Annotated in this window: 52 protein-coding genes and 2 tRNA genes (1 of these 54 only partly in view); 39 read left to right on the top strand and 15 right to left on the bottom strand. The window is 69.6% G+C overall.

Annotated elements, in window-relative coordinates; genetic code table 11:
- Positions 1–1,430, bottom strand: partial view of a type 2 periplasmic-binding domain-containing protein gene (locus tag INT49_RS12940; protein WP_193118160.1) — the 5' portion only. It extends 397 nt beyond the left edge of the window; the window shows 1,430 of its 1,827 coding nt (coding positions 1–1,430); it begins with the start codon at positions 1,428–1,430; its stop codon lies off the left edge, out of view.
- A 283-nt stretch (positions 1,431–1,713) separates the two neighbouring features.
- Between INT49_RS12940 and INT49_RS12935 the strand changes: the two genes are divergently transcribed.
- From INT49_RS12935 to INT49_RS12920, 4 genes are read left to right on the top strand one after another with little or no spacing between them, the layout of a single operon-like run.
- Positions 1,714–3,015, top strand: coding sequence for an enolase C-terminal domain-like protein (locus INT49_RS12935; protein ID WP_193118159.1), 1,302 nt, complete (start codon positions 1,714–1,716; stop codon positions 3,013–3,015).
- Positions 3,016–3,020: 5 nt separating this feature from the next.
- Positions 3,021–4,367, top strand: a complete 1,347-nt coding sequence (locus INT49_RS12930) for an alpha-L-fucosidase (protein WP_193118212.1) — start codon at positions 3,021–3,023, stop codon at positions 4,365–4,367.
- A gap of 5 nt (positions 4,368–4,372) precedes the next feature.
- Positions 4,373–5,353, top strand: a complete 981-nt coding sequence (locus INT49_RS12925) for an aldo/keto reductase (RefSeq protein ID WP_193118158.1) — start codon at positions 4,373–4,375, stop codon at positions 5,351–5,353.
- Positions 5,346–6,293, top strand: a complete 948-nt coding sequence (locus INT49_RS12920) for an amidohydrolase family protein (protein WP_319021615.1) — start codon at positions 5,346–5,348, stop codon at positions 6,291–6,293. Before INT49_RS12925 ends, INT49_RS12920 begins: the two co-directional genes overlap by 8 nt.
- Before the next feature lie 28 nt (positions 6,294–6,321).
- On the opposite strand, the gene INT49_RS12915 is transcribed toward INT49_RS12920, so the two are convergent.
- Positions 6,322–7,014, bottom strand: coding sequence for a FadR/GntR family transcriptional regulator (locus tag INT49_RS12915; RefSeq protein ID WP_193118157.1), 693 nt, complete (start codon positions 7,012–7,014; stop codon positions 6,322–6,324).
- 305 nt (positions 7,015–7,319) lie between these two features.
- Between INT49_RS12915 and INT49_RS12910 the strand changes: the two genes are divergently transcribed.
- The 3 genes from INT49_RS12910 (at position 7,320) to INT49_RS12900 (ending at position 11,555) form a co-directional block, all read left to right on the top strand.
- Positions 7,320–9,902 carry an ATP-dependent Clp protease ATP-binding subunit gene (locus INT49_RS12910; RefSeq protein WP_193118156.1) on the top strand — a complete coding sequence of 861 codons (2,583 nt, stop codon included), beginning with the start codon at positions 7,320–7,322 and terminating at the stop codon, positions 9,900–9,902.
- A 187-nt stretch (positions 9,903–10,089) separates the two neighbouring features.
- Positions 10,090–11,049: a DedA family protein gene (locus INT49_RS12905; protein ID WP_226850467.1), complete on the top strand. Its 960-nt coding sequence runs from the start codon at positions 10,090–10,092 to the stop codon at positions 11,047–11,049.
- Complete coding sequence (locus INT49_RS12900) at positions 11,046–11,555, top strand: amino-acid N-acetyltransferase (RefSeq protein WP_193118155.1); 510 nt, start codon at positions 11,046–11,048, stop codon at positions 11,553–11,555. The genes INT49_RS12905 and INT49_RS12900 overlap by 4 nt, the downstream gene beginning before the upstream one ends.
- A gap of 126 nt (positions 11,556–11,681) precedes the next feature.
- Here INT49_RS12900 and INT49_RS12895 read toward each other — a convergent pair whose 3' ends face one another.
- The 5 genes from INT49_RS12895 to INT49_RS12875 all read right to left on the bottom strand — a co-directional run bounded on the left by INT49_RS12895 (position 11,682) and on the right by INT49_RS12875 (position 15,006).
- Positions 11,682–12,563: an HhH-GPD family protein gene (locus INT49_RS12895; protein ID WP_193118210.1), complete on the bottom strand. Its 882-nt coding sequence runs from the start codon at positions 12,561–12,563 to the stop codon at positions 11,682–11,684.
- A 113-nt stretch (positions 12,564–12,676) separates the two neighbouring features.
- Positions 12,677–13,093, bottom strand: coding sequence for a large conductance mechanosensitive channel protein MscL (gene mscL, locus INT49_RS12890; RefSeq protein ID WP_193118154.1), 417 nt, complete (start codon positions 13,091–13,093; stop codon positions 12,677–12,679).
- Positions 13,094–13,151: 58 nt separating this feature from the next.
- Positions 13,152–13,787, bottom strand: coding sequence for an SAF domain-containing protein (locus INT49_RS12885; RefSeq protein WP_193118153.1), 636 nt, complete (start codon positions 13,785–13,787; stop codon positions 13,152–13,154).
- A 90-nt stretch (positions 13,788–13,877) separates the two neighbouring features.
- Positions 13,878–14,243: an FmdB family zinc ribbon protein gene (locus tag INT49_RS12880; RefSeq protein WP_193118152.1), complete on the bottom strand. Its 366-nt coding sequence runs from the start codon at positions 14,241–14,243 to the stop codon at positions 13,878–13,880.
- Between the two features lie 58 nt (positions 14,244–14,301).
- The gene (locus INT49_RS12875; protein ID WP_193118151.1) at positions 14,302–15,006 is read right to left on the bottom strand and encodes a 5-formyltetrahydrofolate cyclo-ligase; all 705 of its coding nucleotides are present in this window, start codon (positions 15,004–15,006) and stop codon (positions 14,302–14,304) included.
- 304 nt (positions 15,007–15,310) lie between these two features.
- On the opposite strand from INT49_RS12875, the gene INT49_RS12870 reads away from it, so the two are divergent.
- The 7 genes from INT49_RS12870 to INT49_RS12845 all read left to right on the top strand — a co-directional run bounded on the left by INT49_RS12870 (position 15,311) and on the right by INT49_RS12845 (position 19,353).
- A complete protein-coding gene (locus tag INT49_RS12870; protein ID WP_193118150.1) occupies positions 15,311–15,937 on the top strand; it encodes a GNAT family N-acetyltransferase in 627 nt (208 codons plus the stop codon).
- 36 nt (positions 15,938–15,973) lie between these two features.
- Entirely contained in the window at positions 15,974–16,855 is an 882-nt protein-coding gene (locus INT49_RS12865; RefSeq protein WP_193118149.1) for a hypothetical protein, read from the top strand.
- Positions 16,856–16,880: 25 nt separating this feature from the next.
- Positions 16,881–17,051 carry a hypothetical protein gene (locus tag INT49_RS21170; RefSeq protein WP_226850515.1) on the top strand — a complete coding sequence of 57 codons (171 nt, stop codon included), beginning with the start codon at positions 16,881–16,883 and terminating at the stop codon, positions 17,049–17,051.
- On the top strand, positions 17,041–17,487 hold the full coding sequence (locus INT49_RS12860; RefSeq protein ID WP_319021614.1) for a D-arabinono-1,4-lactone oxidase: 447 nt from the start codon (positions 17,041–17,043) through the stop codon (positions 17,485–17,487). The genes INT49_RS21170 and INT49_RS12860 overlap by 11 nt, the downstream gene beginning before the upstream one ends.
- Before the next feature lie 80 nt (positions 17,488–17,567).
- The gene (locus INT49_RS12855) at positions 17,568–18,461 is read left to right on the top strand and encodes an inositol monophosphatase family protein (RefSeq protein ID WP_193118148.1); all 894 of its coding nucleotides are present in this window, start codon (positions 17,568–17,570) and stop codon (positions 18,459–18,461) included.
- Positions 18,462–18,537: 76 nt separating this feature from the next.
- Positions 18,538–18,610 (top strand) — tRNA-Ala (locus INT49_RS12850).
- Positions 18,611–18,816: 206 nt separating this feature from the next.
- Positions 18,817–19,353: a GNAT family N-acetyltransferase gene (locus tag INT49_RS12845; RefSeq protein WP_193118147.1), complete on the top strand. Its 537-nt coding sequence runs from the start codon at positions 18,817–18,819 to the stop codon at positions 19,351–19,353.
- Positions 19,354–19,403: 50 nt separating this feature from the next.
- On the opposite strand, the gene INT49_RS12840 is transcribed toward INT49_RS12845, so the two are convergent.
- Complete coding sequence (locus INT49_RS12840; protein WP_193118146.1) at positions 19,404–19,742, bottom strand: hypothetical protein; 339 nt, start codon at positions 19,740–19,742, stop codon at positions 19,404–19,406.
- A 187-nt stretch (positions 19,743–19,929) separates the two neighbouring features.
- Between INT49_RS12840 and INT49_RS12835 the strand changes: the two genes are divergently transcribed.
- The 4 genes from INT49_RS12835 (at position 19,930) to INT49_RS12820 (ending at position 22,815) form a co-directional block, all read left to right on the top strand.
- On the top strand, positions 19,930–20,667 hold the full coding sequence (locus INT49_RS12835) for an alpha/beta fold hydrolase (RefSeq protein WP_193118145.1): 738 nt from the start codon (positions 19,930–19,932) through the stop codon (positions 20,665–20,667).
- Entirely contained in the window at positions 20,660–21,556 is an 897-nt protein-coding gene (locus INT49_RS12830) for an alpha/beta fold hydrolase (protein WP_319021613.1), read from the top strand. The genes INT49_RS12835 and INT49_RS12830 overlap by 8 nt, the downstream gene beginning before the upstream one ends.
- A gap of 122 nt (positions 21,557–21,678) precedes the next feature.
- The gene (locus INT49_RS12825; protein WP_193118143.1) at positions 21,679–22,224 is read left to right on the top strand and encodes a LysR substrate-binding domain-containing protein; all 546 of its coding nucleotides are present in this window, start codon (positions 21,679–21,681) and stop codon (positions 22,222–22,224) included.
- Positions 22,225–22,332: 108 nt separating this feature from the next.
- Positions 22,333–22,815 carry an S-ribosylhomocysteine lyase gene (locus INT49_RS12820; RefSeq protein ID WP_193118142.1) on the top strand — a complete coding sequence of 161 codons (483 nt, stop codon included), beginning with the start codon at positions 22,333–22,335 and terminating at the stop codon, positions 22,813–22,815.
- Here INT49_RS12820 and malQ read toward each other — a convergent pair.
- Complete coding sequence (gene malQ / locus INT49_RS12815) at positions 22,802–24,925, bottom strand: 4-alpha-glucanotransferase (RefSeq protein WP_193118141.1); 2,124 nt, start codon at positions 24,923–24,925, stop codon at positions 22,802–22,804. The two genes, INT49_RS12820 and malQ, sit on opposite strands and share 14 nt — an antisense overlap.
- A gap of 81 nt (positions 24,926–25,006) precedes the next feature.
- A complete protein-coding gene (locus tag INT49_RS12810) occupies positions 25,007–26,608 on the bottom strand; it encodes a dolichyl-phosphate-mannose--protein mannosyltransferase (protein ID WP_319021612.1) in 1,602 nt (533 codons plus the stop codon).
- A gap of 78 nt (positions 26,609–26,686) precedes the next feature.
- On the opposite strand from INT49_RS12810, the gene rsmI reads away from it, so the two are divergent.
- Positions 26,687–27,529: a 16S rRNA (cytidine(1402)-2'-O)-methyltransferase gene (rsmI, locus tag INT49_RS12805; RefSeq protein ID WP_193118139.1), complete on the top strand. Its 843-nt coding sequence runs from the start codon at positions 26,687–26,689 to the stop codon at positions 27,527–27,529.
- A 205-nt stretch (positions 27,530–27,734) separates the two neighbouring features.
- Here rsmI and rpmF read toward each other — a convergent pair whose 3' ends face one another.
- Positions 27,735–27,905, bottom strand: coding sequence for a 50S ribosomal protein L32 (rpmF, locus tag INT49_RS12800; protein WP_193118138.1), 171 nt, complete (start codon positions 27,903–27,905; stop codon positions 27,735–27,737).
- A gap of 305 nt (positions 27,906–28,210) precedes the next feature.
- On the opposite strand from rpmF, the gene INT49_RS12795 reads away from it, so the two are divergent.
- From INT49_RS12795 to INT49_RS12780, 4 genes are all read left to right on the top strand, one after another.
- Positions 28,211–29,269: a TatD family hydrolase gene (locus tag INT49_RS12795; RefSeq protein ID WP_193118137.1), complete on the top strand. Its 1,059-nt coding sequence runs from the start codon at positions 28,211–28,213 to the stop codon at positions 29,267–29,269.
- A complete protein-coding gene (rsmA, locus tag INT49_RS12790; protein WP_193118136.1) occupies positions 29,266–30,288 on the top strand; it encodes a 16S rRNA (adenine(1518)-N(6)/adenine(1519)-N(6))-dimethyltransferase RsmA in 1,023 nt (340 codons plus the stop codon). The genes INT49_RS12795 and rsmA overlap by 4 nt, the downstream gene beginning before the upstream one ends.
- Positions 30,288–31,214 carry a 4-(cytidine 5'-diphospho)-2-C-methyl-D-erythritol kinase gene (locus tag INT49_RS12785; protein WP_193118135.1) on the top strand — a complete coding sequence of 309 codons (927 nt, stop codon included), beginning with the start codon at positions 30,288–30,290 and terminating at the stop codon, positions 31,212–31,214. Before rsmA ends, INT49_RS12785 begins: the two co-directional genes overlap by 1 nt.
- Before the next feature lie 804 nt (positions 31,215–32,018).
- A complete protein-coding gene (locus INT49_RS12780; RefSeq protein WP_193118134.1) occupies positions 32,019–33,707 on the top strand; it encodes a DUF222 domain-containing protein in 1,689 nt (562 codons plus the stop codon).
- A gap of 25 nt (positions 33,708–33,732) precedes the next feature.
- Here the strand turns inward: INT49_RS12780 and INT49_RS12775 are convergent, their stop codons facing one another.
- The 3 genes from INT49_RS12775 to INT49_RS12765 all read right to left on the bottom strand — a co-directional run bounded on the left by INT49_RS12775 (position 33,733) and on the right by INT49_RS12765 (position 37,003).
- Positions 33,733–35,634 carry an ABC-F family ATP-binding cassette domain-containing protein gene (locus tag INT49_RS12775; RefSeq protein WP_193118133.1) on the bottom strand — a complete coding sequence of 634 codons (1,902 nt, stop codon included), beginning with the start codon at positions 35,632–35,634 and terminating at the stop codon, positions 33,733–33,735.
- 97 nt (positions 35,635–35,731) lie between these two features.
- Positions 35,732–36,268, bottom strand: coding sequence for a MarR family winged helix-turn-helix transcriptional regulator (locus INT49_RS12770; protein ID WP_193118132.1), 537 nt, complete (start codon positions 36,266–36,268; stop codon positions 35,732–35,734).
- A gap of 87 nt (positions 36,269–36,355) precedes the next feature.
- A complete protein-coding gene (locus INT49_RS12765; RefSeq protein ID WP_193118131.1) occupies positions 36,356–37,003 on the bottom strand; it encodes a TetR/AcrR family transcriptional regulator in 648 nt (215 codons plus the stop codon).
- Positions 37,004–37,249: 246 nt separating this feature from the next.
- Between INT49_RS12765 and INT49_RS12760 the strand changes: the two genes are divergently transcribed.
- From INT49_RS12760 to INT49_RS21570, 15 genes are all read left to right on the top strand, one after another.
- A tRNA-Gln gene (locus INT49_RS12760) sits at positions 37,250–37,321 on the top strand.
- A gap of 62 nt (positions 37,322–37,383) precedes the next feature.
- A complete protein-coding gene (gene glmU / locus INT49_RS12755; protein ID WP_193118130.1) occupies positions 37,384–38,883 on the top strand; it encodes a bifunctional UDP-N-acetylglucosamine diphosphorylase/glucosamine-1-phosphate N-acetyltransferase GlmU in 1,500 nt (499 codons plus the stop codon).
- Entirely contained in the window at positions 38,880–39,860 is a 981-nt protein-coding gene (locus tag INT49_RS12750) for a ribose-phosphate diphosphokinase (protein ID WP_193118129.1), read from the top strand. Before glmU ends, INT49_RS12750 begins: the two co-directional genes overlap by 4 nt.
- A 260-nt stretch (positions 39,861–40,120) precedes the next feature.
- Positions 40,121–40,729 (top strand): 50S ribosomal protein L25/general stress protein Ctc, encoded by a 609-nt coding sequence (locus INT49_RS12745; RefSeq protein ID WP_193118128.1) that lies wholly within the window; start codon positions 40,121–40,123, stop codon positions 40,727–40,729.
- Positions 40,730–40,947: 218 nt separating this feature from the next.
- On the top strand, positions 40,948–41,562 hold the full coding sequence (gene pth, locus INT49_RS12740; protein WP_193118127.1) for an aminoacyl-tRNA hydrolase: 615 nt from the start codon (positions 40,948–40,950) through the stop codon (positions 41,560–41,562).
- Entirely contained in the window at positions 41,559–45,164 is a 3,606-nt protein-coding gene (mfd, locus tag INT49_RS12735) for a transcription-repair coupling factor (RefSeq protein WP_193118126.1), read from the top strand. Before pth ends, mfd begins: the two co-directional genes overlap by 4 nt.
- Before the next feature lie 10 nt (positions 45,165–45,174).
- Entirely contained in the window at positions 45,175–46,107 is a 933-nt protein-coding gene (locus INT49_RS12730; RefSeq protein ID WP_319021611.1) for a MazG nucleotide pyrophosphohydrolase domain-containing protein, read from the top strand.
- A gap of 66 nt (positions 46,108–46,173) precedes the next feature.
- The gene (gene eno, locus INT49_RS12725; protein WP_193118125.1) at positions 46,174–47,466 is read left to right on the top strand and encodes a phosphopyruvate hydratase; all 1,293 of its coding nucleotides are present in this window, start codon (positions 46,174–46,176) and stop codon (positions 47,464–47,466) included.
- Positions 47,467–47,710: 244 nt separating this feature from the next.
- Positions 47,711–48,181, top strand: a complete 471-nt coding sequence (locus INT49_RS12720) for an FtsB family cell division protein (protein WP_319021610.1) — start codon at positions 47,711–47,713, stop codon at positions 48,179–48,181.
- Positions 48,178–48,747 carry a DUF501 domain-containing protein gene (locus INT49_RS12715; RefSeq protein ID WP_193118123.1) on the top strand — a complete coding sequence of 190 codons (570 nt, stop codon included), beginning with the start codon at positions 48,178–48,180 and terminating at the stop codon, positions 48,745–48,747. The genes INT49_RS12720 and INT49_RS12715 overlap by 4 nt, the downstream gene beginning before the upstream one ends.
- A complete protein-coding gene (locus INT49_RS12710) occupies positions 48,744–49,697 on the top strand; it encodes a Ppx/GppA phosphatase family protein (RefSeq protein ID WP_193118122.1) in 954 nt (317 codons plus the stop codon). Before INT49_RS12715 ends, INT49_RS12710 begins: the two co-directional genes overlap by 4 nt.
- Positions 49,698–49,805: 108 nt before the next feature.
- Positions 49,806–51,179: an NAD(P)/FAD-dependent oxidoreductase gene (locus INT49_RS12705; RefSeq protein WP_193118121.1), complete on the top strand. Its 1,374-nt coding sequence runs from the start codon at positions 49,806–49,808 to the stop codon at positions 51,177–51,179.
- Positions 51,180–51,410: 231 nt separating this feature from the next.
- Entirely contained in the window at positions 51,411–52,208 is a 798-nt protein-coding gene (nagB, locus tag INT49_RS12700) for a glucosamine-6-phosphate deaminase (RefSeq protein ID WP_193118120.1), read from the top strand.
- Between the two features lie 52 nt (positions 52,209–52,260).
- A complete protein-coding gene (locus tag INT49_RS12695; protein WP_193118119.1) occupies positions 52,261–53,772 on the top strand; it encodes an NCS2 family permease in 1,512 nt (503 codons plus the stop codon).
- On the top strand, positions 53,769–54,338 hold the full coding sequence (locus INT49_RS21570; protein WP_319021609.1) for a MarR family winged helix-turn-helix transcriptional regulator: 570 nt from the start codon (positions 53,769–53,771) through the stop codon (positions 54,336–54,338). The genes INT49_RS12695 and INT49_RS21570 overlap by 4 nt, the downstream gene beginning before the upstream one ends.
- 228 nt (positions 54,339–54,566) lie before the next feature.
- Here the strand turns inward: INT49_RS21570 and serC are convergent, their stop codons facing one another.
- Positions 54,567–55,724, bottom strand: a complete 1,158-nt coding sequence (serC, locus tag INT49_RS12685) for a phosphoserine transaminase (RefSeq protein WP_193118118.1) — start codon at positions 55,722–55,724, stop codon at positions 54,567–54,569.
- Between the two features lie 130 nt (positions 55,725–55,854).
- Here serC and INT49_RS12680 point away from each other — a divergent pair, with 130 nt between their 5' ends.
- A complete protein-coding gene (locus tag INT49_RS12680; protein WP_193118117.1) occupies positions 55,855–56,553 on the top strand; it encodes a demethylmenaquinone methyltransferase in 699 nt (232 codons plus the stop codon).
- The last annotated feature ends 435 nt before the right edge of the window (positions 56,554–56,988 follow it).

The raw sequence follows: 56,988 nt of genomic DNA, 5'->3' as shown, positions 1-56,988 counted from the left end.
ACCTCGTACACGGCCTGCTGGCTGTCGATCCCCTTCTGGCCTTCGGAGGCATACTCCCAGCCGGTTCCCTGTTCGCCGCGACCGACGGAGATGGTCAGACCCAGCTCGAACTGGTAGTCGGCCCATCGGATCAGCTGCACAGGGTCGGGGCACTCCGGGGTGATGACGTAGTTGAGGTAGCCGTAGGAGAAGTGATCCCACTGCGCGGTGCGGACTCCGCCCGGGCCGGCCATCGGGGCGAGCGGCGTCATGATCAGGGCGGCGCTGTCGGGGTCCGTGTAGTCGGCGATGCTGCTGAACTGGTAGGTGGAGTATCCGTACCCGACCCCGAAGCGGGGCCCGTCGACGCCGTCGCCGAGCTTCTGGTACTGCTCAGCCGTGTTCGAGAAGATCCCGGGATCGAAGTTCCCGGCGGCGAACTGCTCCTGGATCCAGATGATGCCTTCTCGGAAGGCCGGATCCTGGTGGTGCCATTCGAGCGTCGACCCGGCGCGACGCATCCAGAGGTCGGGGACCTCGAGGAACGACCCCAGGAAGAATTGGAAGAGCTGGAGCATGGTGTCGGCATCGGTCGTGGTCATCACCGACCCGTCGGGTTTGCCCGTGTAGGCACGGAACTCGTCCATCACGGCGGCGTAGTCCTCGAGCGACTCAGGGGCGCTCGCCCCGATGCCCTTCAGCAAGTCCTGGTTGATCCAGGTGCGGACGTTGGCGCTCTTGCAGTGGTAGCAGTCGTTCATGGACGGCACGGCGTAGAGCTTCCCGTCGGGAGCCGTGTACTGCTGGCGCATATCGGGGAATGAGTCGAACATGTCCAGGATGTGCGGCGCGTTCTCGTCGATGAGCTTGTCCAGCGGGATGAACAGTCCCTGCTGCCCGTAGATGCTGATCTCCGACGGGTTGAAGATGTCCTGACCCACCATCAGGGCGTGGGGGAGCTCGCCGCTGGCCACGATCGCGTTGACCTTCGTCTTGCCATCTTCACCGGCAGGCACGGTCACGTACGTCGCCTTCACCCCGGTCTTCTCCTCGACCAGCGTCGAATAGTAGTTCGTCTCGAGGTCGAGCTCAGGATCGGTCTGGCTGAGGATGGTGAAGTCGGTCGTGCCGTCGCCGAACGGTTCGAGTTCGCGGGCACGCGGGCCGACGTACTCCTCGGGATACAGGATGCCGTCGATCTCGGGTGCGATCTCCACCTGGAGGTCGGCGCTGCCGGGGGCGTAGTCGTCGCCCCCCGTGATCTCCTCCGTGCCGTCCTCGCCGCTGCAAACGGCCAGCACCGCGGGTGTGATCACCACGGCACCGCCCGAGGACGCGGAGCGCTCCAGGAAGGCGCGTCGGGACACCTTGCCGGTGCGGCGCTGGGGTCCTCCGTCGGCCGCGGGGGCCGACGGGTGCGAGGAGCAGGTGGGTCGGTCGGGATCGTTCACGAAGACTCCTCAGCCAGTACGCCGGATGTGTGTGGTGGAACATACGGACTAATACATAGGCCCGATGGGTGCGGCAAGACTTTCAGTGATGTTGGACCATTTCTGTCATCTAGCATTACGGCTCATCGACGGAGTGTCTCTGACCTGGGGCTTTGCGGGCGGCGAATCGGGGGTGCAGGTCTTGGGTCTGGACTGGGAGTGCGGTAGTCTCGTCAGACATCCGAGGTCTTGTTGGTGTCCGTGCCGCGGGCGCAACGACCCACGTCTTGCAAGGAAGTACTCGATGCCCACGTTCACGACCCTCGACGTCACCGACGTCCGGTTCCCGACGTCGACTTCGCTCGACGGCTCCGATGCGATGAACAAGGACCCTGACTATTCGGCCGCCTATCTCGAGATCGGGACCTCCGACGGCGACAGCGGCGTGAGTCTGGTCTTCACGATCGGTCGCGGGAACGACGTGCAGGGCGCGGCCATCCGTGCGTTATCGCATCATCTGCTCAACCGGGACGTCGACGAGGTCCTGAGTGACGTCGGAGCGGCGGGTGCGGCGATGACGGCCGACTCCCAGCTGCGCTGGCTGGGTCCGGAGAAGGGCGTCATGCAGATGGCGATCGGTGCGGTCATCAACGCGCTCTGGGATCTGCGCTGCGTCCGCGAGGACAAGCCGCTGTGGAGAGTGCTCTCGGATCTCTCCCCCCGTGAGCTCGTCGATCTTGTCGACTTCCGGTACCTCGAGGACGCCCTCACGCGCGAGGAGGCGCTGGGGATCCTCGAACGTGCAGCCCCTGGTCGCACGGAGCGGATCGAGGAGCTCGAAGCGAAGGGGTTCCCGGCGTACACGACGACGCCCGGATGGTTGGGCTACGACGACCAGAAGCTCGAGCGACTTCTCTGCGAAGCAGCGGACGACGGCTTCGAGATGGTCAAGCTGAAAGTCGGTGCGGATCTCGACGACGATATCCGGCGCTTCTCGATCGCCCGAAAGGTGCTGGGGGAGGGTTTCCCCATCGCGGCGGATGCCAACCAGCGCTGGGGGGTCCAGGAAGCCGAGAACTGGATGAATGCCCTCCGTCCCCAGGATCCGTACTGGATCGAGGAGCCGACCAGTCCTGATGACATCCTCGCGCACGCCGAGATCCGCCGGCGCATCGCGCCGATCCGTGTCGCTACCGGCGAGCACGTGCACAATCGCGTCATGTTCAAGCAGCTGCTCCAGGCGAGGGCGGTGGATATCGTGCAGATCGACGCCACGCGGGTCGGGGGAGTTCACGAGAACATTGCGATCCTGCTGCTGGCCGCCAAGTTCGGGATCCCTGTCTGCCCGCATGCAGGAGGAGTGGGATTGTGCGAGATGGTCCAGCACCTGTCGATGCTCGACTTCGTGGCCATCAGCGGCTCCTTCGAGGATCGCCGAATCGAGCATGTCGACCATCTCCACGAGCACTTCGTCGAACCCGTGAGGCTTGAGCACGGGCGCTATCTCCCGCCGGAGAAGCCCGGCATCGGTGCCCGGATGCACGCCGGGTCGATCGCAGACCACCGTTTCCCGGACGGCCCGGTCTGGAAGGAGCTCCTCCCGTGAGCCGCATCGATGCACCCTCGCCGGCGTCGCGCCTCGAAGGCGTCGACGCCGACCCTCACGCCTGGTTCGACGACGCCCGGTTCGGGCTCTTCGTGCACTTCGGCCTCTACGCGATCCCGGCGCGGCACGAATGGTCGATGACGCGTGAGCACCGCACCCTCGAGGACTACAGCAGCTATACGGAGTTCTTCGATCCCGATCGGTTCGACGCCCCGGATATCGCCCGCCGGGCCCGCGAGGCCGGCATGCGCTACGCCGTGCTCACCACCAAGCACCACGAGGGATTCTGCCTGTTCGAGACGGAGCACACGGACTACTCGGCGCCGGACGTCTGCGGCCGCGATCTGGTGCGCGAGTTCGTCGACGCGCTGCGCGCCGAGGGCCTCCACGTCGGCTTCTACCACTCGCTGCTCGACTGGGCGCATCCGGATTTCACGATCGATGTCAGCCATCCGCTGCGCGACCGGGAGGACGCCGCGGAGCTGAATTCCCACCGCGACATGGGCCGCTATCGGAAGTACCTCCATGCCCAGGTGCGGGAGCTGCTCACGAACTACGGGAGGATCGACTACCTCTTCTTCGACTTCACCAACCCTGACCGGGACGGCAAGGGCCCCGAGGACTGGGATGCGGAGACACTGCTGGCGATGGTGCGCGAGCTGCAGCCCACCTGCGTGGTCAACGACCGGCTCGGCATCCCCGGCGACCTCGTCACCCCCGAGCAGTACCAGCCGGCCGCCCCGATTGCCACCTCAGGCGGCGATCCCCTGCGCTGGGAGGTCTGCCAGACCACCAACGGATCCTGGGGGTATGACCGCGACAACCACGACCACAAGAGTCCCGACCTGCTGGTGCGGATGCTTGTGGACTCCGTGGCCAAGGGCGGCAACCTCCTGCTGAACGTCGGGCCCGACGGCCGCGGAGCCGTCTCGTCGCCCGACCGGGAGATCCTGCGCCGGATCGGGGAGTGGATGGACCTGCACTCCGCCTCGGTCCATGGAGCGGGCCCGGCCGATGGCCTGGTTGCGCCGCAGGGGACCGTGCTCACCCAGCGCGGGGACCGGCTGTACGTGCACCTGACGACCTGGCCGATGCAGCACCTCCACCTGCCCGGCCTGTCGGGAGCGGTGCGCTTCGCTCGGTTCCTGCATGATGGGTCCGAGGTCGCCCTGAGCACGATCGATCCCGACCAGCAGGCCATGAACATGACCCCGGCAGGTCTCGGCTCCGACGTGCTGACGATGACCCTGCCCATCCGTCGGCCGGACGTCCTGCTGCCGGTGATCGAACTGTGGTTCGATCAGGCCCCCGGCGCGCAGAGCAGCCCGCCGATCCCCACCTTCGAGGAGTGAAGCCCATGGAGTCCGCAACTCCCGGTCCCGTCGAGTCCGCCCGCCACCGCCGTCCCGGACCGGCCCGCCTGCCGGAGCTCGGCTATGGCGCCGCCCAGCTCGGGAACATCTTCCGCGTCACCACCGAGGAGGAGGCCCGCGGCGCCGTCGAGGCCGCCTGGGAGGGCGGCATCCGCATGTACGACACGGCGCCCCATTACGGGGTCGGCACCAGCGAACGGCGCCTCGGCGCGCTGCTGGCGCCGTATCCCCGCGAGGAGTACCTGATCTCGACGAAGGTGGGCCGCCTGCTGGTCCCCGGACCCGGCGACGGTGACGACATGGACAACGAGTTCGCCGTGCCGAACGACTTCGTGCGCCGCTGGGACATGACCGAGGAGGGCATCCGTCGCAGCCACGCCGATTCGCTCGAACGCCTGGGCCTGGACAGCGTGGACATCCTCTACCTCCACGACCCCGAGGAGGCGCCCGAGGAGCACTCGATGGACGAGGCGCTCGCCGCGCTCGTCGCGATGCGCGACGAAGGGCTCATCAGCCGCATCGGCGTGGGCTCCAAGGACGCCGGCGTGCTCACGCGCGCGGCACGCACCGGCCTGATCGACGTGGTCATGATGTCCGGGCGCTACACCCTGCTCGAGCAGCCGGCCGCGGCGGAGCTGCTGCCCGCATGCCTCGAGCACGGTGTCGAGGTCGTGGCGGTCTCGGTGTTCAACTCCGGGATCCTCTCGCGACCTGTGGTGCCCGATACGGCGAAGTACGAGTACGGCGACGCCCCCGAGGACCTCCTGCAGCGAGCACGTGAGCTGGCCGCGCTCGCCGAGGAGCATGGGGTCGAGCTGCCGGACCTGGCGATCCGCTACCCGCTGCGGCACCCGGCGATCTCCTCGGTCGTGCTGGGCATGCGCACGGCGGACCAGGTGCGCCAGAACATCGAGCGCATCGACCAGGTCATCCTCGAGGAGCTGTGGGAGCAGATCGGTGCGTGAGGCGGCGCAGGCCCGTCGCACGGGGGCCCACCTCTCGGACACCGTTCCCACCGACATCCGCCTCACGGACACCCATCTGCACCTGTGGGACCGCTCCGGCGGCGGGTACGGCTGGCTCGAGGGAGCGCCGGAGGCGCTGCGGCGCGACGCCCGTTGGGAGGAGGTCGCCCCGCAGCACGGCGCGCTCGGCACCACTCGCGTCGTCCTGGTGCAGGCCGATGACACGCTCGAGGACACCCGCGCGATGCTGGACGCCGCAGAGCTCGTCGAGGCGCACGCCGAGGCAGGCCAGGGGAGCGTGGACCGGGTCGACGTCGTCGCCTGGCTGCCGCTCGCCGATCCCGTGGACACCGCGACGATGCTGGACGACGCCGCGATGATGCGCCGGGTCGTGGGCGTGCGCCATCTCGTCCACGATGATCCGGATCCGGGCTTCCTGGACCGGCCTGCGGTCCGGGGGAGTCTGGCGCTGCTCGCCGGCCGCGGGCTGCCGCTGGATGTCCCAGATGCCTACCCTCGGCATCTCGACCAGGCGACCCGCCTCGCCGGCGAGGTCGACGACCTGGTCGTGGTGCTCGATCATCTCGGCAAGCCGCCGCTGGGGGACGCACGGGAGATGGCCCGCTGGGAGCAGGCCCTGCGGGGCTTCGCCGGGTGCGGGACGACGGTCGCGAAGCTCTCGGGCCTGTCCACGAGCGGTCAGGGGTACGCCGCTGTCGAGGATCTCCGCGCCGCTGTCGACCTGGCCCTGGACCTCTTCGGGCCGGAGCGGCTGATGTTCGGCAGCGACTGGCCGATCGCCCCCGTGCCCTTCGATCTCCGATCCGGGACGGGCGACCTGCTGGCGCTGCTGACGGAGCTGCCGGTCGAGGACCGCGAGCTGGTCCTGCACGGCACAGCGGAGCGCGTGTACCGGCGGGCGGCCGACGACAGGCCCTGACTCCGGGTGGTGGCGGGCGCGACGTCGGTCAGACGACCGTGGTCCCCTTCTGGATCCAGCTCTCGACGCCACCGATGTGGGCGGCGGCATGCACCCGCGCGAGATCTCCGCGACCGGCCTTCAGCGCGTCGAGGATGCGGCGGTGCTCGGCGAGCGTGGACTCCACGGCGGCATCCTCCGTGAGTCCTCTCCAGACCCGGGCCCGGGCGGTCGCGCTCGCGAGGCCCTCGAGCATCGAGGTGAGATAGGCGTTGGGGCAGCGACTCGTGATGAGCTGATGGAAGTCGATGTCCGCCTGCACCAGCTCCTCGACCGAGGAGTGGTCGGAGAGGTCGACCATGAGCTGCTCGAGGCGCTCGAAGTCATGCTCGCTCAGATGCGAGCAGGCCTGCTCGACAGCTGTCGGCTCGAGCAGCCGCCGCACCTCGAGGATCTGTCCCTCGCCGGACCCCTGGTGCAGGTCGAGGATGAACCCCAGGGATTCCACGAGCACGCTCGGCGCGAGCGAGGTGACGTAGGTGCCATCCCCCTGGCGCACGTCGAGCACGCGGATCACCGAGAGCGCCTTGACGGCCTCGCGCAGGGAGTTGCGGCTCACGCCGATGCGTTCGGCGAGCTCCTTCTCCGGGGGCAGACGGTCCGCGGGACCGAGTTCGCCGTCGATGATCATCTGCTTGATCGCATCGATGGCCCGGTCGGTCACGGCATGCGGTGCTGGCATCGCGTCCTACTCCTCGCTGGACCGGCGTACGTGCCGGTCACGACGTGATCGATGCTAGTCGACCGCTGCGCCGTGCGGGGCAGGTACGACGCAGTCACCCAGACCCCGGCCCAGACCCGGGCCCGTGTTCGGGGCTGGGCGCGGGAGGCCGGGAGGAGGGAGCCGGAAGAGCCTGATCGCAGGAGCGGGGACGGGCCGTGTCGGCACCGGGCCGGCTGCGCATCACGCCAGCGGCGAACAGGCGCGGCTTCCGGGCCGAACCCGCGTAGTCTCGATCCATCACCACCACCGGACGGGGGAGGACCATGTTCGAACGCTTCACCGATCGCGCCCGCCGCGTCGTCGTCCTGGCGCAGGACGAGGCTCGGCTGCTCAATCACAACTACATCGGTACCGAGCACATCCTGCTCGGGCTGATCCATGAGGCTGAAGGCGTGGGCGCCAAGGCGCTCGAAGCCCTCGGCGTCACCCTCGATGCAGTGCGCGAGCAGGTTCGCGACATCATCGGCGAGGGCAACCAGACCCCGAGCGGCCACATCCCCTTCACTCCTCGCGCGAAGAAGGTGCTCGAGCTGAGCCTGCGCGAGGCGCTGCAGCTGGGACACAACTACATCGGCACCGAGCACATCCTGCTGGGCCTGCTGCGCGAGGGCGAGGGCACGGCCGTCAAGGTCCTCTCCCGCCTCAAGGCCGAGCCGTCGGCTGTGCGCCAGGAGGTCATCGAGCGTCTCTCGGGCTACCAGGGCAAGGAGCCGGCCACGGCCGGCGGCCCGTCCGAGGGCCAGCCCGCCGGGTCGCTCGTGCTGGACCAGTTCGGCCGCAACCTCACCCAGGCTGCCCGCGAGGGCAAGCTCGACCCTGTCATCGGGCGGGACAAGGAAGCCGAGCGGGTGATGCAGGTGCTCTCGCGCCGCACCAAGAACAACCCCGTGCTGATCGGCGAGCCCGGCGTCGGCAAGACCGCGGTCGTCGAGGGCCTGGCCCAGGCGATCACCGCCGGGGACGTCCCCGAGACGCTCAAGGACAAGCAGCTCTACACGCTCGACCTCGGGTCGCTGGTCGCCGGCTCCCGCTACCGCGGTGATTTCGAGGAGCGCCTGAAGAAGGTGCTCAAGGAGATCCGCACCCGCGGCGACATCATCCTGTTCATCGACGAGATCCACACCCTCGTGGGTGCCGGTGCCGCCGAGGGCGCGATCGATGCCGCCAGCATCCTCAAGCCGATGCTGGCCCGCGGCGAGCTGCAGACCATCGGGGCGACCACCCTCGAGGAGTACCGCAAGCACATCGAGAAGGATGCGGCCCTCGAGCGCCGCTTCCAGCCGATCCAGGTGGATCAGCCCTCGGTGGCGCTGACGGTCGAGATCCTCAAGGGGCTGCGCGACAAGTACGAGGCGCATCACCGCGTGACCATCACCGATGCCGCGCTGGTGGCTGCCGCGAACCTCGCCGACCGCTACGTCAACGACCGCTTCCTGCCGGACAAGGCGATCGATCTGATCGACGAGGCCGGTGCACGTCTGCGCATCCGTCGTCTCACCGCGCCGCCCGAGCTCAAGGAGTTCGACGCCCAGATCGAGACCGCGCGCACGAAGAAGGAGGAGGCGATCGACGGGCAGGACTTCGAGCTCGCCGCCTCCCTGCGTGACGAGGAGCAGCAGCTCAAGACGCAGCGCGAGGAGAAGGAGAAGGCCTGGCGCCACGGGGAGACCGATGCGGTGACCACGGTCTCCGAGGAGGTCATCGCCGAGGTGCTCGCCGCCTCGACCGGCATCCCGATCGTGAAGCTCACCGAGGAGGAGTCCTCGCGTCTGCTCAACATGGAGGACGAGCTGCACAAGCGCGTCATCGGTCAGCACGAGGCGATCCGGGCGCTGTCCCAGGCGATCCGCCGCACCCGTGCCGGGCTCAAGGACCCCAAGCGTCCCGGTGGCTCGTTCATCTTCGCCGGCTCCACCGGCGTCGGGAAGACCGAGCTCGCGAAGGCGCTCGCGGAGTTCCTGTTCGGGGACGACGAGTCGCTCATCCAGCTCGACATGTCCGAGTTCGGCGAGAAGCACACGGCCTCGCGCCTGTTCGGCTCGCCTCCCGGCTACGTCGGCTACGACGAGGGCGGCCAGCTCACCGAGAAGGTGCGGCGCAAGCCCTTCTCCGTGGTGCTGTTCGACGAGGTGGAGAAGGCCCATGTGGACATCTTCAACTCGCTGCTGCAGATCCTCGAGGACGGCCGGCTCACGGACTCCCAGGGTCGCGTGGTCGACTTCAAGAACACCGTGATCATCATGACCACCAACCTCGGTACCCGGGACATCGCCAAGGGCGTCTCCATGGGCTTCACCGCGGGCGGCGATCTGAACACCGATTACGAGCGTATGAAGTCCAAGGTCCACGAGGAGCTCAAGCAGCACTTCAAGCCCGAGTTCCTCAACCGCGTCGATGACGTGGTCGTGTTCCCGCAGCTGTCGCAGGACGAGATCGTGCAGATCGTCGACCTGATGGTCGCGAAGCTCGCCGTGCGACTGGCGGAGAAGGACATGACCATCGAGCTCACCGACGGGGCCAAGAAGCTGCTCGCCGAGAAGGGCTACGATCCGGTCCTCGGAGCGCGGCCCCTGCGCCGCACGATCCAGCGCGACATCGAGGACGTCCTCTCGGAGAAGATCCTCTTCGGCCAGGTCCACGTGGGCGACACGATCGTCGTCGACGCGGAGGGCGAGGGTCTCCTCGGCGAGCTGACCTTCAACCGTCGTGACGAGAACGGTGTTCTCGAGTCGATCACCGAGCTGGTCGACGTGGCGTCGGTGACCAAGGCCCGTGCCGAGGAGGTGTCCCGTCCTGACGGGACGGCGAACTCGGACACGGACAACGCGGAGGCCAGCGCCTCCTGACCGGTGTGAGGCCGGCCCTGTCCGCGAGGACCGGGCCGGCCTCTCCGGATCGCGACGGTGCGCGAGCGCCCGCCGCAGCATGCACCGCTCGAGGGGCTCCACCCACGGCGGAGCCTCTCGCAGGGCAGTGCTACCGAGGCGGCGCTGAGGCCGTCGCCAGAACCGAGGAACCGGAGGGACAGATCGCATGGGCGGATTCGTCGACTGGATGCTGTCCCTGACCGGCCAGGTCGAGGACTGGATCATGGTCGTCGCCGACGCCTGGTGGATCTACCTCCTCGTCTACGGCTTCGCGGCGTTCGACGGCTTCTTCCCGACGATCCCCAGCGAGTCGACGATCGTCTCGCTCTCCTCGCTCTGGTCGTCCTCCGGCCGCCCCTACATCATCCTGATCGGCCTCGCGGCCTGGATGGGGGCCTGGACGGGGGACAACCTCGGCTACTTCCTGGGTCGGAAGATCGGGTGGCAGCGGTTCAAATTCCTGCGGGAGGGCAAGGGACGACGGGCCGTCGTCGCCGCCGAGACGGGCCTGGAACGACGAGCTCTCGTCTTCCTCATGACCGCTCGCTACATCCCCTTCGGCCGCACCGCGGTGAACCTGGTCGCCGGAGCGGTCCGCTACCCGCACAAGGAGTTCTGGCCCCGGTCGTTGCTGTCCACCTTCGTGTGGGCGGTCTACTCCTGCGCCATCGGTGCGGTGGCGGGCGCCTGGTTCGGTGAGCACCATCTGCTGGCGATCACCGCAGCGCTGGTGGCAGCCGTGGTGCTCGCCCTCGTCGTGGAGCGCGTGATCAACGCCGTGCACAAGGCGCTGGACCGGCGGGCGGACAGGAACGCCGGTGACGCGGCAGGGGCCGGCGACGCCGCTGCATCCGACCACATTGCTGGCGCCGACCACGCTGCTGGCACGGATGGCACTGCTGACGCCGACCACACTGCCGACACGGACGGCACTGCTGGCGCCGAGGAAGCGGCTGGTAGCGCGCACACGGCTGATGCTGACCGTGCGGCGTCTCCTGGCCACCCCGCGGATCCTGGCCACTCCGAGCAGGCAGGCGCAGCTGAGGAGCCGAGCTCCACCGCGGAGGACCTGCTCCTCACCGAGTCCGAAAGCATTCCCGCACAGAGTCAGGACAGTCCCGCATGACCCTCACCATCCGCCCGGCGCTGCCTGCTGACGTCCGCGGGATCAATCGGCTGGTCGAGCCGATGACCCACACGGGGATCCTGCTCGGGAAGGACCTGGTCTCCTACTACGAGGCCGTCCAGGAGTTCCTGGTCGCCGTCGATGACGAGGACATGGTCGTGGGCTGCGGAGCCCTCCACGTGATGTGGGAGGACCTCGCCGAGGTCCGAACGCTCGCGGTGAGCGACGCCCAACGGGGCACGGGGCTGGGCCACCGCCTGCTGGATGCGCTGCTCGACCGCGCTCTGCAGCTGGGCCTGAGCCGCGTCTTCTGCCTCACCTTCGAGGTCGAGTTCTTCACGCGGCACGGGTTCGAGGTCATGGCCGACGTCGTGGACCCGGAGATCTACAACCAGCTTCTGCGATCGCCCGACGAGGGCATCGCGGAGTTCCTCGACCTGGCACGGGTCAAGCCCAACACCCTCGGCAACACCCGCATGATCAAGGCCCTGGTCGCGGGCGACTGACCGCCGAGCACCTGCCGTCCTCGCCGGACGTCGCTGCGGGCCAGGGCCCATTCCGTGCCCGACGCCGTTCTCGGAGCGACCCACCGACGCCCGTGGGTTCCTCAGCCACCGACGCCCCAGGGCACCTCAAGGCAGCCTGAGCCGTCCTGCCGAGCGCACCGCCAGCCCGTCTGTCACGAGCGAGGCCTCGCATCGGACGACCCGCTCAGGATCTGCGGCGTCCAGCGCGAGCAGCGCCGCGTGCGTCGCCTCCCCGTCACGTCGCAGCACAGCCATGATCTGTCCCCGCAGCTGTCGATCGGTGCCCTCGAAGGCCTGGCGACGCCGGGACCCCTCGGGCGCCGCCGGGCTGCCCGCGGCCACCCACGCGCACCCGGCCTCGGCCAGCGGGCACTGCCCGCATCGTGGCGACCTGGCCGTGCACACGAGCGCCCCGAGCTCCATCACAGCCTGGTTCCAGGCGACGGATCGATGACGCTGCGGGGGAAGGGTCCTGGTGGCCAGGGCGCGTTCGGCGGCGGAGTACGACGGGGCGGGAAGGGCGAGCCCCTGCACGCTGCGAGCGAGCACCCGACGGATGTTGGTGTCCACCACGACTGCTCGCTCATGGTGGGCGAAGGCGGTCACCGCCGCCGCAGTGTATTCGCCGATCCCGGGCAGCGCCCGCAGCGCCTCGATCCCGCGGGGCACCACGCCGCCGTGCTCACGGACGATCGTCTGCGCGCAGTCCTGCAGCCGCAGCGCCCGGCGCGGGTACCCGAGGCGGTCCCATGCCCGCAGGACCTCTGCTGTCGGCGCGTCCGCGAGATCGGCAGGCGTCGGCCACCGCTGCATCCAGTCGGTCCAGCGCGGCAGGACGCGGACCACCGGGGTCTGCTGCAGCATCACCTCGGAGACGAGCACGGCCCAGGGGTTGGTGTCCTCGTGGCGCCAGGGGAGATCGCGGCCGTGGTGCCGGAACCAGTCGATCACGGTGTCGATGATCGTCCCGAGCTCCGGGTCGACCATCGTGCTCTCGGCGCTGAGAGGTGGATCGGGGTCGACACGACCGACGCGGGGCGGGACCGAGAGGTCCCGCCCCGCGTCGAGGTGGTGCGGTGCGTGAGCACCGGTCATATCGTTCAGGCCTGGGGCGGGGTGGTGCCGCCGCGCTGCACGACCAGGGCGTCGCGGATCTCGGTGAGGAGCGCGATGTCCTCGGAGATAGCGGTCTCCTCCTCCTCGGGGAGCCCACGACGACGGCGGTCGATCTTGCGGGCGTGCGAGATCGGCAGCACGAAGACGAAGTAGACGACGGCCGCGGTGATCAGGAAGGCGATGATCGCGGAGAGGATCGCGCCGATGTCGACCAGGGTCGAGTCGTTGGTGATCTTGAAGGCGAGGCCGTTGACGTTGCCGCCGCCGAAGACGTTGATGATCGGCTGGATCAGGTTGTCCACGAACGCACCGATGAGCGCGGTGAACGCGGAGCCGATCACGACACCGACCGCGAGGTCGATGACGTTGCCCTGCATGACGAAGTCCTTGAAGCCCTTCATGGGACATCCTTACTGAGGAGGGGAGGGAGACGGACCGTCGACATGGTCCATCGGGACTCTAACCGATCAGGGAGATGCTCATCCAACCTTCGTGGAGGGAGTGGGCGAGGTCTCCTGACCGTGTTCGCTCCACCGCGACCACCATCTCCGTCGAGGCCCCTGCCCCCGGCGCCACGAGCGAGGACCCGGTGGGCTGCGCTGCGGGGAGCTCGACAACCCGTGCGGTGATGCGTTCGGGGGACGAGAGGTCCGGACCCGTGCTGAGGATCTCGATCTCGACCCCCGGTGTCAGCCGGGGGACGAGGGCCGACGGGACCGGGACGGCCATCAGGACGAACCCCTCGGGCAGCTCCGTCGGGCCCCCGCCCGTGAGCACCCCGGGAAGCACGGGAGCACCGGCCGGCAGGGGCAGCGCGGTCTCCCGGCCCACCACGTCCTCCTGCGAGGTCGGCGCCCCGGTCGGGACCAGCTCCGCCGCGATCCGCACCTCGCGCAGCTGGTGCTCGGACAGCTCCGTGCCGGCCGGGAGGTCGACAGCGGTCACCACGACGGAGGTCCCACGGACCGTCGGGGGGAGCAGGGCAGGGGCGAGGGCAGCTACCAGGAGCGCGGCGACGAGCACGGCAAGAGTGCGGCGTCGGCGACGCACCGAGCGACGCAGGAGAGGAAGCTGAGCACGGATCCAGGTGAGCATGCGGAGGACGCTAGGTCGGCGCGCAGGCACCGATCTCGTCGACCCCGCTCGCGGTGGATGAACCGCCCCTGGGGAGGAGAGGTCCCGGTGTCAGGAGGCGGGGGCCGCCGCAGCCGCCGGTGCGGAGGTCGAGGAGCCGCTGCTGGAGGTGCTGCCCGAGGTGGAGGTCGCAGCGGGCGTCGAGGAGCTCGACTCGCTGGAGGAGCTCGACTCGCTGGAGGAGCTCGACTCGCTCGAGGAGCTGCTCGAACCCGAGGCCACGGAGGCGGCGGAGGACGATGCGGAGTCCGTGGAGTAGAAGCCAGGGCCCTTGAAGACGATGCCGACCGAGTCGAAGACCTTGCGCAGGGCGTCCTGCGTGCACTCGGGGCAGGTCACCAGCGAATCCTCGCTGAAGCTCTGGTACTGCTCGAACCGATGACCGCAGCTCTTGCAGGCGTAGACATAGGTGGGCACGCGGAGTCCTCCGGAATGTTCTCTCAACAGGGCCGCGGACGACGCGACCGTGAGGAGTCTACGACCCCTGGATCGATCCCGGGGCTCCGGGACCATCGATCGTGACCAGGCAGACGAGGCCTGCGGCGGTGAGCGCGGCCGGGATCGGGACGTCGTGCTCGCCCCGGGGGAGCGTGCCGGCGTCGAGCACCTCGTCGGGATGCACGACCGCGACGACCTCGGTCCGGGAGGAGATCCTGGACAGAGCGCGATCGTAGTAGCCGGCGCCGTGGCCGATCCGGGTCCCCGCACGATCCACCGCTACCGCCGGTGCGAGCACCAGATGCGCGTGCGCGAGAGCATCGGGTCCATGGTGCTGGCCGGTGGGCTCCTTGCCGAAGCCGCGGCCGGGGGAGTCGACGAAAGGGGACGTCCCATCCCAAGACACCCAGTCGAGCTCGTGGCCCGCGGCGACGGGGAAGATCAGCTGGGCGCCGAGATCGGCGAGCCGTCGGGCCAGGGGCATCACATCGGCCTCGGTGGGCGTGGGGTGATAGGCGGCCACGAGCAGAGTGCTGGAAGGGTCACCGGACCGGTCCGCCCCGGCGCCGCTCTCCAGCGCGGCGCGCACCCGCTCGATCAGGGGCGCCGCGTGGGCGAGGAGCTGGTGCGACTCCTGCGCGCGCCGCTGAGCGCCCTCGGAGCCGCCGTAGATTCGTGTGCGCCGTGCCCGCACTGTGGTGCGGAGCACTTTCTTGCGAGCCGCCATCGCCTCGGTATCCATGAGCCAAGACTCCCATATCCCCTCGAGCACTACGCGGCCGCCGGACCTCGCACGGGTGTCATTCCCGCACCGAGTTCTTGCACACACCGGTCTCATTCCTTCTGAAGGCCGTCCCGGCATCTGTGAATGGCTTTATGTGGCCCTCAGCGAGCTGATTCCAGCAGCTTCGGAGTTCCGGCCGAGGCCATGGTGCCCGAGGTGCACGGCGATTCCTCCGAGGGGTGGACCCGCCTGCCCCGCCCGCGCCGGATCGGTCGCCTGGACCGTGCACGGGGAGGGGGCCGCTTCCGTCTACGATGACGCGATGGTTCACGTGTGGCCGCTGACACTGCGCGACGGGGAGCTCGCTCTGCGGCCCCTGCGACGCCGTGACCGCGCAGACTTCGAGCGGTTGCGTGAGCGAAACCGTGACTGGCTGCGCCCATGGGATGCCACAGACCCTGATCGCCCAGCCCGGCAGATACCCTTCGCCACGCTGCGACGTTGGAACGAGCAGCAGGCGCGCCTCGGGCTCTACCTTCCGCTGATGATCACCGTGCGGGGCCGGGTCGTCGGCCAGATCACGGCAGGACCCATCCAGTACGGAGCGCTGCGCAGCGCGGTGCTGGGCTACTGGATCGACCGGGATCAGGCGGGAGCGGGCCTCGTCCCGCGGTCGGTGGCCCTGGTGATCGATCATCTCTTCGCCGAGCTCGGCATCCACCGCATCGAGGTGACGGTGCGCCCGGAGAATGCCTCGAGCCTGCGGGTGGTCCAGAAGCTGCATCTGCGTCCCGAGGGGCTGAGACGTTCGGCGATCCATGTCGACGGAACGTGGAGAGATCATCTCGTGTTCGCGCTCACCGCCGAGGAGATCGCCACCGGACATGACGGGCGCGGAGTTCTCGCCAGACTTCATCGGGAGTTCCCTCCCGACACGCCCGCGGGGTGACCAGGGAAATCACATCGGTGTCATTACTGTAGAGATGTGGAGTCAATCAATCTCGGTGCCGTCCTGTTCGGCCTTCTGCTGCTGCTCTGGGTGGCGTATGCCCTGCCGCGCACTGCCAGTCGCCGCGAGGTGATGGGGCGCGCACGCGCCTCGGAGCTCTCCGAGATGAGCTCGGAGGCCCGGGACCTGTCCGCGGCCGTCCACTCCCGTCGCTCTTCCCACGAGGTGAATGCCGCCATGTCCCAGGACCGTCTCCTTCTGCGTCCCGCTGACCCCACCAGCCGACCACGCTTCGACGCGGTGCCCGGGGCCCGCATCGACCTCCTCGAGGAGCGGACCCGGTCGCGCCGACTGATGAAGGTACTCCTCGCCGGGATGAGCGCGCTCACCCTCGCGCTGATCGCCCTGGCCGTCGCCGGGATCGTCGCGTGGTGGGTGCCGGCGATCGCTGCGGTCGCCGTGATGACCTATCTCGTGGGCCTGCGTCGGGCCGAGCTGGATCGTCGGGCCCGTCTGACCCGGGCGGCGACCCTGAACCGTCAGGAGCGCGCCCAGCAGGAGACCGCTCGTCGCGCCGCGGCCGCCCCTGCGGTCGAGCCCGCGATCGCCCGCTCCACCCCCGAGAAGCGCGAGAAGCCTGTGCAGCGCGCACCGCTCGAGGCGACGGCCGAGCGCGCCGCCCATCAGGTCACGGCCGCCGGCGAGTGGACCCCGCGTCCGGTCCCGCGCCCCACCTACGCGCTGCGCGGCGAGGTCGATGACCTCGCCACCCGCCACGCCGCACATCGTCAGAGCATGCAGCCCGCTTCGGTGCCGCTCGAGAGCGGTTCCGTCGAGGAGCTCGAAGCGGTCGACGAGGCCTACGCCCCCGCCCAGAACCTGCACCTCGACGAGATCCTCGCCCGCCGTCGGGCCTGAGACTCCCGGACCCGAGGTCTGAGGCATGCCGATGGAGGCGAACCGGCCGACGCGGAGCACCCGCATCGCCCGGATCGACCGGGCGCTCACCCGTGAGGGCCGGTCAGAGCGGCCCGTCGCCGTCCTGGACCTCGACGCCTTCGACGCCAATCTCGAGGACCTCGCGCCTGTTCGCCGGCCCGCGCGTGGTGGATGATTCCGCCTCGGTGTTCACCGCGCCGCGCCGGGTGCGCTTCCAGGAGTCGGAATGGGCGATCCCCGCGCACCGCTTCGAAGAGGCCTTCGACGCGCTGAGCACCCGCTTCGAGGACGAACGCGTGCACGTCACCTTCCCGCTCGAGGTACGGCGGGCCGCGGCCGACGACGTCTGGCTCTCGACCGCGTACGGACGCGACACCGTCTACCTCGCCGCGCACCGCCATCACCGCGAGGAGGCCGGGCCCTATCTGCTCATGGTCCAGCGCATCCTCGCCCCGTTCGCCGCCCGCCCCCACTGGGGCAAGCAGCATTGGCTGGGCCGTCGCGAGCTGGCCGCTCTGCATCCCCGCTTCGAGGACTTCCGTGCAGCACGGGCGACTGCGGATCCCGACGGGGTGCTGCTGACGGGATATCTGCGCCACCTCCTGGGCTGATAGCCGGCGCATCCGCGCCGGGTCGTCCGCACGCTGTCGTGGCCCACGGACACAGCGTGGTTCGGACTAGGCTCGAGGTGATGAACACCTCGACTGCGCAGACGGCGCCCTCCTCCGTCCCGAGCCCCGACCATCTGCTGGACATCGCGACCACCGCGGCACGGGCAGCGGCCGACTGCATCCGCTCCCTGGACCGCGAGCACCTGGCCCGCGAGTACAAGACCTCCAGTCATGACATCGTCACCGAGCACGACAGGGCCAGCGAGGACATCATCGTCGCCGAGCTGCGCCGGCTGCTCCCCACCTGCCGCATCGTCGGCGAGGAGGGCGGGGAGCGACCCGCCGAGGAGGGCGCGCTGAGCGCTGATCCCGCGGAGCCCGTCGTGACCTTCTACGTCGACCCCATCGACGGGACCAGCAACTTCGCTGCCGGTCTTCCCCTGTTCTGCGTCTCCATCGGGGTGGCGGTGGGCGACGAACTGGTGGCCGGCGTCATCGATGTTCCGGTTCTCGGCCAGGTGTTCACCGCAGCGGACGGGCCGGCGACGCTCAACGGCCGCGAGATCACGCCGCGCTCGACGAACAAGCCCGCCGACGCCCTGGTGCTGTCCGGCTTCCCGGGCCAGCGTGGCTGGGCCGAGTTCCCTGAGCTCGCGGCGAGGGCGCAGCCCGAGCTGGAGAACGGCCTCTCGGCGATCCGGCACCTCGGCTCCGCCGCCATCGAGCTCGCCTATGTCTCCGCCGGGTGGGCCGATGCGACATTCCTGGCCTCCATCAACGCCTGGGACATCGCCGCCGGCTTCCACATCCTGCGCCGCGCCGGAGGCTCGGTGCGCACCTGGCCCGGCCACGGGGAGACGGGGCAGCCCGACTTCCTGAACCCTGCGTACGTGGCGTGCACCGGGCCTGAGCGCCTGGACCTGGTGGATCGCGTGTTCGAGGAGGTTCAGGCCCTGCGCGACGCGGATCTGTGATCCTCGTCAAGGCGATTCCGACGAGTTCTCCTCCGGGGCTTCCCGGTGGTAATCTGGCCGGGTCGCCGCGCGACATGGGGCTATGGCGCAGTTGGTAGCGCGTCTCGTTCGCAATGAGAAGGTCGGGGGTTCGAATCCCCCTAGCTCCACCGAAGAACCCCCTGGTCACGCAACTGACCAGGGGGTTCTCCTGTTCCACGGTGCTGACCACGCACTCAGCCCGGGGCCGTGGCCGCTCGTCCGTTCACCCCGTCGCCGGTTCGCCCTGTCGCCGGTTCGCCCGTTCGCCAGCCGGCCCGTTCGTCTGCTCTCCGGCTCGCCCGTCCCGGAGCGCCGACCTTTCTGAGGAGCTGTCATGGAGATCCGCGACGCGACCGCCGCGCACCTGGATGCCCTCACCGCGCTCTACAACGACGCGGTCGAGCACACCACGGCGATCTGGAACGACCACGCGGTGGATCGTGAGGACCGGGCGGTCTGGCTCGCTCAGCGGCGTCGGGACGGCTTCCCCGTGCTGGTCTGCCTCGGCGACGGCGACGGCGACGGTGAGGGGAGCGGAGCTGCCGGTGAGCTGCTCGGCTACGCGACCTACGGCATGTTCCGACCGCACGACGGATTCCGGGGCACCGTGGAGGACTCCGTCTACGTGCGCAGCGACCAGCAGGGCAGGGGCGTCGGCCGCGCGCTGCTGGAGGCCTTGGTCACCCGAGCCCGGGAACAGGGCGTCCAGGCCATGATCGCGGCGATCGAGGCAGGCAACATCGGCTCCGTGCGCCTGCACGAGAAGCTCGGGTTCGAGCATCGTGGCACCCTGCCCCAGGTCGGGACGAAATTCGGTCGACGCCTCGATCTGGCTCTTCTCCAGCTGATGGTCACGCCTGTCTCGAGCTGATGGTCACGCCCGTGTCCAGCTGATGGTGCGGGAACGGACGCCGGCAGCGGTCAGCCCAGCGGGATCGGCCGGAAGCGGCCCGCCGCGCCCCGCGTGAGCTGCAGCGCACTCTCTGGGGCGATCCGGCCCGCAGTCCCCTCGAGGTGGTCGATGACGACGGCGAGGGCGTGCCGCGCGGCGGCGTCCTCATCCCCGCGGGTGGTCGCCTCCACCGCGAACCGCAGGACGGCGCGTCCCACCCGTCGGTCGCCGATCAGCGGTGCTTCGACGTCCTGCTTCTCGACCACGTGGAGCGTGCCCAGCGCGAGGGCGGCCTGCTCCATCACGTCGTGCGGGGAACGTCCCGGGAGGAGTTCCCCGATGGGCAGGTGCATGCGGTAGCTCGGCATGCTGCTCAGGCTAGCGGTCGGCGCGGGGGCCGACGCTCGCCGTGGCGTCGTCGTCCACCCGCGGACGATCACCCGCGGACGATCACCCTCTGACTATGACCCTCTGCCTTTCACCCACGGACGATAGGGTCCAGGCGGGGACGATGCGTCGCGCGATGCGACGGATGCCGCAGGGGAGGGGACCTCGATGACCAGCAGCATCGTGCTGATCCATGCTGTGCGCTCCTCGCGCACCATGTGGAAGGGGCAGACGCGCCGCCTGCGCGAGCACGGCTTCCAGGTGATCGCCCCGGACCTCCCCGGTCACGGTCGACGCCGCGGCGAAGAGTTCACGCTGGAGAGCGCACTGGCCACCATCGAGCAGGCCGTGAGCGACTGCGAGCAGCCACCGTTGCTGGTGGGGCTGTCGCTCGGCGGATACCTGACGCTGCACTGGGCGTCCCGGAACCCGGGCCGTCTGGAGGCGGTCCTCGCGGCGGATTGCACGATCGTCCCGGGACCGGCGATGGCGCGGCTCTACGGCCTGTGGATCACCATGAAGGACTGGCTGCCCGGCGACTCCGACACGCGAGTCGCGCGCGCCTTTGCGAAGCGGCACTCCCGCAAGGCCTCCCGTCGCTACTACGGGGGAGGACGCGCCCACGGCGTGGTGGGGACCGTGGTGCGGACGATCAGCTCCCTCGATCTGCTGGCCGACATCGCGATGATCGATGTCCCGCTGACCTTCCTCAACGGGGAGCACGACCCGTTCCGCCGCCACGAGGCACTCTTCCTGGAGGCCGCCCGGGACGGGGAGCTCGTGATCCTCGACGATGCCGGGCACATCGCGAACCTCTCCCGGCCCAAGCGCTTCACGAAGGTGCTGCGACGTGCCGCCGCAGGTGCAGAGATGGGGACCGGTGTTGAGGTGGGGAACGGTGACTGAGAGCATCGTGCTGGTCCACGGCACCCGCACCTCCTCCAGCCAGTGGGATCTCCAGCTCCCCGGCCTGCGCGAGGCGGGGTATCTCGTGAGCGCCCCGGACCTGCCCGGCCATGGGGTGCACCGCGGCGAGCCGTTCACCCTCACCGAGGCCACGGCCACGATCAGCCGGGCCGTCCTCACCGCGGCCGAGGCGACGGGCCCGGCCACCGTGCACCTGGTGGGATCCTCGCTGGGCGGGATGCTCGCGATCCACGCCGCCGCCGCGCTCTGCGCCGGCGGCCTCGACAGGGCCGACGAGGCGCGGTCCGCTGGAGCTGGAGCTGGAGCTGGAGCAGCAGCAAGGGCAGGGGCTGGAGCACAGGCAGGGTCGCTCGCGAGCCTCACCGTCTGCGGCTCCGCCGTGCAGCCGACCCCGACCACCGCGCGGCTGTACGGACTCGGGATCACCGCCATGAGCGGGCTCCCGACCCTGCCCGGACGACGCTCCCCATCGGGAGGGAGCCGCCTGCGGAGGGCACGGTCCGACCCGAATCCGGCGACCGGTGCCACCCTTCTGCATGCCCTGGCGCTCGGGAGGCGCGGGGTGGGCGCCTACACGCGCGGCGGCCTCTCCGGACCTGAGGCCGTGACCGCCGCGATGACAGCGGTCGGCACCCTCGATCTGCGCGAAGACCTGCGGCGCATCGACGTCCCCGTCACGATCCTCAGCCCACGCTTCGATCAGCTGCGGTGGGACGAGCGATCTTTCGCCAACGCAGCGCCCCGGGGTCGCGTCGTCGCCCTCGGCTATGGCAACCACCTGGTGAACCTGGTTCGTCCGGAACGCTTCACCCAGGACCTCCTGAGGATCCTCGCGGAGGCACGGCCCGCTCCCGGCCTGCCTGCCTGACCGCTGGAGGCACACGGGGCTGAGGCGCAGGGCAGAGGCACGGGGCCGAGGCCCCGGAGCTCCCCGTCCCGCGGAGGGCGTCTCGTGCACGGAGGGCAGCCCCCGCGCCGTAGTCTGGGCACATGGAGAATCGCACCCTGCGCGTCGGGTTCGTCCCCGGTGTCGAACCTGATCGTTTCCTGCGTCGCTGGAAGTCGGGTCGACGGGACGCCTGGCTCGAGCTGACCCCGATCCCGCTCTCGCAGCAGCACCTCGCCCTTCAGCGCGGGGACGTCGACATGTGCTTCGTGCGCCTGCCGATCCCCACCGACGACCTCCATGTGGTGGGTCTGTGGGAGGAGCGGGGGGCGATCGTGATGGGCACGGAGCACGTGCTGAGCCTGCTGGACGAGGTCTCCGAGGGCGATCTCGCCGAGGAGACGGAGATCCCGGCCGAGCATCTCGACGACGCCGCGGACCGCGTGGCCGTCGTCGCGGCCGGCGTGGGCTTCACCCGCATGCCGCTGTCGCTGGCCCGCCTCCACCACCGCAAGGACGCCGTGCATCGGCCGCAGGTGGACGCCGAGCCCACCCGCATCGCGCTGGCCTGGCCCCGTGCGGCCGACGACGAGGTGCGCCAGGAGTTCGTCGGCGTGGTCCGCGGCCGCACGTCCCGCTCCAGCCGCTGACGGACCGGTCCTCGCGACCGCGTTCTCATGACCCCGTTCTCATGACTTTGTTCCCGCGACCGGTGTCCACCACCCTGGGCTGAGGCCCCCACGACAGAGGAGTACCCCATGACCGAGCAGAACCGGCCTCCCCGCATGAACGTCGAGAGCTTCAACCTCGACCATCGCACCGTCGCCGCGCCGTACCTCCGGATCGCCGATCGCAAGGAGCTGCCCGGCGGTGACGTGCTCACGAAGTTCGACGTGCGCTTCACCCAGCCCAACGTCGCGCATCTGGAGTCCGAGACCGTCCACTCCCTCGAGCACATGATGGCCGAGCACATGCGCAACCACAGCGACGTCGTCCTGGACGTCTCGCCGATGGGCTGCCGCACCGGCTTCTACGTGCTGCTGATCGGCGATCACACCACCGAGAGCTTCGCCCCCACGCTGGAGGCCACGTTGCGCGATCTGGTCGCGGCCGACGAGGTCCCCGCCGCCAACGAGATCCAGTGCGGCTGGGGCGCCCACCACACGCTCGAGGGCGCCCAGGAGGCGGCACGGGTGTTCCTCGCCGAGCGCGGCTCCTGGGAGCAGGTCAGCGCGGCCTGATGCCCTCGCGCACCGCGGCCAGCAGGTGCGCGGTGCGCTCGTCGGTCGCGATGTCGTCGATCGAGACGGGGCGCAGCTCTGCATCGGCCAGCGGGATCCGCCAGTTCGGGTACTCCTCATCGGTGCCCGGCTGGTTCTGGATCCGACGCTCGCCCACGCAGTCCACGAGCGAGACGCCCAGCAGCATCGACGGGGTGCGCGCCAGATGCCGGTGCAGCGCGATCACCGTGTCCTCGAGGTCCGCACCGGGGGCCAGCAGGCCGTCGCGGCGCAGCAGGTCGAGCACCTGCTCGCGGCCCGTGGCGTCGGCCTCCTGCTCCTCCTCCAGAGGACGCTCGAGCAGTCCGAGCTCGTGGCGCAGCGCGACATGGTCCCCGGCGAGATAGCCGGCCGTCGGCGGCAGGTCATGGGTGTTCACCGAGGACATGCACAGCGTGCGATAGTCCGCGGCCGGGAGCGGCGCTCCCTCGGCGTCGTTCTCGAACCACAGGATCGACGTCCCCAGGATCCCGCGGTCCACCAGGTAGTCGCGGACCCACGGCTCGAACGTGCCGAGGTCCTCGCCGACCACGACCGTGCCGGAGCGCTCCGCCTCCAGGGCGAGGATGCCGATCATCGCCTCGTGGTCGTAGGAGACGTACGCCCCGTCGGAGGCTTCGTGGCCCTCGGGGATCCACCACAGGCGGAACAGGCCCAGCACGTGGTCGATCCGCAGGGCGCCCGCATGGCGCATGAGGGTGCGCAGCATGTCGCGCCACGGACGGTAGGAATCCTCCCGCAGCCGCTCGGGATGCCACGGGGGCTGGTGCCAGTTCTGGCCCTGCTGGTTGTACTGGTCGGCGGGTGCGCCGACGGTGGCGCCGCGGGCGAGGACCCCGCGCAGCCGCCAGGAGTCGGCGCCGATCTCTTCGACGCCGACGGCGAGGTCATGCATGATGCCGATGCGCATCCCGGCGTCCCGGGCGGCCGTCTGCGCGGCGCTGAGCTGCTCGTCGAGCAGCCACTGCGTCCACACATGGAAGTCGACCTTCTGCGCGAGCTCGGTACGTGCTCGCTCCACGGCGTCGTCGTCGAGCTCGGACAGCCCCTGCTCCTCGCCGGCGGCCCGCGCGGATTCCGCGATCGCGGACCACAGCGCGAAGTCCTCGAGGCCCTGCCCCTCACGGCGACGGTAGGCCGTGAGGAGGGCACGACGCCCTGCGGAGAGCGGCACGGCGAACAGCTCCTCGAGCGCCTCCAGCTTCGCCGCGAGCACGTCGTCACGCTCCAGGCGGTCCACCCGGGTGTTCCAGTCCTCGACCCCGCGCCGGGACAGCTCGACGCGCTGCCGGGCGTGCTCCGGCAGATCCCGCCATTCCGGGACGTCCTCGATCCGGAGGTACAGCGCGCTGGTGAAGCGCCGGGTCACCGGGAGATATGGGGACGGCTCGACCGGCGGCGTCGGATAGGAGGCGTGCAACGGGTTGACCAGGAGGAAGTCCGCGCCGTGGCAGGCACCGGAGATCGCGGCGAGATCGCGCATGTCGGCGAGGTCCCCGATGCCCCAGGATCGTGAGGAGCGCACCGAGTACAGCTGCGCCTGGATCCCGTAGGCCCGTCGGGCGGCGAAGCCCTCATGGAGTGTCAGCCGCGCCGGGGTGACGACGACGTCCGCCGTGTCCGTCCCCGAGGGCGTCTCGGCGACGAGCTGGTGCCAGCCCAGCGGGAGGCCCGAGGGGATCCGGAAACGGGCACGGCCGCGCAGGGTGCCGTCGATGTCGACGGGCGGGGTGAAGTCATCGACCTGCTCGAGATCACGGCGGCCGCCGTCCTCCAGGAGCAGATGGGTGGTGACCGGGCTGCCGTGGTCGACATGCACCGGCACCGTCGTCCCGTGGTCCGTGCGCAGCACCGTCACCGGGGGCAGGGTGCGGGCCCACGGGGCATGCTCGTGCTCGCGGCGGATGCGGTCGATGTCCTCCGGGGAGTCGGCCTGCGCGCCGAGCGCGGCGAGCACGGAGCGCAGGGTGTTCTCGGCGACATCCTTGAGCGTGCCGTCCCACCCCCAGTACTCGGTGCTGACACCGAGATCGCGGGCGAGATCACGCAGCGCTGTGGGTTCCGAAGGCATGGCGCAATCGTAGCGGCGATCACACCCTGGGAGCGGAGCGTCCGGCGCCTGCCGGGTCAGGTCCAGGAGGCGCCCGTCGGGTCAGGTCCAGGAGGGAAGCCACATCCGGTACCGCCACTGCTCGAGGTCGATGACCTCGCCGGTCCAGATCGGCCAGAAGAACGCGGAGACCAGCACGATGAGCACCAGCAGGGATCCGGCGAAGAGACCTCCGGCCAGACGTCTCTCCGAGTCCGCACGGGCAGGGCCGATGAGCAGCCCCAGCACGTAGGCGAGGCACAGGATCAGCCAGGGCTCGAACACGACCGCATAGAACGTGAAGATCGTGCGGTCCGTGTACAGCAGCCAGGGGAGGTAGCCGGCGGCGATGCCGGCCAGCGCCGCCCAGGCCCGTCCGTCGAAGCGCACGATCGCGATCACCAGGGTGATCAGCACGGCGAGCGTGCCCAGCCACCAGATGACCGGATTGCCGACGGAGAGGATGTGGGAGGCGCACTTCGCGACCTCGCAGCCGTGCTCCCCATATTCGTAGGAGCGGTAGTAGAAGTTCGTGGGCCGCAGCATGAGGGGCCAGCCCAGCGGGTTGGCCTGATACGGATGCTCGGTGTCCAGGCCGATATGGAACTCGTAGGCCTGGCGGTGGTAGAGCCAGAGGGACCGCAGTGAGTCCAGGATCCCGTTCCCGGTGGCTGTGCCCTCCTTCGCGGCGAGGTTCCGGTTGTACCCGACGGAGGAGGCGAACCAGCCCGCCCACGACGCGATGTACACGACCAGTGCGGTCCCGACGGTCGCGAAGAAGGCCGGGATGGCGTCCTTCACGAACCCTCCCAGCAGCCAGTTCTTCTGGGCGGCCGTGCGCCGTGCCCACCAGTCCCACAGCACGGTCATGATCCCGAAGACCGCCAGCGCATAGAGCCCGGACCACTTCACTGCGCAGGCCATGCCCAGCAGCGCGCCGGCGAGCAGACGCCACGGTCGCAGCCCGCCGGAGACGCCCAGGGCCGGAGGCAGCTCGGCATCGAGCTGGAGCTGCGCGGCCCGCACCGCCAGATGCTCGCGGAACCGGTCGCGATCGACGAGCAGGGCCCCGAACGCGGCGAGCACGAAGAACATCAGGAACGGGTCCAGCAGGCTCGTGCGCGAGTGCACGATGTGCAGACCGTCGATCGCCAGCAGCAGACCGGCGATGAGGCCGACGGTCGTGGAGCGGAACAGGCGCCTGCCGATGAGGGTGAGCATCAGGACGGCGACGGAGCCGAGCACGGCGGTCGAGAGGCGCCAGCCCCAGGGCGAGTCGGGGCCCAGAACCATCATCCCGGCACCGATCAACCACTTCCCGAGCGGGGGATGGACCACATAGGAGCCGGTGCTCTCGTAGGTGTTCACGTCCCCGGACTCGAAGACCGCGTCGTGGTCCTCGGGCCAGGACATCTCCACACCCTCCTGGGTGAGGGCGTAGCCGTCCTTGACGTAGTAGGTCTCGTCGAAGATCAGCTCATCGACTGTTCCCAGGCCCCACAGCCGCAGCACGAGCGCCAGTCCGAACAGGGCCATCGCCCCTGCCCAGGCGAGGCGGGAGACCGGGAGGTCGTAGGTCCTCAGACGGCGCCGCAAGGACGCGAGCACCGCGTCGGGCTCGTCCTCGGCGTCTGCGCGATGGGTCGCGACCTCCTCCGTGTGCACCCGCACATGCTAGGACATCACCTGCGGTGATCCTGGAGGGCTGTCCGCGTCGGCCGTGCGGCTCGCTAGCATGGCGGGATGCTCGAACCCGGAGTCCTCACCCTCGCCGCCACCCCGATCGGCAACCCGCTGGATGCCTCGGTGCGTCTGATGCGATCGCTCGAGCAGGCCGATCTCATCGCCGCCGAGGACACCCGACGCCTCGCGCGGCTCGTCGGGGCCCTCGAGGTGCAGACCACCGGGCGGATCCTCTCGTACCACGAGCACAACGAAGCAGAACGCACCGGGGTGCTGCTCGAGGCGCTCGCCGCGGGGGAGCGGGTCCTGATCGTCACCGACGCCGGCATGCCGGTCGTCTCGGATCCGGGCTTCCGGGCGGTGCGCGCTGCGAGCGAGGCAGGGTTCACGGTCACCGTGATCCCGGGACCGTCGGCCGTGCTCACAGCGCTCGCCGCTTCCGGGATCGCGCCGGACCGCTTCACCTTCGAGGGCTTCCCGCCGCGTCGGGAAGGCCGGCGGGCCGCGACCTTCGGTCCTCTCGTCGCCGAGCAGCGCACGATGGTGTTCTTCGAGTCCCCTCGCCGCACGGCGGCGACGCTCTCCTCGATGGCCGAGTCCTTCGGCGAGCAGCGGACCGCCGCCGTCGCGCGCGAACTGACCAAGACCTACGAGGAGATCGTGCGAGGGTCCCTCGGCGAGCTCGCGCAGTGGGCGGAGTCCACGGAGGTGCTGGGCGAGATCGTGATCGTCGTGGCGGGTGCGGAGCCGGTCGCCCTGAGTGCCGAGGACCTCGTCGAGGAGGTCCTCGCCCGGGCCGCCGCCGGGGAGCGGCTCAAGGACGCCGCGAAGGCGCTGGCGAAGGGACAGGACGGCGTCACCTCGAGCGAGCTCTACGATCTGGCGCTGAGCCGGAAGAGCTGAGCCGGAAGAGCTGAGCCGGACGGGCGGCGCTGCTCTCCGGCGACGTGGCGGATCTGCTGCGTATCCCTGCCGTGCCACGACACGGCGCCATGACACGACCCCACGACACGACGACATGACACGGCCCCACGACACGACGAAGCCCCCGGCACAGGGCCGGGGGCTTCGGTCGAAGATCAGCTGCGGGTCGCGGACCCGCGCGGGATCAGTCTTCGATCTGGAGCAGACCGCGCTGGTAGGCCTTGGCCAGACGACGCGGAACAGCTGCGGTACGGCCACGCACCGTCACCTGCACGAGGTCGGGGTTGTTGGCCTTCCACTGCGAACGACGCGAGTGCGTACGTGCGCGGGACATCTTAAACTTGGGCACTGCCATGAGGACGCTCCTTGGACGGTCCGGAGATGAACTAGCGTTGGCGTCCGTCCCGAGCAGCGACCCGAACCCGGTCCAGCTGAGTCGGGGCGCTCGGGTGCACGTTAGGACGCGCAACGACGACCCATCTTGTCACATCGGGCTCGGCTTCGCCTGCTCGGGGCTCGTGACGTATCCCACCGCACACCGTCCCGACGGTTCGGGAGCCGTGCGTCGACCCTGCGGGCTCCGAGGGCCGGACGTGACGTCGACGTCGCCGCGGTCACCCGATGGCGGGACCGGAGGGCTGACGCTCCTACCATGGTCGCATGCCGTCACCGTACGAGACAGATCCCGCGCAGGACGATCGGTCCCTCGCTGCCCGGTCCGACCCGTCCCCTGAGTCCACTGCGCCGGCCCGGCCCGAGCAGTCCTCCTCCTCATCGGCCGCGCCCTCACCGGTGCGCAGTCGCGAGGACATCGACCCCCGGGGCCGTTCTCGCGACCGTTCCTGGCCGCCGGTGCCGGACTCGCTGCCGTTCCCGGTGATCGACAACCATTGCCACCTGGACTTCGCCGACGGCGACAGGGAGCTCACCGTCACGGATCACGTGGCCCGGGCCGCCGAGGTGGGCGTCGACGCCCAGATCACGATCGGCTCCGACCTCGAGGCCGTGCGCTGGACCGCAGCGCTCCTCGCCTCCGAGGCGTGCCCTCCGTCCCTGCGGGGCGGTGTCGCGATCCATCCCAACGAAGCCGCGCTGCATGCCCGGGGGACCGATCATGACGGCGATCCGATCATCGGGCTCGACGAGGCGATCGGCGAGGTCTCCACCCTCCTGCGGGGCCCCGGCATGGTCGTGGTGGGCGAGACGGGTCTGGACTGGTTCCGCACCTCGAAGAAGGACGACGCCGCGCGAGCCGCGCAGATCGAGTCCTTCCGTGCCCACATCGCCCTGGCCAAGGAGCTCGACCTGCCGATGCAGATCCACGATCGCAACGCCCACCAGGACGTCCTCGAGGTGCTCGACAAGGATGGTGCCCCCGAGCGCACCGTCTTCCACTGCTTCTCCGGGGATGCGGAGTTCGCCCGCGCCTGCGCGGATCGCGGGTACTTCCTCTCCTTCGCCGGGAACGTGACCTTCAAGAATGCCGATGACCTCCGGGGTGCGCTGGCCGAGGTCGGGTTCGGGCAGGTGATGGTCGAGACCGATGCGCCGTTCCTGACCCCGGTCCCCTATCGCGGCCGGCCGAACTCCTCGTATCTGATCCCGCTGACGATGGCCACGATGGCGGAGGTCACCGGCACCGACCTCGAGCAGGCGTGCCGAGCAGTCCGCGCCACGACCGAGCAGGTCTACGGCTGGCCGGAAGCGGTGGCGGCATGAGCGCCGGCACGCCCCACTCCGCCGACGCCGCGCAGCCCGCCGATGCCGCGCAGCCCGCCGATGCCGCGCAGCCCGCCGACGCCGCGCAGTCCGCGGGCGCGACGCAGGAAGCCTCCGGTTCCTCGCCCGCCAACGGCTCGCAGGGCCCGTCGGCCCCTGGGCTCCTGCTGAGCGCTCGCGATATCCGCGAGCTCGCGGATGCGGCCGGGATCCGGCCCTCGAAGCAGCGCGGCCAGAATTTCGTCATGGACCCCAACACGGTCCGCACGATCGTCGGCCGAGCCGGCATCACGCCGGGCCAGGCCGTGCTCGAGGTGGGACCGGGTCTGGGCTCTTTGACCCTCGGTCTGCTCGAGGCCGGGGCGGATGTCGCCGCGATCGAGCTCGACCGTGGGCTTGCGGAGCTGCTGCCGTTGACCCTGCACGCCCGCGGGGTCGACGAGGAGCGGTACCGCCTGGTGCACGCCGACGCCCTGCAGGTCACCGAGCTCTCTGACCTGCCGCACGCCGGGCAGCCGACCGCACTGGTCGCGAACCTCCCGTACAACGTGGCCACTCCGATCTTGCTGACGATCCTCGAACGGTTCCCGGAGATCCGCACCGCGCTGGTGATGGTGCAGTCCGAGGTGGTCGACAGGTTGACGGCAGACCCGGGGAGTCGGACCTACGGCGGGCCGAGCGTGAAGGCCGCCTGGTACGGCCGCGCTGAGCAGGCCGGCCGCATCTCCCGCCAGATCTTCTGGCCCGTCCCCAACGTCGACTCCGCCCTCGTGGAGCTGACCCGGCACGACGAGCCCCTCGGGACCTCCGCGGAGCGTGCCGAGGTGTTCGCGGTCATCGACGCCGCCTTCGCCCAGCGGCGCAAGACGCTGCGCGCCGCGCTCGCGCCCTGGGCGGGCAGTCCGACGAGGTCCGAGGAGATCCTGCGGGCCGCGGGGATCGACCCCGGCGCTCGCGGCGAGACCCTGGAGATCGAGCAGTTCCGGTCGATCGCTCGGGCGAGCGGGGAGATCGCGTGATGGCGAACGCCCTGAACCGGGTGGTGGTGCGCGCCCCTGGCAAGATCAACCTGTCGCTCGCCGTCGGTGCCGTCGACGATCGTGGTTACCACAGCCTCGCGACGGTCTTCCAGGCCGTCGACGTCTACGAGACCGTCACCGCGACCCAGCAGGATGAGCTCACGCTCTCGGTCGATTCCGACGTCCCGGGAGAGGTCCCGCTGGACGGATCGAACCTTGCCCTGCGCGCTGCCGAGCTCCTGCGCTCGGAGCGCGGGGTCACAGCTGGTGCCGCCCTGCATGTCCACAAGCAGGTCCCGGTGGCCGGCGGTATGGGCGGGGGCTCGGCGGACGCCGCTGCCGTGCTCGTCGCCCTGGATCGGCTCTGGGGCCTGGAGCTCCCGGCCGAGGAGCTGCGGGAGCTCGGCTCCCGGCTCGGGGCGGACGTGCCCTTCGCGATGCTCGGCCACACCGCGCTGGGGCGGGGCACCGGCGCGGACCTGACCACGGCGCTCACCCATGGTGAATGGACCTGGCTGCTGGCGTTCCCGGGCGGGCACCTGTCCACCCCGGCCGTCTATCGACGCCACGATGAGATCGCCCGGTCGGTGGGACGGGTCCTGCCGGAGCACCCTGAGATCGAGGAGCTGCAGTTCCAGGCTCTCAGCTCCGGTGATGCGCCTCTGCTGGGGCGCACGCTCCATAACGACCTGCAATCGGCGGCCTTCGCCCTCCACGATGGGCTCGAGCCGGTCGTGGAGCATGCCCAACGGGCCGGCGCCTACGGAGCGATGGTCTCGGGCTCCGGGCCGACGGTCGCGGTCCTGGTCGAGGACAGGGAGCATGCGCAGGAGATCGGGGAGGAGCTGCGGGCGGCACGGCTCGTGGACTCCTATCTTGTGGCGCGGGGTTCTGCAGCTGGCGCGAGCGTGCTCGACGCCGGCTGACGAAGAGCGGCACGTCCTCCGAGCCGGCTGACGGTTGGCGGCACGTCCTCCGAGCCGGCTGACGGTTGGCGGCACGTCCTCGACGGCGTCCGACGATGTGGCGCCATCGCATGCTGTGGCGCCATCCCATGCTGTGGCGCCATTCCATGCTGTTGCTACATCCCATGCTGTGGCGATGTCCCGTGCTTCGGCGGCGGCCCATGGTGTGGCGGCATCCCCTGCTATGGCGACCCGCCCCATCTTGTGGCGGCATCCTTCGTTGTGGGGACCACCCATGTCGAGACGAGACGACCCATGTCGTGGCGGCATCCCCTGATGTGCGGTATTGACGCCACTATCTGTGGCGAATTCTTTCCTCCCGATCCACTGCTTGTCCACATTTGCGTAAAGCGCCTTGTGTTGCGAGGTGCAGTGCGCTATGGGGTTATCTGAATCGTCAGGACCCCACGCGGATCCGCGACAGTGGAAGGAGCCGCAGGCGAGGTGTGGAGCGTGTTCTGTGACGGCAGTGTGTGTGGGCATCGCGTGCGGCTGCCGCATGTGACCATTGCTTATGGCTGCTACGAGGGGGAGTGCCGGCGGCACCTGGTTGGCCGTCGACGGCGCTGTGGCGCACGAGAGCCGACGGGAGGCCCGGGTGGGTCGTTCCTCCACACAGATGGTTTATCCACATTTCTGGATTGGTATGTTATAACCCTTCGGTAAGTGGGGTGGATGTGTAATCATTGATGCATGAATAGGGGACTTGGGGACGCGGAGAGTGAGCGGGACGGGGTCGAAGACGACTCTGAGCACTCTGCCTCTGTGAATTCGACGCCCGCTCCCGCGAGCGTGCTCCGCCTCGGCGAAGTCGATCTGTCCTCTGTGCTGTCGGGGCTGGTGCATGCGGGAGGCGATGGATCGGGACCGATCGAGCGTCTCTCGACGCAGGCCACGCTCTCGCTCCTCGACGGACTGCGTGAAGTGTCCACCGCGATCGCCGCCGTGCAGGCGCGGGCACTCGTCCATCTCGAAAGCGCGGTCAAGGATGAGTGCCTGGCCAAGGAGATGGCGCCGCGCGTCGCGCTGAAGACTGCCCGGGCAGAAGCTGCTTTCGCCCTCCATGCCGCCCCCGCCGTGACAGGCCAGACCATGTCGAGCTCGCGTCGTCTGGTGCAGTCGATGCCGGGGATGCTCCGCGCCCTCGCGCACGGTCGGCTCTCGCCGGAGGCTGCCCATCGCGTCGGCCGCGTCGTCGGCCCAGCTGCTCCGGAGCTGCGCTCCCAGGTCGATCAGGTGCTCACGGAGCACCTCCCGTACCTCGAGGGGTGCGGCGTGCAGCAATGGGGCGATGAGGCGGAGAAGGTGATGCACGCGCTCGACCCTCAAGGCGCTGCAGCCCGCCATACACATGCCGTGCAGAGCCGCAACGTCTCCGTGCGTCGAGCGGAGAACGGGATGAGCGTGGTGACGGCGAGGCTCACGGCGCTCGACGGCGCCAGGATCCGCAAGAGCCTCGCCCTGGAGGCGGAGAGGGCTCGTGCCCACGGGGACCGTCGAGGCCATCAGCAGATCATGGCGGATATGTTCGCCGATACTCTCCTCAGCCGCGGCGAGGGCATGGACCCCGGCACCATGGAGATCGGCGTGATCATCACCGACCGGTCACTGCTCGTCCCGGAGCACGCAGACCCCGCCGTCATCGAAGGTCTGGGGACTGTCCCGTACGAGCATGTCCGCGACGAGATGCGCCGTGCCATGGCCTCAGCCGATGACGATCCGGAGCTGCGTCTCGCACTGCGCAACCTCTACACGGATCCGGAGGATGGTCAGCTCGTCGCCATCGAGTCCAGAGCTCGGGCTTTCCCTCCGGCGCTCGCACGATTCCTGAGCTGGAGCCACCTCACCTGCCGCGCACCCTACTGCGACGCCCCGATCCGCCAGAACGACCACATCACGCCGTATGCGGCGGGCGGGGCCACGTCCGTGGACAACGGCAACGGGCTGTGCGGCATCGACACCCAGAAGGAGGAGGCAGGGATGCGCGCGGCGGTGATCCACGACGACACCGGGCGCCGCCGCACCATGGAGTGGACCACCCGGTACGGCCAGAAAGCACGACGCAGCGGCATCAACTTCGACCCTGTCGGAACAGCGCTGCGCCGACGGCATCGACGGCTGTCAGCGACAGAACAGACCACCCCAGAGCAGTCCACCTCGATGTCGCCGACGGCGAACCCGCCAGAACAGCAGACGGGCTGGGTCATGCACACCCTCGGTGAGCTGGAGCCGACTCGCGAAGGCGGGCCGACGCCACCCGACTCCCATGCAAGCTTGCATCGAGCGATCTGTCAGCTCGTCCCCGCGGGGATCCTGATCAGGAAACCACCGAGCCACCCGGGGCAGAGGCTGCTCTGCGCACACAGCGACTACGTCTTCGACGCAACGCGCATCACCTCGCGTCTCGAGGCCAAGGGCGAGGTCAGGGGAGAAGCCAGAGGAGAGGAGAAATGAGGTCATCTCCTCCCGGCTGGAGAGGTCAGTCGATCTGCTCCGACAGCTCCAGCCAACGCTCCTCCAGCCCCGTCACCTGAGACTCGATCGCGCGCAGCTCTTCGGTGATCGACTGCAGCCCCTGATAATCGGACTGGTCATGGGCGGCGAGCCTCTCGTGGAGCTTCTTGGTCTGACCCATCAGCTTCTCCATGCGGCGCTCGGTGGCACTCAGCTCCTTGCGAGCGGCATGCGCCTCCGCACCACCTGATCCGGTGGCAGCTCCCGTCGCGGAACGAGTGGAGCCACCGGTACCGGACCCGGACCCGGAACCGGAACCGGAATCAGAACCGGCGCCGGCACCCTTGTCGGTTCCGCTCCCGGTACCGGCAGCGCTCGACGTGGCCCTGCGGCCCCCGGTCGTCTGCACAGTTCCCTTCGCGTCGGCTTCCGCACGCAGCTCGAGATACTGCTGGACGCCGCCGGGGACATGACGCACGGTCCCGTTCAGCACTGCGTACTGGGTGTCCGTGACGCGCTCGAGCAGATACCGGTCGTGGGACACGACGATCAGCGGGCCGGGCCACGTGTCGAGGAGATCTTCCATCGCCGCGAGCATGTCGGTGTCCATATCGTTGGTCGGCTCATCGAGGATCAGCACATTGGGCTCCTCCAGCAGCGTCAGCAGGAGGTCCAGGCGGCGCTGCTGGCCGCCGGAGAGCGCGCCGACCAGAACCTTCTGATGCGCGGTGGTGAACCCGAGACGCTCCAGGAGCTGCCCGGGCGAGACCTCGTCCTTCCCCGCCTTGAACGAGCTGCGATATCGCCCCACCACGTCGCTGACCCGCGACGTCAGATGGTCCTGCAACCCCTCGACCCGCTGCGTCACCTGGCGGACGGTGACCGTCTTGCCGCGCTTGACGCGACCCGCCTGCGGCTCGAGATCCCCGGTGATCAGGGCGAGGAGCGTGGACTTCCCGGCACCGTTGGGACCGAGAATCCCGATGCGGTCGGCCGCGCCGATATGCAGCGTGACGTCATGCAGCACGCGCACGTCGCCGTAGCCGGCATCCACATCGAGCACATCGAGCACATCGCGGCCCAGGCGCGAGGTGGCCAGCTGCGTGAGCTCCACGGCGTCGCGCACGGGCGGCTCGTCCGCGATGAGCTCCGTCGCGGCATCGATGCGGAACTTCGGCTTCGAGGTGCGTGCGGGCGCGCCGCGACGCAGCCAGGCGAGCTCCTTGCGCATGAGGTTCTGGCGCTTGTTCTCGATCGCTGCGGCCTGGCGATCGCGTTCGACACGCTGGAGGACATAGGCGGCGTACCCTCCCTCGAACGGATCGACCACCCCGTCGTGCACCTCCCACATCCGGGTGCAGACGGCGTCGAGGAACCACCGGTCGTGGGTGATGACCACGAGCCCGCCGTCCCTGCGGTTCCAGCGCCGGCGCAGATGGTCCGCGAGCCAGGAGATGCCCTCGACATCAAGATGGTTCGTGGGCTCGTCCAGCAGCAGCACATCCCAGTCGCCGACCAGCAGCTCGGCGAGGTGCACGCGGCGGAGCTGGCCACCGGAGAGATCCGCGAGCTCCGCCTCGAGGTCGATCTCGTCGAGCAGGCCGGCGAGAACGTCGCGGATCCGGGAGTCCGAGGCCCACTCGTACTCGGGGCGATCACCGACCACGCGCTGGCGCACCGTCGTGCTCGCGGTCGCCTCGTCCTGCTGGCTCAGCACGCCCACCCGGACGCCTCCGCGCACGGTCACCCGGCCGGAGTCCGGCTCCTGGAAGCGGGCGAGAAGGCGCAGGAGGGTGGATTTGCCATCGCCGTTGCGGCCCACCACGCCGATGCGGTCGCCCTCATCGATGCCGACGGTGATGTCGTCGAGCAGGACGCGGTCCGGCAGGGAGACATGGAGGGACTGGGTGCCGAGCATATGGGCCATACGGGTTCATCCTTCGAGAAGCTGGGTGCTGGGGGACGGACGAGTCACGCGCGTCGTCCAGGGCATCAGCGCGGCGCGCGGATGCCGGATCTGTGGATCATCGATCCAGCGGATCGTCCACCTCGAACGTGAGCAGGAGCGAGCGCAGCGCGTCGGCCAGGGCCGACCTGTCCTCAGAGGCCAAGGGATGCAGCAGCTCGCGCTCCGCGGCGAGCAGGCTCTCCATAGCGGCATCCACCCGGGACACCCCGTCGGGCTGCAGGCGCACCTCGACGGCGCGGCCATCGCGCGGACTCCGGCTCTTCGTGATCAGGCCCCGCGTGACGAGCTTGTCGATGCGGGTGGTCATGGTGCCGCTGGTGACGAGGGTCTGCCGCATGAGCGCGCCGGGGGAGAGGGCGTCGTCCCCGCTGCGCCGCAGGGCAGAGAGCATGTCGAACTCCCAGCCCTCGAGGCCCGCCGCGGTGAACGAGTCGCGCCGTGCGGTCTCGAGGTAGCGGGATAGGCGGGAGATGCGGGAGAAGACGGCGAGAGGCTCGATATCGAGGTCCTCGCGTGCACGCTCCCAGCCCTCGATGATCCGATCCACCTCGTCGAGGTGCGGCGCGGTGGCGTCATCAGCAGTCATGGGCATGCCCCGAGTCTAGGGCGGGGGACCGGCGACAGGCAGGCCCTGCCTGTTCCGGGTGGTGCGTTCCACGGTCCGCCTGTGCGTTCCGGGTCAGGCCTTGGAACCCTCGTGCAGCGTCGGCGACTTCTGCAGGTCCACCAGTCCGTACCAGGACAGGTTCACCATCCGGGAGGCGACGATCTCCTTGCTGGGGGTGCGGGTCTCCAGCCACCACTGACCCGTGTAGGCGACCATTCCCACCAGCATCTGGGCGTACATCGTGGCGTCCCGCTCGGGGTAGGAATGCAGTTTCAGCTGGGCGGCGAGGATCTCCTCGACCCGCTGGGCGACGTCGGTGAGCAGGGAGGAGAAGGTGCCGCCGGCCTGGCTCACGGGGGAGTCCCGGACCAGGATCCGGAACCCGTCCTCGTTCTCGTCGATGTAGGACAGGAACGCCAGCGCCGCCCGCTCCATGAGCAGACGGGGATGGAGCCGCTGCTCGCGCAGGGATCTCTCGAGGTCCGCCAGCAGAGTGCTGACCTCACGGTCCACGACCACCGCGTACAGGCCCTCTTTGCCCCCGAAATGCTCGTACACGATCGGCTTGGAGACGGAGGCGCGGGCCGCGATCTCCTCGACGCTCGACATGTCGAAGCCCTTCTCGGCGAAGACCGAACGGCCCACCGTCACGAGCTGCTCCCGCCGCTCTCGTCCCGTCATCCGGGTCGACCGACCGCGAGGGGCTCCGTTCTCCGCCATGGCGGAAGTCTCGCACAGGCTCTGATCCTGGTCGCGGTCCCGATCCCGGTCCCGCGCCGGATCTCGGTCCTGATCCGGCGCGAGCGTGCCCGCAGTCGTGGGCAGGAGCACTCCGGACCGCCGCCGATCGCGGCCCGGGACCCCTGGTCCGGACGATAGGATCGGTCCGCGCCCACGGGCCCTCCTTCGCGTCCGCGCGGCCCTCGACGGCCCGAACGGATCCCTCGGGGGCAGCCTCCGGCGTGCTCCGCCATGGTGTAATCGGCAACACCTCAGATTTTGGTTCTGAAGTTTCAGGTTCGAGTCCTGATGGCGGAACGCCCACTGCCTCCGCGGCGGTGCCGCTGCACATCACCCGTCGATTCCGAGGAGCTGCCGACGTGGAATCCCCTGCCCCCGCCGCTGTCATCGTCCTGGCCGCAGGTGCCGGGACGCGCATGAAGTCCCGTACACCGAAGGTCCTCCACGAGATCGGGGGTCGATCGCTTCTCGTGCATGCGGTCACCGCCGCGGAGGGCACCGGTCCCTCCGAGCTCGTCGTGGTCCTGCGCCACGAGCGCGATCGCGTTGCCGCGCATCTCGCCGAGCACGCCGCCGAGGTCACCGTCGCCGACCAGGACGACGTGCCGGGCACCGGCCGCGCCGTGCAGTGCGGCCTCGACCAGGTCTCCGCCTCCGAGGGCACCGTGCTGGTGACCTACGGCGACGTGCCCCTGCTGGAGCCGGCCACCCTGCGCGAGCTGGTCACCGCTCACGAGGGCGCCCGCGCCGCGGTCACCGTGCTCACCTCCCGGGTCCCCGACCCCACCGGGTACGGCCGCATCCTGCGCAGCGAGGACGGATCCGAGGTGCTGGGCATCGTCGAGCACAAGGACGCCACCGACGACCAGCTCGCGATCGACGAGATCAACTCGGGCATCTACGCCTTCGACCTCGCGGTGCTGCGCGATGCGCTCGGCCGCATCGGCACCGACAACGCGCAGGGCGAGATGTACCTCACCGACGTCCTCTCGATCGCCCGGGCCGACGGTCGCTCGGTGCGGGCGGTCGTCACCGCCGACGTGATGATGGTCGAGGGCGTCAACGACCGGGTCCAGCTGGCCCAGCTCGGCGCGGAGATGAACCGCCGCACCCTCGAGCGGCACATGCGCTCGGGCGTCACGATCGTGGACCCCTCCACGACGTGGATCGACTCCGACGTCTCGATCGCCCAGGACGCCGTGATCCTCCCCGGGGTGCAGCTCCACGGGGCCACCGACATCGGCACGGAGGCCACGATCGGCCCGGACAGCACGTTGCGCGACACCGAGGTCGGGGAGGGCGCCGAGGTGGTCCGTTCCCACGCCGTCCTCGCGGTGATCGGTGCGAACGCGACCGTCGGCCCGTTCTCCTACCTGCGGGCCGGGACGGACCTCGGGGAGAAGGGCAAGATCGGCGGGTTCGTCGAGACGAAGAACGCGAAGATCGGCCTCGGCGCGAAGGTGCCGCACCTCAGCTATGTCGGTGACGCGGAGATCGGCGAGGGCACCAACATCGGCGCCGCCACGATCTTCGCCAACTACGACGGGGTGGACAAGCACCGCACGACGGTCGGCAAGCATGTGCGGGTCGGCTCGGACAATGTTCTCGTGGCGCCCATCACCATCGGTGACGGGGCCGCCACCGGAGCCGGCACCACCGTGCGCAAGGACGTGCCCCCGGGGGCGCTGGCCGTGAACGCAGTCGCGCAGCGGAACATGGAAGGATGGACCCTGCGACGCCGTGCGGGGACCGCGGCCGAGGCGGCGGCACGAGCCGCCCTCGGAGCCGAGGACAGGTCCGCTGCGGATGCGCCTGCCACAGAAGTTGCCGATGAGCACAAGGAGCACGAGCAGCGATGAGCGGAATCGTCACCACGGGGGAGAAGCGACTGGTCCTCGCCTCCGGCAGGGCCCACCCGGTCCTCGCGCAGGAGGTCGCCGACGAGCTCGGCGTCGAGATCCTGCCGATGGACGCCTGGGACTTCGCCAACGGCGAGATCTATGTGCGCTACGGGGAATCGGTGCGCGGCACGGACGTCTTCGTCCTGCAGTCCCACCCTGCTCCCATCAACACGTGGGTGATGGAGCACCTGATCATGATCGACGCCCTCAAGCGGGCGTCGGCCAAGCGGATCACGGCGATCGCCCCGAGCTTCCCGTACGCCCGTCAGGACAAGAAGCACCGTGGTCGCGAGCCGATCTCGGCGCGTCTGATGGCGGATCTCTACGAGACCGCCGGGGTGGACCGCATGATCTCGGTGGACCTCCACGCACCGCAGGTCCAGGGCTACTTCAACCGTCCTCTGGACCACCTCATGGCGCTGCCGATCCTCGCGACGTACATCCAGGAGAAGTACGGCAACGAGGACATCGCCGTGGTCTCGCCCGACGCGGGCCGGATCCGCGTCGCGGAGCAGTGGGCCAAGAGGCTGGGCGGCGTGAACCTCGCGTTCGTGCACAAGTCGCGTGACATCAACCGGCCCAACCAGGCTGTGGCCAAGCGCGTGATCGGTGACGTCACCGGCAAGACTTGCGTCCTGGTCGACGACATGATCGACACGGCCGGCACCATCGTGCAGGCGTCCGACGCGCTCATCGCCAGCGGAGCGAAGTCCGTCGTCATCGCCACCACCCACGCGATCCTGTCCGACCCGGCCACCGAACGGCTGAAGAACAGCTCGGTGCGGGAGATCGTGTGCACCAACACGCTGCCCGTCCCGCCGGAGAAGCAGTTCGACCGGCTCACCCAGCTGTCGATCGCGCCGCTGCTGGCGCGCGCGATCCGTGCAGTGTTCGACGACGGCTCGGTCACCAGCCTGTTCGACGGCGAGGTCTGACTCGCTCGCACGCTGATCAGTGACGAAGGGTCCGCATCCTCTCGGATGCGGGCCCTTCGCCGTCCCGTCGGGCCCCACGGCGACGGCCGTCACGTCGGCGAGGGACTCCGGGGCCTCGCGTGCTAATCTCACCGGGTCACTTCGGCGAGGGAGCGGGCGCGAGCCCCTCCGTGATCGACGCGGTGCGGAGACCAGGAGATGCTCCTGTGCCCCGTGGCGTCGCTCATCGTCGAGCAACCGCATCCACGAGGAGCACCACCATGGCTGAGAACCTGAATGTCGAACTGCGCGAGGACTTCGGCAAGGGCGCTGCCCGCCGCCTGCGCGTCGACGGCCGCATCCCCGCCGTCCTGTACGGCCACGGCGAGGCGCCGCTGCACCTGTCCCTCCCGGGCCACGAGACCGCGCTGATCGCCCGTAACCCCAACGCCCTGCTCGAGCTGAAGCTCGCCGACGGCACCCAGCACCTCGCACTCATCAAGGAGATCCAGCGCCACCCGCTGAAGCGCTCCCTGAACCACCTCGACCTGATCACGGTCCGCAAGGGCGAGAAGGTCGAGGTCGAGATCCCCGTGATCCTCCACGGCGAGCCCGTCGCGCCGGCCGACGCCTTCGTCGACCTGCAGCACCTCACCCTCCTGGTCGACGCGCTGAACGTCCCCGAGCAGGTCGACGTCGACGTCGAGGGCTCCGAGGACGGCTTCCAGGTCTTCGCCGGCGACGTGACCCTGCCCCAGGGCACCGAGCTGGTCACCGACGCCGAGATCCTCGTCGCCAGCGTGGCGCTGCCCCGCGTGCAGGAGGAGCCCGAGGACGAGGAGTCCACCGAGGCCGCCGAGGCCGGGGAAGGCTCCGCCGACGAGGAGTGACCCCTCCGAGCGGGCTCCAGGAAGCAGGGACGCACCCTGCACCCGGCCGGTCCGCTCGATTCCTCACACACATCGCCCCGGGGCGTCGCGCACTGCGCGGCGCCCCGGTACGGTGTTCGAGGCCATGAAGTGCGCGCGGTGGGTCGCGCCGGCCGACACCAGGCCGCCCCGGGCGCAGGTCCCGGGAACGGCGTCGACGCTGCAGCGAGGAGCAGTCCATGACCGTGAGCGAACGTCGACCCGGGCCGTACCTGGTCGTGGGTCTCGGCAACCCCGGCCCGAAGTACGCCGCCACCCGTCACAACATCGGGCACATGGTGCTCGACCACATCGCCGACGCCACCGGGGGCCGCTTCACCGCGGCCCGCCGCGCGCAGGCGGTCGTGCTCGAGGGCCGGCTCGGCATCCCCGGCTCCGATGAGCGCGTCATCCTCGCCAAGACCACCACCTACATGAACGTCTCCGGGGGACCGGTGAAGGCGCTGGCCTCCTACTACGACATCCCGCCGGAGCGGATCGTCGCGGTCCACGACGAGGTGGACATCCCCTTCGACACCGTCCGGCTCAAGCTCGGCGGCGGCGAGGGCGGCCACAACGGGCTGCGGGACATCACCAAGGCTCTGGGCACCAAGGACTACCTCCGCGTGCGAGCGGGCGTCGGTCGACCCTCTGGTGGCCGGGACACGGCCGATCACGTGCTCGCCCCCTTCACCTCCACGGAGCGCAAGGCCCTCGAGCTGCTGATCTCCGATGCCGCCGACGCCGTCGAGGCCGTGATCCTCGAGGGCCTCACCACCGCGCAGCAGCGCTTCCACTCCCGAGAGGCACGATGACCACGAACCGCCCCGCACTCCGCCCGACCCGCGCCCCGCTGCGGCCGCTGCTGGACCAGCTGGCCGGCGGGCAGGACCTCACGACGGTGCGCGCCGCCGTGCAGGAGGGCTCGGAGAGCGGCGAGGGTGGGAGCATCGTCGCCGCGACCGGGCTCTTCCCCTTCGTCGTCGCCGATCTCGCCCGTGAGGCGACCGTCGAGAGCCCTCTCGTCGTGGTCACCCCCACCACGCGTGCCCTCGAGGACGTGCGCTCCGCACTGTCCGCCCTGATCGGTACGGACCATGTCGCCGAGCTCCCCGCCTGGGAGACGCTCCCGCATGAGCGGCTGTCCCCGCGCGCCGACACCGTCGCGAAGCGGCTGGCGACGCTGCGGCGTCTCGCGCACCCCGAGTCCGAGGACCCGGTGCGGGTGCTCCTGATGCCCGTCCGTTCGCTGCTGCAGCCGATCGCGACGGGCCTCGGGGACCTCACCCCCGTGCGCGCCGCGGTCGGCGACACCTATCCGCTGGACGACCTCGTGCGCGACCTCGTCGACGCCGCCTATGCCCGCGTGGACATGGTCGAGAAGCGCGGCGACTTCGCCGTGCGCGGAGGCATCCTCGACGTCTTCCCGCCCACCGAGCCGCATCCGCTCCGGGTGGACCTGTTCGGCGACGAGATCGACGACGTGCGGTACTTCTCCGTCGCCGATCAGCGCTCGCTGGATCCGGCTCCGCGCGGGCTCGACGCCCCGCCCTGCCGGGAGATCCTCCTGACCCCGGAGGTGCGCGAGCGCGCCCGCACCCGGGCCGAGGAGCTTCCCGGCGTGCGGGATCTGCTGCTGCGGATCGCCGACGGCATCGCCGCGGACGGGATGGAGTCGCTCAGCCCGGTCCTCGTCGATGGGATGGAGCAGGTCGCCGACGTCCTCCCGAGCGGATCCCGCCTGCTGATCCTGGATCCCGAGCGGACCCGCGCCCGTGCGGAGGAGCTCGTCGCCACGACCGACGAGTTCCTGGCTGCGGCCTGGTCCAGCGCGGCCGCCGGAGGGGGCCTGCCCATCGACGTCGGGGCGGCGAGCTTCGTCCCGCTGGGAGAGGCCAAGGGACATGCCCGTGAGGGCGGGCGGCCCTGGTTCACCCTGGCGTCCTTCGGGCTGGACGCCGATGTCGACCTCACGCGCGGTGCGCACACCCACCCGGGCTACTCCGGGAAGCCGGGCGACGCGGCGAAGGACCTCGAGCGGCGCCGTCAAGACGGCTGGAGCGTCGTGGCGACGATGGTCGGCCCCGGCGGCGCCCGCCACGTCACCGAGAACCTTCGCGCAGAGGGCATGCCGGCGGTCTTCGCCCCGGACCTCGAGGGGCCCGTGGATCCCGGCCAGGCCGTGGTCACCGTCGGACCGTTCCCCGAGGGCCTCGTGGTCGAGGACCTCAAGCTGGTCCTCGCCTCGGAGCGCGATCTCACCGGGAAGTCCGGCGCACGGCGGGGCGAGGAGCGCAAGATGCCCTCGCGCCGACGCAACGTCGTCGACCCGCTGCAGCTGCGCCCCGGCGACCACGTCGTCCACGCCCACCACGGCGTGGGTCGCTTCATGGAGATGACCAGCCGCGCCGTCGGCGTCGGTGCCAAGCGCACCACCCGCGAGTATCTGGTCATCGAGTACGCGGCCTCCAAGAAGGGCCAGCCCGGCGACCGGCTGTACGTGCCCAGCGACCAGCTGGACCAGGTCACCAAGTACGTCGGCGGCGAGGATCCCAGCGTCAACCGCATGGGCGGCTCGGACTGGGCCAAGACGAAGTCCAAGGCGCGCAGGGCGATCCGCGAGATCGCCGACGAGCTGGTTCGGCTCTATTCAGCCCGCCAGTCCGCCCCCGGCCATGCGTTCGCCCAGGACACACCCTGGCAGCGTGAGCTCGAGGACGCCTTCGAGTTCGTGGAGACCCCGGACCAGCTCGTGACCATCGACGACGTGAAGTCCGACATGGAGAAGACCGTCCCGATGGACCGCCTGATCCTCGGCGACGTCGGCTACGGGAAGACGGAGATCGCGGTGCGCGCCGCGTTCAAGGCGGTCCAGGACGGCAAGCAGGTCGCCGTGCTCGCGCCGACGACCCTGCTCGCCCAGCAGCACCTGGACACCTTCACCGAGCGCTACACCGGCTTCCCGGTCACGGTGCGCGGGCTCTCCCGGTTCCAGAATCCCGCCGACTCCAAGGCCACCATCGAGGGCGTCGCCGACGGCAGCGTCGACATCGTCATCGGCACCCATCGCCTGCTCACCGGGCAGGTGCGGTTCAAGGACCTGGGACTGCTGATCGTCGATGAGGAGCAGCGCTTCGGCGTCGAGCACAAGGAGACGCTCAAAGCGCTGCGCACCGACGTGGACGTGCTGGCGATGTCCGCCACCCCCATCCCGCGCACCCTGGAGATGGCGGTGACGGGGATCCGCGAGATGTCGATCCTCGCGACCCCACCGGAGGAGCGCCACCCGGTGCTCACCTATGTCGGCGCCCAGGAGGACAAGCAGATCACGGCCGCCATCCGGCGCGAGCTGCTGCGTGAGGGGCAGGTGTTCTACATCCACAACCGGGTCGAGGACATCGACCGGGTCGCCGCGCACCTGCGCGAGCTCGTCCCCGACGCCCGGGTGCAGGTCGCGCACGGCAAGATGAACGAGGCCCAGCTCGAACGGGTCATCGTCGACTTCTGGGAGCGCGACTTCGACGTGCTGGTGTGCACCACCATCGTCGAGACCGGCCTGGACATCGCCAACGCGAACACCCTGATCGTGGAGAACGCCGACAAGTTCGGGCTCTCCCAGCTGCATCAGCTGCGCGGTCGCGTGGGCCGGTCGAGCGAGCGCGCCTATGCCTATTTCCTGTACAACGCGACCAAGCCGCTCACCGAGCTCGCGCACGACCGCCTCACGACGCTGGCCACGAACACCGATCTCGGCGCCGGCATGAAGGTGGCGATGAAGGATCTGGAGATCCGCGGTGCCGGCAACCTGCTGGGCGGCGAGCAGTCCGGCCATATCGCCGGGGTCGGCTTCGACCTCTATGTGCGCATGGTGGGGGAGGCGGTCTCGGCCTTCCGCGGGGAGTCCACGGCCCCCGAGAAGGAGATCCGCGTCGAGCTCCCGCTGGACGCCCATGTCCCGCACGACTACATCGGCTCCGAGCGTCTCCGCCTGGAGGCCTACTCGAAGCTGTCGGCCGTGCGCGAGGTCTCCGAGATCGACCAGATCCGCTCCGAGCTCACGGACCGCTACGGCGCGCCGCCGCAGCCGGTCGAGGTGCTGCTCGACGTGGCGCGGTTCCGGATCGACGCCCGTGCCGCCGGCATCGACGAGGTGCAGGCCCAGGGCAAGATGATCCGCTTCGCGCATCTCGAGGTGCCGGACTCCGCGGCGATGCGCATGAAGCGTCTCTACCCGGGCACGATGCTCAAGCCCACCACCCGCCAGGTGCTCGTTCCGCGACCGATGACCTCGCGCTTCGGGGGCACCGAGCTGCGCGATCACGAGCTGCTGGACTGGGCCCGCGAGGTGCTGCGCACCCTGGTCCCGGGGGCGGCGGAGTCCATGACCGCGCCCACGATCCAGGGCTCGGCGACGTAGCCTCGCAGCTGTGAACGCTTCGAAGCCGCCGGTCCCGTCCTCACAGCCATGCCAGTCCCCGCAACCGGCCCAGCCCCCGCAGCCGCCCGTCCAGCCCTCGCAGACGGGCCAGCCCTCGCAGGCCACCGAGCCGACTCCCGGTGAGGCGGCGCGCGGCAGCGCCCTGCTCCGGGCGGTCGAGGTGATGGAGGCGCTCCGGGCGGCGGACGGGGACGCCTGGTCCCATCAGCAGACCCACGCCTCGCTGGCCCGCTACCTCCTGGAGGAGACCTACGAGGTCCTCGAGGTGATCGACGATCCGCAGGCCCATGGACCCGGCGCGCTGCGCGACGAGCTCGGGGACCTCCTCTTCCAGATCCTGTTCCACGCCCGGGTCGGGCAGGAGGCGGAGCCGGCCTGGGACGTCGACGACGTGGCCAGGTCGTTCATCGCCAAGATGGAACGCCGGAATCCCCACATCTTCGGCGACCGCCGCGACGAGGCGCTCGAGGATCCGGAGGACATCGAGCAGATCATCGCCCAATGGCACGCCGTCAAAGCCGCCGAGCGGCAGGCGCGAGGGGCCGGCGACACGCCGTCGTCGGCGGTCTGGTTCGACGGCATCCCGGAGCGTCTTCCGGCGCTGCAGACCGCCGCGAAGGTCGTGCATCGCGCGCGCTCCGACGGTCGGCTCGAGGAGCTGCTCGCCGCCGCCGACGAGGCGGCCGCCGCGCCCGACGCCCAGCAGTGGGGAGGCGACGTCGCCAGCGCACTGCTCGAGGTGGCGGTGCGCGCCGAGTCCGAGGACATCGATCCCGAGTCCGCCCTGCGCGCCCTCCTGGCCCGGACGCGCTCGGCGGCCCTCGAGACAGACGGTTCCGCCCCGCGAGATGGAGCTCTACAGACCCCCGGCGACAGGCCATCAGACGGCACCATGGCGGGCCCGGACGGCCGGACGGCCTAGACTGGCCCGCGGACGGTCAGCGCCGACCGGCCGTGACCGCTCTTCTCCTGATGGAAGGAACAGCCCATGGCAGCTCTGATCGATGCCGTTCACGCCCGCGAGATCCTCGATTCCCGAGGCAACCCCACCGTCGAGGTGGAGATCCTCCTCGACGACGGGATCGTCGCCCGCGCCGCAGTCCCCTCCGGTGCCTCCACCGGCGCCTTCGAGGCCGTCGAGCGCCGCGATGGCGACAAGGCCCGTTACCTCGGAAAGGGTGTCGAGGAGGCCGTCTCCGCGGTCATCACCGACATCCAGCCCAAGATCCTGGGCATGGACGTCCAGGAGCAGCGTGCGATCGACCAGGTCATGCTCGATCTCGATGGCACCACCAACAAGGGCGCCCTCGGCGCGAACGCCATCCTCGGCGTCTCGCTGGCCGTGGCCCGCGCCGCCGCGGACTCCGCCGGTGTGCCGCTCTACCAGTACGTCGGTGGGCCCAACGCCCACATCCTGCCGGTCCCGATGATGAACATCCTCAACGGCGGATCCCACGCGGACTCCAACGTCGACATCCAGGAGTTCATGATCGCGCCGATCGGTGCGGAGACCTTCAGCGAGGCCATGCGCGTCGGCGCCGAGGTCTACCACGCCCTGAAGTCCGTGCTCAAGGAGCGCAGCCTGGCCACCGGTCTCGGTGACGAGGGCGGCTTCGCCCCGAACCTCGACTCCAACCGCGCTGCCCTCGACCTGATCGTCGAGGCGATCGGCAGGGCGGGCTTCGAAGCCGGCAAGGACGTGGCCCTGGCCCTGGATGTCGCCGCCTCCGAGTTCTTCGAGGACGGTTCGTACCTCTTCGAGGGCGAGAAGAAGACGTCCGCCCAGATGATCGACTACTACGCCGATCTCGTCGACTCCTACCCGCTGGTCTCCATCGAGGACCCGCTGGACGAGGACGACTGGGAGGGCTGGAAGGCCATGACCGAGCGTGTCGGCGCCAAGACCCAGCTCGTCGGCGACGACCTGTTCGTCACCAACCCCGAGCGCCTCGGCCGCGGGATCACCGAGGGCTCCGCGAACGCTCTGCTGGTGAAGGTGAACCAGATCGGCTCGCTGTCGGAGACCCTCGACGCCGTGGATCTCGCACACCGTGCGGGCTTCAAGGCCATGATGTCGCACCGTTCCGGTGAGACCGAGGACACCACGATCGCGGACCTCGCCGTGGCCACCAACTGCGGTCAGATCAAGTCGGGCGCTCCTGCCCGAGGCGAGCGCGTGGCGAAGTACAACCAGCTGCTGCGCATCGAGGAGGAGCTGGGGGATGCGGCACGTTACGCCGGAGCCTCAGCATTCCCTCGGTCCCCGCGTTTCTCTGCCTGAAGTCCTCAGCCGGAGGTTGTAACCTCTGGTCATGAGCAACAGACGACCGGGTGCCCCGCGATCAGCGAGGCGCCCGGTCGCTGCATCCGGGGGTCGTCGGCCCGGTGCGCGGCCGGCCGCGCGACCGACGTCGACCACCGGGCGGGGAACGGCCAAGAGCGCGTCCTCGCGCAGCCGCGGCCCGGCGGCGGCATCACGCCCCCGCAGCACCGCGTCGCGCGGTCCCCAGGAGGACGGCCCCGGCGTGACCATCACCCGCCGCACCCTGGCACTGGTCGCTCTCGTGGTGATCGCCCTGGCGGCCCTGGTGCCGACGGTCAACTCGTATGTCGCCCAGCGCCAGCAGCTCTCCGAGCTCCAGGCCCAGGTGAACACCCAGGAGTCCGACGTGGAGACGCTCCGCGAGCAGGTCGCCCGCTGGGAGGATCCCGCCTACGTCTCCGCTCGCGCCCGGGAGCGACTGCTCTTCGCGATGCCGGGGGAGACCCAGTACCGGCTCACCGACACCTCCGGCCAGGACGTCCCGCTCACCGAGGCGGAGCGCGCCGCAGAGCACGCGAAGGAGGGCGAGTGGTTCTCGACCCTCTGGAAGAGCGTGGAGGGCTCGAGCCGTCTGACCCCCGAGGACATCCCCGACGAGACCGGCTCCACCGACGAGGACGTCCCCGACCAAGCACCCGCCGACGACACCGACGATCAGGATCCCCCGCAGTGAGCGCACTTCCGCCCCTTCCCTTCGAGTCCCCGACGACACCCGACGATCTCGAGGTGATGCGGGAGCAGCTCGGTCGCGACATGCGCGGCGTGGTGTCGATCGCACGGCGCTGCGGCTGCGGCCGCCCGGCCGTGGTGCGCACCGCACCGAGGCTCGAGGATGGGACCCCGTTCCCCACCTCCCTCTATCTCACCCTCCCGTGGCTCACGCTGGACATCTCGCGCATCGAGGCGACCGGCACGATGGCCGATCTGACCCGGCGCCTGGAGACCGATGACGAGCTCGCGGGCGGCTATCGTCGCGCCCACGAGCGGTACCTCGCCCGTCGTGAGGAGCTCGGGGACGCCGCGGAGGTCCGTCATGTCAGCGCCGGCGGCATGCCCACGCGCGTGAAGTGCCTCCATGCGCTGGCCGGGCAGGCCCTCGCCGAGGGCGAGGGCATCAACCCCGTCGCCGACGAGGTCCTGGCGACCATCGACGGCGTGCTCCCCGAGCTCGTGTGCCGCTGCGAGAGCGTCGACGCGACACCCGACGCAGCATCGGACGCAACAGGGGAGGAGGCATGAGCGCCCCCGTCGCCGCGATCGACTGCGGCACCAACTCCATCCGTCTCCTCATCGCACGCCGGGACGCGGAGGGCGCCCGGCCCACGGACCTCGAGCGTCGGCTCGAGATGGTCCGTCTCGGGCTCGGCGTGGACCGCACGGGACGCTTCGACCCGGTCGCGATCGAGCGCACGCTGGAGGCGGCGCGCCAGTACCGCGAGCTCATCGAGACGCATGGCGTAGCGCCCGAGGCCGTACGGTTCGTCGCGACCTCGGCGACCCGGGACGCCGCGAACCGTGACGAGTTCATCGAGGGGATCCGCGAGATTCTCGGGGTCACCCCCGAGGTGATCAGCGGCGAGGAGGAGGCGGCGCTCTCCTTCCGGGGCGCGGTCAGCACCGTCGCCGGGCTGCCCGAGGGCCCCCGCCTCGTGGTGGACATCGGCGGGGGCTCCACCGAGCTCGTGCTCGGGACCACCACTCCGACGCACCGCATCAGCATGGACATGGGGTCGGTGCGGCTCACCGAGCGCCACCTGACCACGGATCCCCCCACTGCGGAGCAGATCGCCGCCGCGAGCGCGGACATCGACGCCCTGCTGGACGAGGCCGAGTCCGTCGTGCCGTTCGAACGAGCTCGATCCCTGGTCGGCGTCGCCGGCACAGTGACCACTGTCACAGCGGTCGCGCAGGGGCTCCAGGAGTACCTGCCCGATGTCACCCACGGGGCAACCCTGGCGGCGGATGACGTCCGGGCCCTCTGTCTCGAGCTCCTCATGCAGACCCGTCAGCAGCGGGCCACCCACCGGATCATCCATCCCGGGCGCATCGATGTGATCGGTGCAGGGGCTCTGATCTGGTCTCGGATCATCGAAAGGGTCTCCGCGGTCTCCGGGATCACCGAGACCAGGACCAGCGAGCACGACATCCTCGACGGTCTGGCCCTGGACCTGCTGGACCGCACGGACTGATCGACACGGACCGCGTGGTCCGGGGCCCGACGGCCCACGGGGCCCGTCAGGACGTCCACGACCTGAATCGTTTTGTGCGAAGTGCTCCGCGGTTCTAGGCTAGGGGTCATGAACACCACTTTCGGCGGCAAGCCCCATGTCCTGATCCTCGGCGGCGGTTCCGTCGGCCTGACCACTGCGAGCGATCTGCGCAAGACGCTCGGCACCGAGGTCGCGATCACGGTCGTGGACCCGCGCCCGTACATGACCTACGCGCCCTTCCTCCCCGAGGTCGGCGCCGGCAGCATCGATCCCCGCAACGTCCTCGCGCCCCTGCGCAAGATCCTCCCCGGGAGCAAGGTCGTCACCGGCTCCGTCACGCAGATCCGCAGCTCGGAGAACACCGTCGTGGTGAACACCGAGGAGGACGTGCAGCTCGAGATCTCCTACGACTACCTGGTCGTCGGCCTCGGCGCCGTTCCCCGCCTCCTGCCCATCCCGGGCCTCGCGGAGAACGCCATCGGCTTCAAGCAGGTCGAGGAGGCCGTGGCCGTGCGCGACCGCATCCTCGCCAACCTCGCCGAGGCGGCGTCCACCAAGGACCCGAAGATCCGCAAGCGTCTGCTCACCTTCACCTTCATCGGCGGCGGCTTCGCCGGCGGCGAAGCCGTCAGCGAGACCGAGGACATGGTCCGCGACGCCCTGCGCTACTACCCCGACCTGCACGCCTCGGACATCCGCTTCGTGCTCATCGACGCGGCCCCCTTCGTGTTCCCCGAGCTCACCGAGGACCAGCGCGCCTACGTGCTGAACCAGCTGCGCGAGCGCGGCGTCGAGGTCAAGCTCGAGACCTTCCTCAACTCGGCCGAGGACGGCCTGATCAAGACCAGCGACGGCGACGAGTTCGAGACCGGACTGCTGGTCTGGAACGCCGGCGTGAAGCCCAACCCGGTCCTGTCCGACGCGGACGTCTCCGACCTGCCGGTCATCACCGAGCGCGGCCCCATGATGGGCAAGCTCGAGGCACTGGCAGACCTCCGCGTCAACGGCGCCGAGGGCCCGCTGGACAACGTCTTCGCCGCCGGTGACTGCGCCGCGGTTCCCGACCTCGCCTCCGGCGAGGGCAAGTTCTGCCCGCCCAACGCCCAGCACGCCGTACGTCAGGGCAAGCGCGTGGCGGACAACATCGCGCGCTCCGTGCAGGGTCGCCCGATGGTGGACTACTACCACAAGAACCTCGGCGTCATGGCGACCCTGGGCATGTACAAGGGCGTCGGCCGCCTCAACGTGGCCGACAAGGAGCTCGACATCCGCGGCCTCCCCGCCTGGGCCATGGCCCGCGCCTACCACGTGTACGCCATGCCGACCCTGGGTCGTAAGGCAGCGGTCATCGCCGGTTGGGCGACCAACCTGATCTCCCGTCGCGACATCATCGGCATCCCGCAGTCCTCGACGCCGCGCGCGGCCTTCGAGTACGCCGCGAACTCCGGCAAGAAGAAGTGATCCGGCCGGGATCGGACGCCTGAGCGTCCGCATCCCGCGGCCCCGGAGTCACGGAGGCACCGTCACGTTATGCGTGACGGTGCCTCCGTGCATGCGGGGACTGCTCACATCGTCGGCGCGGGTCGTCCACCATGGCGATGCCCGAGTAAGCTCGTAACCGGTAATGAATGAGCACAAACGGTCAGCAGGGTGTCGGGGGTAGGGCACGCGCGGCCGGAAGGGAAGCACTCCATGGAGATCCATATCGTCACCGACGCCGCCGAGGGCGCACGCGTCGTCGCCGACGTCTTCGAGAAGACCCTGCGGGACGCCGGGGACACCGGCGCCGTTCTCGGTCTGGCCACGGGGTCCTCTCCCGTCCCGGCGTACACGGAGCTGATCCGGCGCCATCGAGAGGAAGGGCTCTCCTTCGCCACCGCGCAGGCATTTCTGCTCGACGAGTACGTGGGCCTTCCTGCCGGCCACGAGCAGAGCTACCACCACTTCATCCGCGACAACTTCACGGCGCATATCGACATCGACGATGCGGCCGTGGTCTCGCCCGCGGGCGACGCCGCTGATCCGGTCGCGGAGGCCGCCGCCTATGACGCCCGTATCGTCGCGGCCGGGGGAGTGGACCTGCAGATCCTCGGCATCGGATCCAACGGACACATCGCCTTCAACGAGCCGAGCAGCTCGCTGGGCTCGCGCACGCGCGTGGTCGGTCTGGCGCAGAGCACGATCGCCGACAACGCCCGCTACTTCGAGGAGGCGGCGGATGTCCCGGTCCGGGCGCTCAGCCAGGGGCTGGGAACCATCCGCGAGGCCCGCAGGATCGTGCTGACCGCTTCGGGCGAGCACAAGGCGGAAGCGGTCGCGCATCTCGTCGAGGGTGCGATCAGCGCGCGGTGGCCGGCATCCAGCCTGCAGCTGCACCCTGATGTCGTCGTCGTGGTCGACGAGTCGGCCGCCTCGCAGCTCGAGCTCGCCGACTACTACCGGTATTCACGCAGCCTCGAGGCGGAGAACCCGGTCTCACGTCACAGCTGAGGATCTGGATCAGGGGTGAATGCGTCGGCGGGGGCCGGATACGATCGCTCCCATGACGCAGGCCGACCCCTCCTCACCCCCTTCCTCCCCGCCGTCCTCGGGCGCTGTCGCAGCGCCTCGTAGCGGATTCGATAGGTTCTTCCACATCTCCGAGCGAGGGTCCACCCTCTCCCGTGAGCTCCGCGGAGGGCTCGTCACGTTCTTCTCGATGTGCTACATCGTGGTGCTGAACCCGCTGATCATCGGGACTGTCCCGGACTCGACCGGGCAGTTCCTCGGCGGCGGTGCGGAGCCCAACCTCCCAGCCGTGGCCGCCGGCACCGCGCTGATCGCCGGGCTCCTGAGCATCTTCATGGGAGCGTGGGCCAAGTTCCCGCTCGCCCTGGCGACCGGGCTCGGGCTCAATGCCTACATCGCCTATTCGGTGGTGCCGCTGCCGGGGATGACCTGGGCCGGGGCGATGGGCCTCGTGGTGCTCGAGGGCGTGGTGATCCTCGTCCTCGTCCTCACGGGCTTCCGCCGAGCGGTGTTCATGGCCGTTCCGCCCTTCCTCAAGACCGCCATCGGCGTGGGGATCGGCCTGTTCATCGCCTTCCTCGGCCTGTTCAACGCCAAGTTCGTGACCACGGCTGCCGGCACCCCGGTGCAGTTGGGCAACGATGGCTCGCTCACCGGTTGGCCCACCTTCGTGTTCGTCGCGGGCCTCCTGCTCATGTTCGTGCTGTGGGTGCGCAAGGTCCCCGGCGCGATCCTCATCGCGATCGTGAGCGCCACCGTCCTGTCGATCGTCCTCGAACGGTTCCTCCACCTCGGTGCCTTCACGGCGGCCGACGGCACGAACCCCGGCAATCCCGGTGGCTGGGCGATGAACGTCCCCGCCATCAGCGAGTTCCCGATCCAGGCCCCGGACTTCGCGACCCTGTTCACGGTCGACCCGATCGGTGGCATCACCGCCGCAGGCGGGATCGGCGCACTCGTCATCGTCTTCTCCCTGCTGCTGGCGGACTTCTTCGACACCATGGGGACCATGGTCGCGGTCGGCTCCGAGGCCGGGCTGGTCGATGACGAGGGCGATATGCCCCACTCCCAGCGCATCCTCGTCGTGGACTCCGTCGCCGCGATCGCCGGCGGCGTCGGCGGCGTCTCGTCGAACACGAGCTTCGTCGAATCCACGTCGGGAGTGGCCGAGGGCGCACGCACGGGAGTGGCCTCGATCGTCGTCGGCGTCGCCTTCCTGCTGACCACCTTCCTCGCGCCGCTGGTCGCCCTCGTGCCCTACGAGGCCGCGACCCCGGCACTGGTGATGGTCGGATTCCTGATGATGACCCAGGTGACGGACATCGACTTCAGCGACGTCGAGGTCGCGCTGCCCGCCTTCCTCACGATCATCCTCATGCCGTTCGCCTACTCGATCACCGTAGGCATGGGCGCCGGCTTCCTCATGTACGTGCTGATCCGACTCGTGCGCGGCAAGGCCCGCGAGGTGCACTGGCTCATGTACGTGATCGCCGCGCTCTTCGTGGTGTACTTCCTGCGCGGTGCGATCGAAGGCCTCCTGCTGTGACGACGGGGGAGTCGCAGGCAGGGGAGGAGGGCGCTGCCGCGTCCGGCCCCGGGAGCACGACCCGCCTCGGGCCGACGAGCGACCTCGCTCCCGGGGCACCGGACGAGCTCGCCGGGCACGACGAGGTCGCCGGACAGGCCGAGGTCGCCGAGCTGGCGGCAGAGCTCCGCCGCGTGCTGCTGGTCTCCTCCCGCATCCTGCGCTCCCGCACGGCGTCGGACGACGTCTCCGCCTCCCAGTTCTCCGTGCTCGCGTTCCTGGATCGATCCGGTGAGTCGACTCCGGGGGCGCTCGCGGAGTTCGAGCATGTGACTCCTCCGGTGATGACCCGGATCCTCGGGCGGCTCGAGGACGCCGGTCTCGTGGTGCGCTCGACGCACCCGGGTGATGGTCGCCAGGTGCTGGTGACGCTCACGGATCCTGGGGAGCAGGTGGTGCTCCATGGCCGGGCCGAGCGTGACAGCTGGCTCCGTGCCCGGATCGGGTCCGCAGACCTCGAGGAGCGGGAGACTCTCCGTGCCGCGACCGAGCTGCTGCGTCGCACCCTCATCGATCCACCCCGGTGACGGTGCAGGACTAGTGACCCTGCAGAACACGTGACCCTGCAGAACACGTGACCGTCCAGAACGAGTGACCCTGCGGAACGAGTGAGCTCGCAGAACGAGTGACCGCGCGGAACGGGCACCCACGCAGCATGGGCGACCGAGAAGCCCCGATGACAGAGCACGGGCCGTACCCCTCGAACGAGGAGTACGGCCCGTGCCGTGTCGTGCGGGTCCGCCCAGAAGGAGAGATCAGGCGCTGTGGTCGAGCACGTGGTCGAGCACAGCGAGCAGGGCCGACACGTCCGCCTCCTCCACCGCGGGGAAGGTCGCGATGCGGAGCTGGTTGCGTCCGAGCTTGCGGTAGGGCTCGATGTCGACGATCCCGTGGGCACGCAGCACAGAGGTCACGGCCGTGGCATCGATCGACTCGTCGATGTCCAGGGTGGTCACCACCTGCGAGCGAGCCGCGGCGTCGGTGACGAAGGGCGTGATCTCCCCACGCCCAGCGGCCCACGCCTGCACCATCCCGCTCGTGGTCCGAGTGCGGGCATCAGCCCAGGCGAGGCCGCCCTGGGCGAGCATCCACTCGATCTGCTCGGCCAGCAGCACCAAGGTCGCCACGGCAGGGGTGTTGAGCGTCTGATCCTTGCGGGAATTGTCGATGGCGCTGGTGAGGGAGAGGAACGACGGGATCCATCGGTCCGTGCCCGCGGCGAGTCGCTCTGCCCGCTCGATAGCGGCAGGGGAGAGGACGCTCAGCCACAGCCCGCCGTCCGAGGCGAAGGCCTTCTGCGGCGCGAAGTAGTACGCGTCGGTCTCGGTGATGTCGATCATCGCGCCACCGGCCGCGGAGGTAGCGTCGACGAGGACGAGCTGATCAGCGTGTGCCCCGTCCGGTCGTCGCACAGGGACCATCACCCCGGTGGAGGTCTCGTTGTGGGGCCAGGCGTAGGCGTCGACGTCCTCCCGGGCCGTCGGCACCGGGCAGGCGCCGGGATCGACCTGGATGATCTCGGGATCACCCAGATGTGGAGCCCCGGCGACCTCGCCGGCGAACTTCTGGGAGAACTCGCCGAGCACCAGGTGCTGGGAGCGCTTCTCGATCAGCCCGAAGGCGGCGACGTCCCAGAACGCCGTGGACCCCCCGTTGCCGAGCACGACCTCGTAGTCGTCGGGCAGGGAGAACAGCTCCCGCAGGCCGGCGCGGATCCGTGCGACGTACTGCTTCACCGGTGCCTGGCGATGGGAGGTGCCCATGACCGTGCGAGATACAGAGCTCAGCGTCTCCATCTGTGCGTCACGGATGCGGGAGGGGCCGGAACCGAAGCGACCATCCGCGGGAAGCAGACCCTGAGGGATCGACAGACCGCGGATCGTGTCGGCACGGATGGTACGGGCATCGGACATCGGCAAACTCCTCGTGATGCGGGGCGGTGCCGCCGGCGGGTCCGGCAGCACGCCCTCCTATCCTGCCAGGGGAGCGCGCCGTCCCTCGCAGCGGTCCGTGCCGAACGGCCCGGCGTGGCAAGATCAGGGCATGAGCCGTGCCGATCTCGAGAAGCAGCCGTATGACGTCGCAGGGATGTTCGACAGCATCGCCAAGCGCTATGACCTCACGAACGATGTCGCCGCCCTGGGCCAGGTCCGGATGTGGCGGGCGGAGATGGTCGAATCGCTCGACGTCGAAGCGGGCGACACCGTGCTCGACCTCGCTGCGGGCACCGGAACGTCCACCACGGCGATCGCGCGCACCGGAGCCCAGGTCGTCGCCGCGGACTTCTCGTTGGGGATGATGGCGGAGGGGCGGCGACGCGGGGCACCGGTCCCGTTCGTCGGCGCCGATGCCCAGCACCTCCCGTTCGGCGATGACTCCTTCGACGCCGCAGTCATCTCCTTCGGTCTGCGCAACGTCCATGAGCCCAAGCTCGCCCTCGCCGAGATGGCCAGAGTCGTGAAGCCGGGCGGCCGTGTCGTGGTGTGCGAGTTCTCGACGCCGAGCTCCCGCATCGTCCGCACGGTGTACGAGAAGTACCTGTTGCGCGCTGTGCCGGCGCTCGCGCGACGCGTCGCCACGAGCGCGGACGCGTACGACTACCTTGCCGAGTCCATCCTCGAGTGGCCGGACCAGGAGTCACTGCGCGCGTGGTTCATGGACGCAGGGCTGGGGAGAGCGCAGTTCCGGAATCTGACCGGGGGGATCGTGGCGCTGCACCGAGGGGTCGTGCCTCACATCTGAAGTTGCTCCGAGAGGGGCCGCGGAGTCCGTCGACGCCGCACGTAGGCACGATCTGGCCGGACTCCACCTCAGATCGGTACGGTGACCTGCACGTTTGCTCCATGACAGGCGAGTGTGGCGCAGGACACCGCTGAAAGGGTCGTTCTGGCTTGACGCTCCCCGGGGATCTGCGTAACGTTCTTCCTCGTGCCCAGCAGAACGGGAACGAGGAACGGCCGAGAGGTTGAACCGAGAAAACCGTACTGAGCAGGTATGCAGGTCCCTCCGAAGTTCAGTGAGGCGCGGATCACACCGCATCGAGTTGACACGGAGCGCCGCACCTCGTAAGTTATAGAGGTTGCCCCGGAGCGAAGAGCTTAACGGCTTGGAAGTCCGAGTGCGCGTGTTGTTTGATATCTCAATAGCGTGTTTATTTGTTGATGCCATTATTTTGAT

It is taken from the genome of Brachybacterium tyrofermentans (assembly GCF_014897585.1).
Taxonomy (GTDB): Bacteria; Actinomycetota; Actinomycetes; order Actinomycetales; family Dermabacteraceae; genus Brachybacterium; species Brachybacterium tyrofermentans.
The sequence above is the reverse complement of the archived record's forward strand: the minus strand, read 5'-3'. Positions and strand labels throughout refer to the sequence as shown.

Bases quoted from the DNA above. Each gene is read 5' to 3' on its own strand.
- INT49_RS12935 (WP_193118159.1), top strand. From the start codon at position 1,714: ATGCCCACGTTCACGACCCTCGACGTCACCGACGTCCGGTTCCCGACG.
- INT49_RS12925 (WP_193118158.1), top strand. From the start codon at position 4,373: ATGGAGTCCGCAACTCCCGGTCCCGTCGAGTCCGCCCGCCACCGCCGT.
- INT49_RS12915 (WP_193118157.1), bottom strand. From the start codon at position 7,014: ATGCCAGCACCGCATGCCGTGACCGACCGGGCCATCGATGCGATCAAG.
- INT49_RS12910 (WP_193118156.1), top strand. From the start codon at position 7,320: ATGTTCGAACGCTTCACCGATCGCGCCCGCCGCGTCGTCGTCCTGGCG.
- INT49_RS12905 (WP_226850467.1), top strand. From the start codon at position 10,090: ATGGGCGGATTCGTCGACTGGATGCTGTCCCTGACCGGCCAGGTCGAG.
- INT49_RS12900 (WP_193118155.1), top strand. From the start codon at position 11,046: ATGACCCTCACCATCCGCCCGGCGCTGCCTGCTGACGTCCGCGGGATC.
- INT49_RS12895 (WP_193118210.1), bottom strand. From the start codon at position 12,563: ATGGTCGACCCGGAGCTCGGGACGATCATCGACACCGTGATCGACTGG.
- mscL (WP_193118154.1), bottom strand. From the start codon at position 13,093: ATGAAGGGCTTCAAGGACTTCGTCATGCAGGGCAACGTCATCGACCTC.
- INT49_RS12885 (WP_193118153.1), bottom strand. From the start codon at position 13,787: ATGCTCACCTGGATCCGTGCTCAGCTTCCTCTCCTGCGTCGCTCGGTG.
- INT49_RS12875 (WP_193118151.1), bottom strand. From the start codon at position 15,006: ATGGATACCGAGGCGATGGCGGCTCGCAAGAAAGTGCTCCGCACCACA.
- INT49_RS12870 (WP_193118150.1), top strand. From the start codon at position 15,311: ATGGTTCACGTGTGGCCGCTGACACTGCGCGACGGGGAGCTCGCTCTG.
- INT49_RS21170 (WP_226850515.1), top strand. From the start codon at position 16,881: ATGCCGATGGAGGCGAACCGGCCGACGCGGAGCACCCGCATCGCCCGG.
- INT49_RS12855 (WP_193118148.1), top strand. From the start codon at position 17,568: ATGAACACCTCGACTGCGCAGACGGCGCCCTCCTCCGTCCCGAGCCCC.
- INT49_RS12845 (WP_193118147.1), top strand. From the start codon at position 18,817: ATGGAGATCCGCGACGCGACCGCCGCGCACCTGGATGCCCTCACCGCG.
- INT49_RS12840 (WP_193118146.1), bottom strand. From the start codon at position 19,742: ATGCCGAGCTACCGCATGCACCTGCCCATCGGGGAACTCCTCCCGGGA.
- INT49_RS12835 (WP_193118145.1), top strand. From the start codon at position 19,930: ATGACCAGCAGCATCGTGCTGATCCATGCTGTGCGCTCCTCGCGCACC.
- INT49_RS12825 (WP_193118143.1), top strand. From the start codon at position 21,679: ATGGAGAATCGCACCCTGCGCGTCGGGTTCGTCCCCGGTGTCGAACCT.
- INT49_RS12820 (WP_193118142.1), top strand. From the start codon at position 22,333: ATGACCGAGCAGAACCGGCCTCCCCGCATGAACGTCGAGAGCTTCAAC.
- malQ (WP_193118141.1), bottom strand. From the start codon at position 24,925: ATGCCTTCGGAACCCACAGCGCTGCGTGATCTCGCCCGCGATCTCGGT.
- rsmI (WP_193118139.1), top strand. From the start codon at position 26,687: ATGCTCGAACCCGGAGTCCTCACCCTCGCCGCCACCCCGATCGGCAAC.
- rpmF (WP_193118138.1), bottom strand. From the start codon at position 27,905: ATGGCAGTGCCCAAGTTTAAGATGTCCCGCGCACGTACGCACTCGCGT.
- INT49_RS12795 (WP_193118137.1), top strand. From the start codon at position 28,211: ATGCCGTCACCGTACGAGACAGATCCCGCGCAGGACGATCGGTCCCTC.
- rsmA (WP_193118136.1), top strand. From the start codon at position 29,266: ATGAGCGCCGGCACGCCCCACTCCGCCGACGCCGCGCAGCCCGCCGAT.
- INT49_RS12785 (WP_193118135.1), top strand. From the start codon at position 30,288: ATGGCGAACGCCCTGAACCGGGTGGTGGTGCGCGCCCCTGGCAAGATC.
- INT49_RS12775 (WP_193118133.1), bottom strand. From the start codon at position 35,634: ATGGCCCATATGCTCGGCACCCAGTCCCTCCATGTCTCCCTGCCGGAC.
- INT49_RS12770 (WP_193118132.1), bottom strand. From the start codon at position 36,268: ATGCCCATGACTGCTGATGACGCCACCGCGCCGCACCTCGACGAGGTG.
- INT49_RS12765 (WP_193118131.1), bottom strand. From the start codon at position 37,003: ATGGCGGAGAACGGAGCCCCTCGCGGTCGGTCGACCCGGATGACGGGA.
- INT49_RS12750 (WP_193118129.1), top strand. From the start codon at position 38,880: ATGAGCGGAATCGTCACCACGGGGGAGAAGCGACTGGTCCTCGCCTCC.
- INT49_RS12745 (WP_193118128.1), top strand. From the start codon at position 40,121: ATGGCTGAGAACCTGAATGTCGAACTGCGCGAGGACTTCGGCAAGGGC.
- pth (WP_193118127.1), top strand. From the start codon at position 40,948: ATGACCGTGAGCGAACGTCGACCCGGGCCGTACCTGGTCGTGGGTCTC.
- mfd (WP_193118126.1), top strand. From the start codon at position 41,559: ATGACCACGAACCGCCCCGCACTCCGCCCGACCCGCGCCCCGCTGCGG.
- eno (WP_193118125.1), top strand. From the start codon at position 46,174: ATGGCAGCTCTGATCGATGCCGTTCACGCCCGCGAGATCCTCGATTCC.
- INT49_RS12710 (WP_193118122.1), top strand. From the start codon at position 48,744: ATGAGCGCCCCCGTCGCCGCGATCGACTGCGGCACCAACTCCATCCGT.
- INT49_RS12705 (WP_193118121.1), top strand. From the start codon at position 49,806: ATGAACACCACTTTCGGCGGCAAGCCCCATGTCCTGATCCTCGGCGGC.
- nagB (WP_193118120.1), top strand. From the start codon at position 51,411: ATGGAGATCCATATCGTCACCGACGCCGCCGAGGGCGCACGCGTCGTC.
- INT49_RS12695 (WP_193118119.1), top strand. From the start codon at position 52,261: ATGACGCAGGCCGACCCCTCCTCACCCCCTTCCTCCCCGCCGTCCTCG.
- serC (WP_193118118.1), bottom strand. From the start codon at position 55,724: ATGTCCGATGCCCGTACCATCCGTGCCGACACGATCCGCGGTCTGTCG.
- INT49_RS12680 (WP_193118117.1), top strand. From the start codon at position 55,855: ATGAGCCGTGCCGATCTCGAGAAGCAGCCGTATGACGTCGCAGGGATG.